Below are 57,191 nucleotides of genomic sequence, written 5' to 3' on the forward strand. Positions count from 1 at the left end.
CCGCCGCCCCATCGCCCAGCCGGTCACCCTCGGCGCGCTCAGCGAGAGCGGCGAGGCGAGCGCCGGAGTCACCGGCGACGGGACCGGCGGGGCCCATGCGGACGATCCACCTTCTCACCCGGACCCCCCGACACGGAGGAACTCGTGATGGAACACCGCGGCAAGCCCTGGCACGGCGCCATGGTGGCCACCGCGCTGCCGATGCGAGGCGAAGGCCTGACCGTCGACTTCGACGCCTACGCCGCCCACTGCCTCTGGCTGGCCGGCCACGGCTGCGCCGGCGTCGTGGCGAACGGATCGCTCGGCGAGTACCAGACGCTGACCTCGCGGGAGCGGGCGCGGGTGGTCGAGACCGCCGTCGAGGCGGTCGGCGGGCGCAACGTGATGGCGGGGGCGGGCGCGTACGGTGCCGCGGAGTCGCGCCGCTGGGCCGAGCAGGCCGCTATCGTGCGGGCGGCGACAGAGAAGGCACTGTCGGAAGGGCTGCGATGAGGACAAAGCGCGTATTCCACGCCGTCGACTCCCACACCGAGGGCATGCCGACGCGCGTGATCACCGGAGGCGTGGGCGTGATCCCCGGCGCGAGCATGGCCGAGCGGCGCGTCCACTTCCGTGACCACCTCGACCACATCCGCACGCTGCTGATGACCGAGCCGCGTGGCCACTCGGCGATGAGCGGCGCCATCCTGCAGCCGCCCACGCGGCCGGACGCCGACTGGGGGGTGCTGTTCATCGAGGTGTCGGGGCTGCTGCCGATGTGCGGGCACGGCACCATCGGCGTGGCGACCGTGCTCGTCGAGACCGGCATGGTGGAGGTCACCGAGCCGGTCACCACCGTACGCCTGGAGGTGCCCGCCGGGCTGGTGGCGGTGGACGTGGCCGTCGAGGACGGCATGGCCATGTCGGTGACGCTGCGCAACGTGCCCTCCTACTGTGACCGGCTGGACGCCGCCGTGACCGTGCCGGGGTTCGGGACGATCCCGTACGACCTGGCCTACGGCGGCAACTTCTACGCGATCGTCGACCTCGGCGACTACGGCCTGCCGTTCGACCGCAAGGCCAAGAACGAGATCATCGCGGCCGGCCTGGCCACCATGGAGGCCGTCAACGCCGCCGACGAGCCCGTGCACCGCGAGGACGACCGCATCCGGGGCTGCCACCACGTCTATTTCGCCGCGCCCGGCTCCGACGCCCACCACTCGCGGCACGCCATGGCCATCCACCCCGGCTGGTTCGACCGCTCGCCGTGCGGCACCGGCACCAGCGCCCGCATGGCGCAACTGCACGCCCGCGGCGAGCTGCCGCTAGGACGGGACTTCGTGAACGAGTCGTTCATCGGCACCCGGTTCGTCGGCCGGCTGCTGGAGGAGACGACCGTGGGCGACGGGCCCGCCGTGGCGCCGTCGATCACCGGCCGCGCCTGGATCACCGGCACCGCCCAGTACTTCCTCGACCCGCGCGACCCCTTCCCCGCGGGATTCGAGCTGTGAGCGGGGTGTCCGAGATCACGACGGCCGACTACCACACGGGCGGCGAGCCGTTCAGGATCGTGACCGGCGGCGTGCCCGAGATCCCCGGCTCCGACGTGCTCGACCGCCGCTCGGCGGCGATGAGGGACCTCGACCACGTGCGGCGGCTGCTGTGCCACGAGCCGCGTGGCCACGCCGACATGTACGGATGCTTCCTGGTCCCTCCTGACGACCCGGGCGCGAGGTTCGGCGCGCTGTTCTGGCACAAGGACGGCTTCTCCACCGCCTGCGGCCACGGCACGATCGCGCTGGGCGTGCACGCGGTGCGCGAGGGCATGGCCGACGCTGTTCCCGACGGCGAGACGGACGTGGTCATCGACGTGCCGTCGGGCCGCGTCACGGCACGGGTGCGCTGCTCGGAGGGCCGGGTGCGGGCCGTGACGTTCGTCAGCGTGCCGTCGTTCGTGCTCGCCCGCCGCGTGCCGGCCGGGGGAACGACGGTGGACGTGTCGTACGGCGGCGCCATCTACGCCTCGGCGCCCGCCGCGGCGGTGGGGCTGGCGGTGGAGCCGCGGCACCTGCCCGCGCTCATCGAGCGCGCCCGGCGCGTCAAGGCGGACCTGGCCGGCCACCCCGCCTCCCGGCATCCCGCCGACGACCGGCTCTCCGGCGTCTACGGCGTGATCTTCTACGACGAGCTGCCCGACGTGGACGGCGTGGCCCACCAGCGCAACGTCGCGGTGTTCGCCGACGGCGAGGTGGACCGCTCACCCTGTGGGTCGGGCACCGCCGCCCGCCTGGCGCTGCTGCACGAGGAGGGGCTGCGCGGCCCGCTGATCCACACCAGCGTCGTCGGCAGCACCTTCCGCGCCCGGGTGGCCGCCGTCGCCGAGGGCGCTGTCGTACCGGAGATCGAAGGCATGGCGTACCGGACCGGGCGGCACTCCTTCACGCTCGATCCCGACGATCCGATGGGAACGGGGTTCACCCTGCGATGAGCACACTGCCGTATCTCGACGCCGCCACGCTGGAGCGGCTGGTGCCGCCCGGACGGGCCGTGGACGTCCTCGAAGACGCACTCAGGGCGGGGCTCGACCCGGAGACCACACCGCAACGGTCCGTCGTGGACGTGCCCGCCGGGCAGCTGCTGCTGATGCCGGCCGCGGCCGGGCGGTACGCGGGGGTGAAGGCCGCCACCGTCGCGCCGGCCAACCCCGGGCGGGGTCTGCCCCGGATCCAGGGGACGTACCTGCTGCTGGACGGCGAGACGCTGGCCCCGCTCGCGGCCATGGACGGGATCGCGCTCACCTCGCTGCGCACTCCCGCCGTCTCGGCGCTCGCCGTCCGCCACCTGGCCGGGCCGGGGGCGCGGCGGCTGGTGGTGTACGGCAGCGGCCCGCAGGCGTGGGGGCACGTGGCCGCGCTCCGCGAGGTGGCGCCCGTCGCGGAGGTGACGGTCGTCGGGCGCGACCCCGGACGCGCGCGGGCGCTCGCCGGGCACTGCCGCTCGCTCGGGCTGGACGCGCGGTCCCTGACCTCCGCACAGGAGGGCGAGACCCACGAGGCGGTGGCCTGGGCCGACCTCGTGGCGTGCTGCACCACCGCCAGGGAACCCCTGTTCCCCGGTAAGCTCGCCCGCGACGGCGCCACCGTGGTCGCCGTGGGCTCGCACGAGCCCGGCGCACGCGAGCTCGACGGCGATCTGGTCGCGCGTGCCACCGTGGTCGTCGAGGCCAGGGCGGCCGCCCTGGAGGAAGCGGGTGACCTGATCGTCCCGATCCGCCAAGGTACGATCACCAGCGGTCATCTCGCCGGCAACCTCGCCGACCTGATCGGAGGGAGAGTGGTCACAGGGCCGGGACCGCGTGTGTTCAAAGGCACGGGCATGGCGTGGGAGGACCTCGTGGTCGCGGCCGCCGCGTACGAGGCGTGGACGTAGGAGGGGGTGGCGGGATGGTCGCCGAGGATCGGCTCGACCTGCCGATGGTGGGGGAGCGGCAGAGCCTGCGCGAGCAGGTCGCCCATGCGCTGCGCGCCGCGCTGATCACCGGCGAGATGCGGCCGGGAGTGGTCTACTCCGCGCCGGTGCTGGCCGCCCAGTTCGGCGTGTCGGCCACGCCCGTCCGCGAGGCCATGCTCGACCTGGCCAAGGAGGGCCTGGTGGAGGCGGTGCGCAACAAGGGCTTCCGGGTGACCGAGCTGTCCGACCGCGATCTCGACGAGCTGACCGAGATCCGCCAGCTCATCGAGGTGCCCACGGTGGCCAGGCTGGCCGACAGCGCGCGGGCCGAGGAGTTCGAGCGGCTGCGGCCCATCGCCGAGGAGATCGTCTCGGCCAGCGAGCGGGGCGACCTGCTGGCCTACATCGACGCCGACCTGCGCTTCCACGTCGAGCTGCTGGCCCTGTGCGGCAACGCGCACCTGGTGTCGGTGGTGCGCGACCTGCGTACCAGGGCCAGGCTCTACGGGTTGTCCCAGCTCTCCGAGCGCGGCACCCTGTCCGACTCGGCCATGGAGCACCTGACGCTGCTCGACGCGCTCAAGAGCGGCGACGCCGCCGCCGTGCGCCAGATCATGGAGGAGCACATCGGGCACGTACGCGGCATCTGGGCCGAACACTGAGCCCGGCCCGCACGGAGCGGGGCGGTCCGTAATTCGAGCGGTAAGTTCCGATATTTAGGGATCGCGGGCTCCCCGATCGAGGTAACCTCGATGCGGGCCGGCTGAGCGGCGCCTCGCGAGGGCGCCCGGCTGGCCCGTCGTCCCGGTCCATCGGACCACCGGACCACGCCATCCCCGCTGCCGGGCGGTGGCGTCAGCCTGGTCAAGCGGACTCCCGCACTCCGCTGACCTTCACCGGGCTCGGCACACCCGCCCACCGAGGCCGAGCCCCCCGCCGCGCGCCCGAGACCCCATCCCACGGGCGCGCGGCGGCCCGTCCTGCGACGACGGCGTCATTCGCCGCGCTTGTTCGCGCGGCCGGCCCTCCTCGTCGAGCCGAGGCTCGCGGCCACGATGCACAGGATCGCCGCCCACTGCTGCACGTGCAGGAACTCGCTGAGCAGCAGCACGCCGACCAGCGCCGCCGCGGCCGGCTCCAGGCTCATGAGGATGCCGAACACCCGCTTGGGCATGCGCCGCAGCGCCTGCAGCTCCAGCGAGTAGGGGATCACCGACGACAGCAGCCCCACGCCGAGCCCGATCAGCAGCAGCTCCGGCTGGAGCAGGTCTGCCCCGCCGGTCGTGACCCCGACGGGCGCGATCAGCGCCACCGACACGATCATCGCGAACGACAACCCGCTCGTGCCCGGGAAACGTTGCCCGGCCGCCGCCGACAGCAGGATGTATCCGGCCCAGCACGCTCCCGCCAGCATCGCGAAGGCGACGCCCGCCCAGCTCACCGACGCCGACTGCCCCCACGGCGCGAGCAGCACGACGCCTGCGCCGGCCAGGCTCACCCACAGCAGGTCGAGCCTGCGCCGGGAGGCCGCCACCGCCACGCCCAGCGGCCCGAGGAACTCGACGGCCACGGCGATCCCCATCGGCAGCCGCGACAGGGCCTCGTAGAAGCTCAGGTTCATCAGCGCGAGCGTCGCGCCGAAGCCGACGCCCACCGCCCAGTCACGCCGGGTCAGCCCCTTGAGCCGCGGCCTGACGAACAGGCCCAGGATGAGCGCCCCCGCCGTGATGCGCAGGAACACCACCGCGCTCGGCGGCAATGCCGCGAACAGCTCCTTGGCGAATCCGGCGCCGAGCTGCACGGAGAAGATCCCCAACAGGACGAGGCTCGACGGCGGGATCGAGTCGGCTGCCGCGCGCAGCACGCCGCCCGGCCCGGACAGGGTGGGGCGGCGGTCGAACGGGTCGTCGAGGGCGAAGGACACGAGACTCCTCGGCTGTGAGAAGGGCAACCCCTGAGAGGGCAGGTGACCGGAATCTTGAGCTGGATGTCCGCTCTTGGCCGTGCTGACGTGCCAGGTTCGGGTGGAGTCTCCAGTCAATGTCCAGCTCAACATGGTAGCCATCGCTCGGGAGCCCATGGCATGGGGCCGCCGCGGAACCCCCGCACCGTGCGAACGACACGCACTCGCGTGTCACATCGTGGTGCTCGTGCCCTGCTCATACCCCGCCTGTGCGGGCACCGCGTACGCCCGTGCACCGGGTGGCGGGTCCGCCTCGCCGGAACGGCGGCGAAGCAGCGGCACCACGATGGTCGCCGCCACCCCCGCCGCGCCGACGACGGCCGCGGCCACGAGCGCGGTCAGCAGGTCCGCGCGCAAGGAGTTCCCGAACGCGTCGTAGACCGACGCCGCCAGTGTGCCGGTCGCCTCGCCGGCCGCGAGCGCGCTGGAGCCGAGCAGGCGATCCCTGCCGATGCCCAGCGCGACCATCGCGCCACCCATGCCGAGCGCGACCGCGAAGCCGGCCGACGCCAGCGTCACGAACCGCCGCCGTGCGACCAGGACGGCGAGCGCCAGCGCGCCGAGCGCGGCCACCGGCAGGACGCCTGCCAGCGTGTGCAGCAGCCGGACGGACTCCCTGACCTGAGCGATCTGGGGCGAGTCGGCCAGCGTGAGCTTGGTGTCGGCCTCGCTCGGCGTCCGTGGCAGGTTGACCCCGAGGGCCTTGAGCCGCTCGCGGACGTAGCCGATCAGGTCGCCGGTGTCGACCACGATCGTGCTGCCTGTGCCGTCCACGACGAGATCGCGTCCCGCGAGGTTCGCGTCCAGCCATGTCTGCCGCGCCTGCGGAGTGGCGAGGATGGTGGCCATCTGGGTGCGGACACGGTCCTTCCAACGGCGCGGAACCGCGTAGCCCTTCGCGTCGGCCGCGTCGAACGCGGTGTTCGCCAGTAAGCGTTGCAGCTCCCGGTCCTGGAGAAGCGGAGCCACCGTGGTCGCGTACGCGTCCGTCTGTAGCTGGCCGTCGGCCCACCGCACGGGTACGGCGGCGACCGCCACCAGGCAACCGACCAGGACTGACAAGACTGCGACAAATCCCCTGACGAACCGCATCAGGATACCGTGCCAGCCCTTTACGGTAGTTGTCCAACTACGCTCGGCGGCCCTCGCCGGTGAAGCGGCTCGGGGTGGCCGCGCTGACCCTCCCGACATGTCCCCACTTAGAGTGGTGCTCGATCCTTTTAGTTTAGTTAGGCAAACGAACTATGGACATATGAAAGCCCCTGACCTCCCCGTGAGCACCGAGCGGCCGCCGCCCGCCCTGTCCGTGTCGTCGTTCGTCAGCAGCTTCGACCGCTTCGCCGTCACCCCCATGCTCGTGCTGATCGCAAGGGACCTGGAGGTGTCCCTGGCGGCGTCCGTCACCGCCGCCAGCGGCTACTACCTGGCCTACGGGCTGTCCCAGCCGCTGTGGGGACTGCTGTCGGACCGGTTCGGCCGGGTGCGGGTGATGCGCGGAGCGTTGCTCGGCGCGGCGCTGGCGGGCCTGGTCTCCGCCCTCATGCCCGTGCTCGGGGCGCTGGTGGCGGCCAGGATCGTCGCCGGCGCCTGCTTCGGCGCGGTGATCCCCACCAGCCTGACGTACGTGGGCGACACGGTCAGGGCGTCGGTGCGGCAGCGCGCGCTCACGGACCTGATGGCCGCCGCCTCGCTCGGCACCGCCCTGGCCACCGGCGTCGGCGGAGTGATCGCCGGTCTGCTGCACTGGCGGGTGGCCTTCCTGGTGCCCGCCGCGTGCGCGCTGGTCTGTGCGGTCGCGCTGCGCTCGCTGCCCGAGCCCCCCCGCGCCGCCGGCGCCGCGCGGGGCGTGGGCCGCTACCTGGGGGCGGTGCTCGGGCACGGATGGGCGCTGCTGGTGTTCGGGCTGGCGTTCGTCGAGGGCGCGATCCTGCTCGGCGTCATGCCCTTCCTGGCCACCGCGCTGGAGCACGCCGGGTTCGCCGCGGCCGTGGCAGGGCTCGCCATCACCGCGTACGGACTGGGCCTGTGGGCGCTGTCCAAGGTCGTCAAGCGGTTGGTGGGCCGCTGGTCCCCGCCTGTGCTGATGACGGTGGGCGGCGCACAGTTGTGCGCCGGGTTCGCGATCGTGACCGTGCACGTGAGCCTGCCGACCGTGGCCGTGACGGCGCTGCTGCTCGGCGGCGGCTGGTCGTTCCTGCACTCGTCGCTGCAGACGTGGGCCACCTCGGTCGTGCCGGAGGCCAGGGGGACGACGATCGCGTTCTTCGCCTCGGCACTGTTCGTGGGCAGCGCGGTGGCGTCCTGGGCGGGCGGGCCGCTGGCCGACCACGGGAGGTACGCGCTGCTGTTCGGCCTGGCGGCGGGCGCGGCCGTACCGCTGACCGTGGTGGCCGCCCTCGCGCGGCGCCGCTACGGAGCCCTCAGCGCCGAGACGCCCCAGCCGCGACCCGAATGAACCCCGGCAGGCCGGTCATGCCCGGCTCGGGTCTGCGGTCATTCCCAGCGGAAGGTGCGTGAGACCAGCCCCAGCGACAGCACCGCCCACGCCGCCAGCACGGTCAGCGGGACGAGCGGCAGCGCCGCGCCCTGGGCGAGCACCGAGCGCAGGCCGCCGGTCAGCGCCGAGATCGGCAGGATCTCCAGCACCGGCCGCATGCCCTCGGGGAACTTCGACAGGGGGAAGACCACCCCGCCCGCGCCCAGCAGCACCAGGTAGACGAGGTTGGCGGCGGCCAGCGTCGCCTCGGCGCGCAGCGTGCCCGCCATGAGCAGCCCCAGGCCGCTGAAGGCGGCCGTGCCGACGACGATGAGCAGCGCCGCGCTCAGGAACGAACCCTGCGGCCGCCATCCCAGCGCAAGCCCCACGGCCACGATCACGAAGGCCTGGACGACCTCCACGGCCACGACGGCGGCCGTCTTGGCGAGCATGAGACCGGCTCTGGACAGCGGCGTCGCACCCAGCCGCTTCAGCACGCCGTAGCGGCGTTCGAACCCCGTCGCGATGGCCTGGCCGGTGAACGCCGTGGACATGACCGCCAGCGCCAGCACGCCGGGCGTCAGGAAGTCGACCCGGCTGCCGCCCACGTCGATCAGCGGCATCATCGAGAACCCCACCAGCAGCAGCACGGGGAGCACCAGGGTGAGGGCCAGCTGCTCGCCGTTGCGCAGGGTCGCGCGGACCTCGGCGCACGCCTGCGCGAACACCATGCGCGGGAACGGCGCCGCGCCGGGCGCGGGGGTGAGGTCGAGCGTGGTCATCGCGCCTCCAGCGGGTGACGGCACAGCGGTCATCGCAGCTCCCTGCCGGTCAGCTCAAGGAACACGTCTTCGAGAGTGCGGCGCTCGATGCGCAGGTCGTCGGCGGTGACGCCCTCGGAGGCGCACCAGGCCGTCACCGTGCCCAGCAGCTCGGGCCCGACCAGGCCCTCGATGATGTAGTGCCCGGCGGGCGACTCCTTGGCCGCGCTGCCCGCGGGCAGCGCGTTGAGCAGCTCGTCGAGCGCCAGCCCCGGCCGCGCCCTGAACCGCAGCTGGCGTTCGGCGCCGGTGAGCGAGGCGGGACTGCCCTCGGCCACCACCCGACCCCTGTCGATGATCGCCACGTGGTCGGCCAGCCGCTCGGCCTCGTCCATGTGGTGGGTCGTCAGCACGACGGACACGCCCGCGCCGCGCAGCTCGCCGACCAGCTCCCAGCAGGCGTGCCTGGCCTGCGGGTCGAGCCCGGCCGTCGGCTCGTCGAGGAAGACCAGCTCCGGCCGCCCGACGACGGCCGCGGCCAGCGACAGGCGCTGCTGCTGCCCGCCCGACAACCGCCGGTAGGGCGTGCGTACGTGCTCCGTCAGCCCCAGCCGGGCGAGCAGCGCGCCGGAGTCGAGCGGGCGGGCGTAGAAACGCGAGACGAGACGCAGCCACTCGGCGCAGCGCATCGCCGGCGGCACGCCGCCCGCCTGCAGCATGACCCCCACCCGCGAGCGCAGCTCGGGCAGCGCGGGCGCCAGGCCGAACACCCTGACCGTGCCCGCGTCGGCCTCGCGGAACCCTTCGCAGATCTCCACCGTGGACGTCTTGCCCGCGCCGTTGGGGCCGAGGACCGCGGTGACCGCCCCGCGTTCGGCGCGGAGCGTGAGGCCGTCGACGGCGGTGGTGCCGCCGTAACGTTTGACCAGGTCGATGATCTCGACGGCTGGGGAGTCCATGCCATGAGTTTAGGGACTGCGGTGGGCGGTCCCTGCCGCAGGTGAGTACGGCCCGACCGGTGTTCCTCGTCCGGGTCATGGGATCCCCAAGAAATATCTGATAACCGGGAATTCGGAGGAGCTGTTCCTGGTTTGATCCTTCGGCCCTCGTGGGGCCGCCGGTCTGCGAGGGAAGGGGCGCACATGTCCGTGGCAGAAGCCACGTCCGCCGTCGTCGTTCATGAGCGGAGGAGCCGCCGCGGCCTGCTGCTGGTGATCCTCGGGGCGCTGTCGGCGATCGGGCCGCTCTCCATCGACATGTACCTGCCCGCGCTGCCCGCCATCACCTCCCAGATGCTCAGCGTCCCCGCGCAGGTGCAGCTCACCCTCACCGCCTGCCTCATCGGCGTGTCCGTCGGCCAGGTGATCGCCGGGCCGGTCAGCGACGTACGCGGCAGGAGGGTGCCGCTGATAGTGGGCGTGACCGGGTTCATGCTGGCCTCGCTGCTGTGCGCGTTCGCGCCGTCGGTGCCCATGCTGATCGCGTTCCGGCTGCTGCAGGGCATGCTGGGCGGCGCGGCGCTGGTCATCGTGCGGGCCGTCGTGCGCGACCTGTACGACGGCGCCGCCATCGCCCGCATCTTCGCCACCCTCATGCTGGTCAGCGGCCTGGCTCCCATCCTGGCGCCGATAGCGGGCGCCCAGGTGCTGGCGTTCACCTCGTGGCGGGGCGTGTTCGTGGTGCTCAGCCTCATCGGCGCGGTGCTGCTGGTGGCCGTGCTGGCGGGCGTGCGCGAGACGCTGCCCGCGGCCGAGCGGGAGAGCGGCGGGCTCGGGCACACCGTGCGCACGTTCTGGCGGCTGCTGCGCGACCGCCCGTTCATGGGCTCCGCCCTGACGGCCGGGCTGGCGTTCGGTGCGATGTTCAGCTACATCTCCGGCTCGCCGTTCGTCCTCCAGGAGGTGTACGACGCCACGCCCCAGCAGTACTCCCTCATCTTCGGGCTCAACGCGATCGCCCTCACCATCACGGCCCAGCTCGGCGGCCGGCTGGCGGGGCGGGTGCCCCCGGCGCGGCTGGTGCTCATCGGGCTGGCCATCGGATTGACGGGGGCCGTGCTGCTGCTGGCGGCCGCGCTCGCCGGGTTCGGCCTGTGGTACATCGTGGCCGGGTTGTTCGTCATCATGCTCGGCCAGGGCCTGGTGCTGCCGGGCACCGGCGCGCTGGCGCTGGCCTCGCAGCCCTCACAGGTGGCGGGCAGCGCGTCGGCGCTGCTCGGCGTGCTGCAGTTCGCGCTCGGCGCGGTCGCGGCCCCGCTGGTCGGGCTGGTGGGATCGGGCAGTGCGGTGCCCATGGCCTGTGTCATGCTGGGGCTCATCTCCGGCTCGGCCGTGATCTTCGCAGCCCTGGTCCGCCCGCAAGTTAGGTAAGCCTACCCTGCGTGAGAAATTGCATTCCCCCGGTTCCCCGATCCGTTTGTGAAGCGGGAAGGAATTACGGCACACTGATGTTGTGAAAAACATGCACCTGAGTGAGCCCGGCACCGAGCGCGGCACGCGCGCCCGTGTCGCCAGGCTGATCCTGGAGCATGGTCCCGTCACGGCCGGGGCGCTCGGCGAGCGGCTCGGGCTCACGCCCGCCGCCGTCCGCCGCCACCTCGACGTGCTGCTGGCCGACGGGATGATCGAGCCTCGCATGGCGCGCCCGCGCGGACAGCGCGGTCGCGGGCGGCCGGCCAAGCTGTTCGCCATCACCGACGCGGGGCGCAGTGCTTTCGAGCACGCCTATGACGACCTGGCCGGGAGCGCGCTGCGTTTCCTGGCCGAGCGCATGGGCGACGAAGCGGTGGCCGACTTCGCCCGCTCGCAGGTCTCGAGCCTGCTGAAGCGGCTGGAGCCGGTCATGCGGACGGTGCCGGCGGACCAGCGCGTGCAGGTGCTGGCGCAGGCGCTGTCGGCGGAGGGGTACGCCGCCTCGGCCAGCAAGGCCAAGTCGGGCGGCGACCAGCTCTGCCAGCATCACTGCCCGGTGGCACACGCGGCGGCGGAGTTCCCGCAGCTGTGTGAGGCCGAGACGGAGGCGTTCGCGCAACTGCTCGGCGTCCCGGTGCAGCGCCTGGCCACGATCGCCCACGGCGACGGGGTCTGCACGACACATGTGAGCCCGCAGACGCTGGGCGAATCCGCACATAGAGACAAGAGCAAGGAGACCGGAAGGTGACTGTCACCGACCGCCCGGAGCTGGAAGGCCTCGGGAATTACAAGTTCGGCTGGGCCGACCCGGATGCCGCGGGTGCGGCGGCCAAGCGCGGCCTGTCCGAGGAGGTCGTCCGCAACATCTCCGCGCTCAAGAACGAGCCGGAGTGGATGCTCGACCTTCGCCTGAAGGGCCTCCGCCTGTTCGACAAGAAGCCGCTGCCGACCTGGGGCTCCGACCTCACGGACATCGACTTCGACAACATCAAATACTTCGTGCGCTCGACCGAGAAGCAGGCCACGTCCTGGGACGAGCTGCCCACCGACATCAAGAACACCTACGACAAGCTCGGCATCCCCGAGGCGGAGAAGCAGCGCCTCATCGCCGGCGTCGCAGCCCAGTACGAATCCGAGGTCGTCTACCACAAGATCCGTGAGGACCTCGAGGAGAAGGGCGTCGTCTTCGTCGACACCGACACGGGCCTGAAGGAGCACGAGGAGCTCTTCAAGGAGTACTTCGGCTCGGTCATCCCGGTGGGCGACAACAAGTTCGCCGCGCTCAACACCTCCGTGTGGTCCGGTGGCTCGTTCATCTACGTGCCGCCGAACGTCGAGGTCGAGATCCCGCTGCAGGCCTACTTCCGGATCAACACCGAGAACATGGGCCAGTTCGAGCGGACCCTGATCATCGTCGACGAGAACAGCTACGTGCACTACGTCGAGGGCTGCACCGCGCCGATCTACTCCTCCGACTCGCTTCACAGCGCGGTCGTCGAAATCATCGTGAAGAAGAACGCGCGCTGCCGCTACACGACCATCCAGAACTGGTCCAACAACGTCTACAACCTGGTGACCAAGCGCGCCGTGGCCTACGAGGGCGCGACCATGGAGTGGGTCGACGGCAACATCGGCTCCAAGGTGACGATGAAATACCCGGCCGTCTACCTCATGGGCGAGCACGCCAAGGGCGAGACGCTGAGTGTCGCGTTCGCCGGCGAGGGCCAGCACCAGGACGCCGGCTCCAAGATGGTGCACCTGGCGCCCCACACCAGCTCCAGCGTCATCTCCAAGTCGGTGGCGCGCGGCGGCGGCCGCACCTCCTACCGCGGTCTCGTGCAGATCGAGGAGGGCGCCCACGGCAGCGCCAGCACCGTCAAGTGCGACGCCCTGCTCGTCGACCAGATCAGCCGCTCCGACACCTACCCCTACGTCGACGTCCGCGAGGACGACGTCTCGATGGGGCACGAGGCCACGGTCTCCAAGGTGAGCGAGGACCAGCTCTTCTACCTCATGAGCCGCGGGCTCGACGAGGACGAGGCGATGGCCATGATCGTGCGTGGCTTCGTCGAGCCGATCGCGCGCGAGCTGCCCATGGAATACGCCCTCGAGCTCAACCGGCTGATCGAGCTGCAGATGGAAGGAGCCGTCGGCTGATGGGCCTGAACGAGAAGCCCCTGTCGACCCTGCACGAGAAGGCGTCCTACGACCTGGCCGACTTCGCCGTCCCGACAGGGCGCGAGGAGGCGTGGCGGTTCACGCCGCTCTCGCGCCTGAAGGGGCTGCACAACGGCAAGGCCGAGGTCACCGGCCAGGCGCTCACCCAGGTCACCACGCCGGCCGGGGTCACCGCCGAGTGGGTGGGGCGTGGCGACCCCCGCATCGGCCAGGCTTACGTGCCGGCCGACCGGGTCAGCGCGCAGGCCTACTCCGCCTTCGAGAAGGCGTTGGTCGTGACCGTGCCCAAGGAGGCCACGCCGGACGAGCCGATCCGCGTCGAGGTGCGCGGCGGCGGCCTCGACGGCGCCACCTACGGTCACGTCGTGGTCAAAGTCGGGCCGCTCGCCGAGGCCGTGGTGATCATCGAGCACCAGGGGAGCGCGGTCTACGCCGACAACGTCGAGTTCGTCGTCGGCGACGGCGCCACGCTCAAGGTCGTCAGCCTGCAGGACTGGGAGGACGACGCGGTCCACGTCTCGCACCACCACGCCCAGCTGGCCAAGGACGCGACCTTCCGCAGCTTCGTGGCGACGCTCGGCGGCGACCTCGTACGCCTGTCGCCCAGCGTGTCCTACACCGCTCCCGGCGGCGACGCCGACCTGTCGGGCCTCTACTTCGTCGACGCCGGCCAGCATCTGGAGCACCGCCTGCTCGTCGACCACTCGCAGCCCAACTGCAAGAGCAACGTCGACTACCGCGGCGCGCTGCAGGGCGAGAGGGCGCACGCCGTCTGGATCGGCGACGTGATCATCAGGGTCGAGGCCGAGGGCACCGACACCTACGAGCTCAACCGCAACCTCATCCTCACCGACGGGGCGCGCGCCGACTCGGTGCCCAACCTGGAGATTCTCACCGGCGAGGTCGCCGGAGCGGGGCACGCCTCCGCCTCCGGACGCCTCGACGACGAGCACATCTTCTACCTCCAGGCTCGCGGTATCCCCTACGACGAGGCCCGCCGCCTGGTCATCAAGGGCTTCCTCGGCCAGCTCATCGAGAAGATCCAGGTCGAGGAGATCCGCGAGCGCGTGCTCGGCGCGATGGAGGCGGAGCTGGCCCGATGACCGCATTCGAGAAGGTGTGCGCGCTCGACGACATCCCCGACGGCGGGGTGCTCGGCGTCGAGGTGGGGGAGACGCCGGTCGCGCTCGTACGCAAGGGCGGGGAGGTCTTCGCCCTGCACGACGTCTGCTCCCACGCCGAGGTCAAGCTCAGCGAGGGTGAGGTCTACGACGGCACGCTGGAGTGCTGGCTGCACGGCTCGTGCTTCGACGTCCGTACGGGCAAGCCCACGGGGCCGCCAGCGACCCGGCCCGTGAACGTATACACAGTCAAGATCGACGGCGATGACGTCCTCGTCTCGCTCTCGAAGGAGTCATAAAGACATGTCCACCCTAGAGATTCGTGACCTCAAGGTCGCCGTCGAGGACAAGGAAATCCTGCGCGGCGTCAACCTGACCGTGAAGTCCGGCGAGACCCACGCCATCATGGGCCCCAACGGCTCGGGCAAGTCGACGCTCGCCTACGCGATCGCCGGCCACCCGAAATACACCATCACCGGCGGTGAGGTGCTGCTCGACGGCGTCGACCTGCTGGAGCTGTCGGTCGACGAGCGGGCCCGCGCGGGACTGTTCCTGGCCATGCAGTACCCCGTCGAGGTCCCAGGCGTGTCGGTCTCCAACTTCCTGCGCTCGGCCGTCACCGCCATCCAGGGCGAGGCGCCCAAGCTGCGCCAGTTCGCCAAGGACCTGAAGAGCGGCATGGACTCGCTGGCCATCGACGCGGCCTTCGCCCAGCGCAACCTCAACGAGGGTTTCTCCGGCGGCGAGAAGAAGCGCCACGAGATCCTCCAGCTCGAGCTGCTCAAGCCGAAGATCGCGGTGCTCGACGAGACCGACTCCGGTCTCGACGTCGACGCGCTGCGCGTGGTGTCGGAGGGCATCAACCGCTTCCGCGCCACCGGCGAGACCGGCGTGCTGCTGATCACCCACTACACGCGCATCCTGCGGTACGTGAAGCCCGACTTCGTGCACGTCTTCGCGGGCGGCAGGATCGTCGAGGAGGGCGGCCCCGAGCTGGCCGACAAGCTCGAGTCGGAGGGCTACGAGCAGTACACGAAGGCGTCTGCATGACATACGACGGCTTGGACGTGGAGAAGATCAGGAAGGACTTCCCGGTCTTCTCCCGCGAGCTGCCCGACGGGCGACCGCTCGTCTACCTCGACTCGGGCAACTCCTCGCAGAAGCCCAACCAGGTCATCGACACCATGCGCGAGCACCTGGCGCTCCACTACAGCAACGTCGGCCGGGCCATGCACCTGCTGGGCGCAGAGTCCACCGACGCCTACGAAGGCGCCCGTGACAAGGTCGCGGGCTTCATCAGGGCGCCCTCGCGCGACGAGGTGGTCTTCACCAAGAACGCCTCCGAGGCGCTCAACCTGGTCGCCTACTCCTTCGGCAACCCGGCCGTCACCGATCCCCGCTTCACGCTCGGCCCCGGCGACGAGATCGTCATCTCCGAGATGGAACACCACTCCAACATCGTGCCGTGGCAGCTGCTCGTGCAGCGCACCGGCGCGACACTGAAGTGGTTCGGGGTCACCGGCGACGGGCGGCTCGACTACGACCCGGGCGTCATCACCGAGCGGACGAAGATCGTCTCGATCGCTCACCAGTCCAACGTGCTGGGCACCGTCAACCCGGTCGCCGAGGTGGCCGCGCGGGCCCACGAGATGGGCGCGCTGGTCCTGCTCGACGCCTCCCAGTCCGTGCCGCACCACCCGGTGGACGTGTCCCGGCTCGGCGCCGACCTCGTGGCCTTCACCGGCCACAAGATGGTCGGCCCCTCGGGCATCGGCGTGTTGTGGGGCAGGGCCGAGGTGCTCGACGCGATGCCCCCGTTCCTGGGCGGCGGCGAGATGATCGAGGCGGTCTGGATGGACCGCTCGACGTACGCTCCCGTACCGCACAAGTTCGAGGCGGGCACGCCGCCGATCGTCGAGGCCATCGGGCTCGGCGCGGCCGTCGACTACCTCACGGGCGTCGGCATGGAGTCCATCGAGGCCCACGAGCGCACGCTGACGGCCCACGCGCTCGATGCCCTGCGCGAGGTGCCCGGCCTCCGTCTCATCGGTCCTGACACCATCGAGGAGCGCGGCGGCACGTTGTCGTTCACGCTGGAGGGCATACACCCGCACGACGTGGGGCAGATCCTCGACGACCGCTTCGGCGTCGCCGTACGCGTGGGGCACCACTGCGCGCGCCCCCTGCATCTGCGCTTCGGAATACCGGCGACCACGCGAGCGTCGTTCTACCTGTACAACACCACGGGCGAGATCGACGCCCTGGTGCGTGGCCTCCATCACGTTCAGAAGGTGTTCGCATAGCCATGATCGGCGAGTCGATGTACCAGGAGCTGATCCTGGAACACTACAAGCACCCGCAGGGGCGGGGGCTGCGCGAGCCGTACGACGCCGAGGTTCACCACGTGAACCCGACGTGCGGCGACGAGATCACGCTCAGGGTCAAGGTGGACGACGCCGGCAAGATCCTGGACGTTTCCTACGACGGGCAGGGCTGTTCCATCAGTCAGGCGGCCGCGTCCGTGCTGCACGAGCTGGCCACCGGCTCGACGGTCGAGGAGACGCTCTCCGTGGTCGACGAGTTCACCCGGCTCATGCAGGGCAGGGGCCAGGTGGAGGCCGACGAGGAGGTGCTCGGCGACGCGGTCGCGTTCGCGGGCGTCGCCAAGTTCCCGGCGCGCGTCAAATGCGCGTTGCTTTCCTGGATGGCCTACAAGGACGCTGTAGTGAGGAGCGCTGCCACGTGAGTGAGCGGAACGAAGGCACGATGCGACCTGGTGGTTCGCTCACGACCGCGAAGGAGGCGTCATGAGCAAGCCAGTGGAGACCCCGACCGGCTTCGAGGGTGACACGAACGTTGACGAGGTCATGGAGGCGCTCAAGGACGTCGTCGACCCCGAGCTCGGCATCAACGTGGTCGATCTGGGCCTGGTCTACGGGCTCAATCTCGACCCGTCCGACGACGGGCAGGTGGTGGCGACCATCGACATGACGCTGACCAGCGCGGCCTGTCCCCTGACCGACGTCATCGAGGACCAGGCCCACTCCGCGCTGGACGGCATGGTCTCCGATGTCAAGATCAACTGGGTCTGGCTGCCGCCGTGGGGGCCGGACAAGATCACTGATGAAGGCCGTGAGCAACTGCGTATGCTAGGCTTTAACGTCTGATCTTTTCTGCTGTTGCGGCTGGCGTCAAGCGTCGGCCGTTTCAGTGTGTGTGCCAGGCGGGTTTTGGAAGGTCCGGGCCCATCCGGGGAATATCCGATAACATCCCGGCGTTGGCACCAAACGCACCTGACGTCTCATTGCGCGTCTCGCGCCGCCTGCGGCCGGTGCCCCGGTGTGTCTCCCTCATTCTCGACCCGCCCCGACGGCGGGTGCCCTTGAACGTGTACGGCCAGCGCCGTACGTCCCGGCTCGTCCTTTCGCAGAAGTGACGCGCCACTTCGACGGAAAGGCACGAATTTCGTGACCATGCTTGACGCTGTCATGCCCGAGCTCGGCGAGACCACTCCCGAGCCTGGCCCCTCCGAGTTCGAGCTGCTCGGCCTGCCGAAGCCGCTCGTCAACGGGCTGGCCAAGCTGGGCTTCGACAGCCCGTTCGCCATCCAGAGCGCGACGATCCCCGACGTGCTCGCCGGCCACGACGTGCTCGGCCGCGGCCAGACCGGCTCCGGCAAGACGCTCGCCTTCGGCCTTCCCACCATGGCCCGCATCGCGGGTGTGCGCCCCGCCCCCGGCAGGCCCAAGGCCATGATCCTCGTGCCGACCCGGGAGCTGGCCCTCCAGGTGCACGACGCCCTCGAACCTCTCGGTCGCGGCCTCGGGCTGCGCATGAAGGTCATCGTCGGCGGCATGTCGATGGGCAAGCAGATCGAGGCGCTGCGGCGCGGCGTCGACGTGGTCATCGCCACGCCGGGCCGCCTGGGCGACCTGATCAGGCAGGGTGAGTGCTCCCTGTCGGAGATCGAGGTCAGTGTCCTCGACGAGGCCGACCACATGTGCGACCTCGGCTTCTTCCCCGTCGTCACCGAGCTGCTGGGGCAGACGCCGGCCGACGGGCAGCGGCTGCTGTTCTCCGCCACGCTCGACGGCGACGTCGACAAGCTGGTGCGGCGTTTCCTGAAGAACCCGATCACCCACTCCGTGGCCCCCGCGACCTCCCCGGTCGACACCATGGAGCACCACGTGATGCAGGTCACGCGCGACGACAAGTTCGACGTCACGGCCGCGATCGCCAACCGCGAGGGCCGTACGATCATCTTCGTCCGCACCCAGCACGGCGTCGACCGGCTGTGCAAGCAGCTGGCCAGGGTCGGTGTCAAGGCGGGCGGCCTGCACGGCGGCAAGCGCCAGAACCAGCGCACCCGCATCCTCGCCGAGTTCCGCGAGGGCTCCATCGGCGTGCTCGTCTGCACCGACGTCGCGGCGCGGGGCATCCACGTCGACAACATCAGCCTGGTGCTGCACGTGGACCCGCCGCAGGACCACAAGAGCTACCTGCACAGGGGCGGCCGTACGGCCCGCGCCGGCGAGAAGGGCACCGTGGTCACGCTGGTGCTGCCCAACGAGCGGCGCTCGACCGACGCGCTCACCCGGCGCGCCGGCATCCACCCGTTCCGCCTGAAGGTCACCGCGGGGCACCCCAGACTCGCCGAGGTGACGGGGGCCCGCACACCGAGCGGCGAGCCCGTCCCCGTCTGGGAGCCCGACGTGCGCAAGCCGCTGCGGCCCCGCCGTGACGGCGGCCACAACGGCTCCGAGCGGCGCGGCCGCCGCCCGCGCCGCGACTTCGACGGCGACCGGCGCCCGCGCCGCCACGACCAGGGCGGCGAGCGGCCGTTCGCGTCGGGTGACGACCGCGGCCCGCGCAGGGAGTTCGACGGTGACCGGCGTCCGCGCCGCCACGACCAGGGCGGCGAGCGGCCCTTCAGCCGCGGCCAGGAGCCCCGTGACGGCAGGCCGCGCGGCGGCTACCGCTCCGACGACCGTCCCCCCGTCCGCCAGGACGACCGCGGCCAGCGGGGCGGGTTCCGCTCCGACGACCGCGCTGCCACGGGCCCGCGCTACGCCTCCGACCGCGGCCGCCCGTTCTCGGCCGACCGCGAGCGCGGCTACCGCTCCGACGACCGCGCTGCCACGGGCCCGCGCGACGGCTACCGCTCCGGCGGCGGCCGCCCCGACGAGCGTGGGCCGCGTGACGGCTTCCGCTCGGGGGAGCGCGGCAAGGGCGGCTACCGCCGCAATTCCGGCCGCTACGAGCGCTGACGCCCGTTCACCATCGCCGCTGCCCGCCGCACCTGCCCAGGTGCGGCGGGCAGCGCCGTTCCGTACGGGGATCAGCCCTGCAGGCCGCTGAGCGCGATGCCGCGGGTGAAGGAGCGCTGTGCTCGCGCGTCCCGCGTGGCGGACACCGGGCAGCGCCAGTGCCTGGCGCAGACTAGGCTTGACAGGCACGTCAGCCAATCGACGAGAGAGACCATGAAGACCTTCGAAGAGCTGTTCGCCGAGCTGTCAGAGAAAGCCATGACCCGGCCGGCGGGCTCGGGCACCGTGGCCGCGCTCGACGCCGGCGTCCATGCCATCGGCAAGAAGGTCGTCGAGGAGGCCGCCGAGAGCTGGATGGCCGCCGAGCACGAGTCGGACGACAGAGCCGCCGAGGAGATCTCCCAACTGCTCTACCACGTGCAGGTGCTCATGATCGCCAAGGGCATCGGGCTCGACCAGGTCTACAAGCATCTCTAGGGCGCGACGCGCCCGTCACCGGCAAGCCCTGGAGAAGCGACAGAGACGACAAGGACCTGACATGCTGCGTCTGGCAGTACCGAACAAAGGCGCCCTCAGCGAGGCCGCCCAGAGCATGCTCAAAGAGGCCGGCTACCGGCCGCGCAGGGACAGCAAAGAGCTCGTGGTGGTCGACGAGGCCAGCGGCTGCGAGCTGTTCTTCCTGCGGCCCCGCGACATCGCCATCTACGTCGGCGAGGGCACTCTCGACGCCGGCATCACCGGCCGCGACATGCTGATCGACTCGGGCGCCCCGGCCGAGGAGATCATGCCGCTCGGTTTCGGCGGCTCCACCTTCCGGCTGGCCGCCATGGCGGGCACGATGTCGTCGGTCAAAGACCTCGACGGCCGGCGCATCGCCACCTCCTACGCGGGGCTGCTCGACAAATACCTCTCAGACCAGGGCGTCGACGCCCGCGTGATCAAACTCGACGGCGCCGTCGAGACCGCGATCCGCCTGGGCGTGGCCGACGCCATCGCCGACGTCGTGGAGACCGGCACGACGCTGCGCAACGTCGGCCTCGAGGTGTTCGGCGAGCCGATCATGCGCTCGGAGGCCGTGCTGATCAAACAGCAGAGCGCGCCGCAGACGCAGGGCCGCGACCAGCTCGTACGCCGCCTCCAGGGCGTCGTGCACGCCCGCGACTTCGTCATGATGGACTACGACATCCGCGCCGAGCGCATAGAGGAGGCCATCGCCCTCACGCCCGGCATGGAGGGGCCGACGGTCTCCCCGCTGCACCGCGAGGGGTGGGTGGCCGTGCGCGCGATGGTCCGGCGCCAAGGCCACCAGCAGGTGATGGACCAGCTCTGGGACATCGGCGCCCGGGCGATCCTGGTCACCGACATCTACGCCTGCCGCCTCTGACATCTTCCGCGGGCGCCCCCGGGCACGACACGCCCCCGGGCGCCCGCGCGCTCTGCGAAGAGCCTGTCGCTGAGGGAAGGCCGGTACGCAGCCGGAAGCTCCCGTGCTGGCGGAGGGCCGGGTCGCGCGGGCGGAGGGCCGGTCATGCTGGCGGAGGTCGGACGCGCGGGGAGGGCGTCAGCCCTGGATCGCGGTGACCTGCCTGATCAGGTCGGAAATGCGGACGATGCCCAGGCAGCGGTTGAGTTCGTCGGTCACCACCAGGTCGTCATAGACGCGGGCCGCGTCCCTGCTCGCCGCCTGCATGGCCGCGATCGCAGGGGCCGTCCGCGGGACCGTGCGCGGCGGGTCGGCCAGCCGCTGCGCCGGCTTCGCGCCGTGCAGGGCGTGCCCGTAACGGGCGGCGAACGACAGCAGGAACCGGCTGCGGTCCAGGCTGCCCTTCGGCCGCTGGAACTCATCCACCAGGATCACACTGGTGATCGTCGGCTCATGCCCGAACGCCGCCACCGCCTCCTCCGCCCGCGCCTCCTCCGGCAGCGTCACCGCAGGAATCAGCAGCTCCTGCACGCGCGGGCCGAGCATCACCGTGGCGGGCGACTCGTCGGCGACGGGCAGCGGCACGCGTACCTTGCCGTCGGGGCCGGGGGCCAGCAGGGGGCCGTGCGCGAGGCGTACGCCGAGGCCGCGCGCCACCGCCACCTGCGGCTCGCGCTCGACGCCCGGAGCCAGGACGTGCGCCCCGATGCCGCGGGCCAGCGACACCACCGCCCGCGCCACCGCGGTCGCCCGGTGGTCGGCGGGGATGCGCGTGACCAGCTCGGGATCGAGCGCCAACAGGTACGGCGACGACTCGGTGACCAGGTCGAGCGCCGCGCCGCCGGTGGTGCCGACGCCCGCGAACCCGAGTAGGTAGCCGATCGTGCGCAGGCCGTCCAGCCCGGCCCTGAGCAGCGGCCGGTCCTGCTCGTGGCACGCTCCGGTGAGCAGCAGGATGGCCTCGCGCGGATGCCTGCCCGCCCTCCTGAGCGCCTCGTGGAGGGGAGCCAGCGCGCCGGCGCCCGGCAGGACCACCCGGATGGGAAGTTCGAGCACCATGGGGAGCGGGGCCGCCCGGAGGACGCCGGCCGGGTCGACGACGGCCGGGTGCGCGATGACGGCTCCGGTGTCGAGATCCACGATGGGGCTGGTGAGCAGGGAGGACACGTGTACAGATGCTCCTGTAGCCACAACCGTCGCAGAAGTCCCGCGAACCAAAATTAACCGACATTTCCGTTCGGGTTCTCGCCCGCTCCTACCGACATGGCTTCGGCTAGCCTTCCCATCATGAACGCCCGTCCGGCCAGCGGCGGCGGCCGGTGGGTGACCGTGCCGCCGGAGCGCCTGCACCCGTGGATCGACGGGTTCGCCGGTCGTCACGGGCCCTTCTCCGCCTCGGGGGACGACCGGGTGGTGCGGCTGCTCGCCGACGACGGCGCCCGGGCCGAACTGCACGTGCCCTTCCCTCCCATGACGCCTCCTGGCCCGCCCCACGTCACCCGGCTGGTCGCCCACGCGTCCGCGGAGCGGCGGGTGGGGGTGTTCCTGGTGCGGCTCGGCGGGTACGCCGCTGGTGTCTTCCACGGGTCCGGGCTCGTCGCGTCGAAAGTGGGGTCACGGCTGGTGCAGGGGCGCACGGCGGCCGGGGGATGGTCGCAGCAGCGCTTCGCCAGGCGGCGGCGCAAGCAGGCGGCCCAGGCGTTCGACGACGCGGTGGCGACGGCCGTCCGGGTGTTGTCGCCGCACCTGGGGGAGCTGGACGCGGTGGTGCTCGGCGGGGACCGGCGGGCCGTCGACGCCCTGCGGCACGACCGGCGGCTCGCGCCCCTGCTGGCCCTGGAGAGCGAGCCCTTCCTGGTGGTGCCCGACCCGAAGCTGGCGGTGCTGAAGGACACCCCGGCCACGTTCCGCGCGGTCCGCGTCCGAGTGGTGGATGCTCCAGGCGTCAGCTCTCCCGGATGAGCCCCTGCGCGCCGGATCGGCGGGGTTCTCTCCATGCCGGGGATCAGGCGGACCTCCGCAGCCGCCTCATCCGGGTCTCACGGGAGGCGGCGAAGGACCGGGTGTGAGACCGGGCAGCCGTCCCTTCCCGGCCTTCGCGCCGAGGTCATCGATGGGAGATTGATCGTGAGCCCCGTCGGCACCCCCGAGCCTTCAAGAATCGCGATGCTGATCTACCGCGTTGCTTCCTCTGCTCGTTCGACGCGGCCGGGACGGCTTCGCAGGCGATGTGGATGTCTGTATCGATGGACCTCGGACCCCGGGCGAGCCCGATTTCGTGCTCGCCCCGCCTGACTGCCGTCGCTGGGGCGACCGGGAGTTGATGTCTTCGGGTCCGCTGATGGCGGCGGAGGTGATCGCGCCGGGCAGCGTGGAAGACGATCGGATGAAGAAGCCCTCCATGTACGTCGCAGGCGGCGTACCGGTTCTGCTTCTGGACCCGATCACCGCTGCCTTCCCACGAGCCCTGAGGGCTCGTGGGAAGGCATGGCCGCCCCCTTCACCGGTCGCCCGCCGACCTCGGGAGACACCTGCGCCTGATGCCCGGCGCATGCAGGCCCCCGAGTCCTTACCTGTCCGACAAGGGTTGAGTCGATTCAATTCAATCTTGATTGCCGCTATGATGGCCGGGTTCACGGTGGGCGGCGTCCGGCCGTCCCACCGGCAGGAAGCGGTTTCTGCACGGTGGCCGCGTCCGCGGACCACCTTCCCGAGTAGCGGCTCATGCACTTACAGCGGCACGGCCTCGTGAGGATCGATGGCGACCAGGAACATCAAGGAGGTCGCGCAGCTGGCGCGCGTCTCGGTGGGCACGGTGAGCAACGTGCTCAACCGCCCGGAGATCGTGTCGCCCGCCACCCGCGAACGCGTCTTCGACGCCATCAAGGAGCTGGGGTTCGTCCGCAACGAGGTGGCGCGCCACCTGCGGGTGGGCCACAGCCGCACGGTCGGGCTCGTCGTGCTCGACGTGGCCAACCCCTTCTTCGTCGACGTGGCGAGGGGCGCCGAGGCGGTGGCCGACGACCACGACACGATGGTGGTGCTGTGCAACAGCGCCGGTGACGCCGGTCGTGAGCGCCGCCACCTCGATCAGCTCGAACAGCAGCGCGTGATGGGCATCCTCATCACCCCCGTCGAGGCGGAGACGCCCTGGCCACAGGAACTGTCCGCCCGCGGGATTCCCGTGGTGCTGGTCGACAGCCCGGCCACCGGCCTGCAGTGCTCGGTGGCGGTCGACGACCGGCTGGGCGGGCAGATCGCCGGGGCGCACCTCATCGAGCGCGGGCACCGGCGGATCGTGTTCGTCGGAGGGCCGATGTCGGTCAAGCAGGTGGCCGACCGGCACGCGGGCGTGGCCGGGGCGGTGGCCGCCGCCGGCGGCGACGTCGAGCTGCTCACCGCCACCGCGCCCGCGCTGACCGTCGCCGAGGGGCGGGCCATCGGCGAGCGCATGGCGGCGCTGCCGGCCGCCGAGCGGCCCACGGCCGCCTTCTGCGCCAACGACATGATGGCGCTCGGCCTGCTCCAGGCGATGGCCACGCACGGCCTGCGGGTGCCCGACGACCTGGCCATCATCGGCTACGACGACATCGACTTCGCCGCGGCGGCCGCGGTGCCGCTGTCGTCGGTGCGGCAGCCGCGCGAGCTGCTGGGCCGCACGGCGATCGACTTACTGCTCGAAGAGGTGGCCGAGCCCGGACGGCACCGGCACCGGCAGGTCATCTTCCAGCCCGACCTGGTGGTCCGCGAGTCCAGCGCGCCCTACCGCCCCCAGCCGTGAACCGTTTCATCCAGCCGCCCGGCGCCGTAGGCCCGTGCCCGGGTGCCCGGCGCGACGCCGTACCCGGCCGCGGCGGCGTATGACCCGAGGCCGGGGACGCCGCACGTACGGCGCGACTCCCGGAAGGAGCCCCCTTGACCGAGCTCTACCGCAACGCCCTGGCCCGTCCGGAGGACCTGGCGGGTTTCCGCATGGAGGGCGACGGCGTCACGTCCTTCCCCCAGGGCCGGATGCGCCTGGAGAGCCGCAGGCCGCCGTCCGACGGCCAGGCGGCCAACGTCGTGCTCTGGTGCCCCGCGGACCTGCCCGCCGATGTGCGGATCGAGTGGGACTTCCTGCCGATCAGGGAACCCGGCCTCGCCATCATGTTCTTCCACGCCAGGGGCAGGAAGGGCGCCGACCTCTTCGACCCGGGCCTGGCCAGGCGCACCGGTCCGTACGAGCAGTACCACCACGGCGACATCGACGCCTACCACATCTCCTACTTCCGCCGCATGTGGGCGTCGGAGCGCGCCCTGCACACCTGCAACCTGCGCAAGAGCCACGGGTTCCACCTGGTCGCGCAGGGGCCGGACCCGCTGCCCGGGGTGCTCGACGCCGACGGCCCGTACGCGATGCGCATCGACGTGCGCGCCGGCGAGGTAACGTTCTCGGTCAACGATTTGGTCTCGTTCCGGTGGGCCGACGACGGCGCTGTGGGCGGGCCTGCCCTGGCAGGAGGCAAGATCGGGTTCCGGCAGATGGCTCCGCTCATCGGCGAGTACGGAAATCTGCGGATTTCGCGTCATTGACTTTGAGTCGATTCAACACTAATTTCGCAACACCACCGGGGTTCACCCTCTCGTAACGGCGGGGGAACCACGGCGCAACACTCCGCCCCCGTGTCCGCGCACACGCCGTCAGAAGGTGCTGCGGGATGAGCCATCCAGCCATGTCAATGAAGGTTCAAGCAGTCTGCTCGGAGATCTTCTGGGCGGCCAGGCTCAACCTGATGTGGATCGCCTTCACCATGCTCGGCGGCGTGCTCCTCGGGCTCGGGCCCGCCACCGTGGCCGCGTACACCGTCGCACGTCGCCACGCCCGGGGTGAATCGATTCACTGGGGAGACTTCTGGATCGTCTACCGGCGGGAGTTCGTCCGTGCCTCGCTGCTGGTCCTTCCCGTCGCGGCGCTCGCCATCGTGCTGGTCGGCAACTACCTCTACCTGTCGGCCGCCGGGCCGGGGATGGGGACGCTGCGGATCGCGACCTTCGCGGCGCTCATCGCGGTGGCCGGCGTGGGGGCGTACGTCGGCCCGCTCTACGTGCACTACGACCTTCCGCTGTGGGCCTACTGGCCCAAAGCGACACAGCTGGCACTCATGCGTCCGGCTTCGTCCGTGCTGTTGCTGCTGGTGCTCTCGTCCATCGCCTACGCGACCGCGGTGCTGCCCGTCCTGGCCCCGGTGATCGGCGCCGGCGCGTGGATCTACCTCAACACGTGGCTCTGTCAGCGCTTCTTCGAGGAGAACGAGGCGCGGCTGCATTCGAAAGGGAACTCATGAGCGCATCCCGTCGCCGGCGGCTCCTTGCCGGTGTGTTAACGCTAACGGTCGCCCTCACCGCCTCGGCCTGCTCCGGCGGTGACGCGCCCCAGTCCGACCCCGGCACGATCACCTTCATGTCGAAGTTGTTCGGCACCGCGCCAGACCCCGAGGGGGAGATGCACCAGGCGGTCGAGAAGTTCCTCGGCAAGAAACTGAGGATCACCTGGGTGCCCAACGCCGAGTACACCGAGAAGCTGAACGTCACGCTGGCCTCGGACGACCTCCCGCAGGTCATGGTCGTGGACCCCCACCTCCCGGCCTTCGTCAAGGCAGCCCAGGCCGGAGCCTTCTGGGACCTCACCGACAAGCTGGACAAGTACCCGAACCTCAAGCCCGCCGACGCGCAGACGGCGCTCAACGCCTCCGTCAACGGCAGGACCTACGGCCTGTACCGGATGCGGCCGCTCCTGCGCTCGGCGGTCGTCATCCGCAAGGACTGGCTGGAGAAGGTCGGCCTCGACGAGCCCGAGACGGTCGACGACCTCTACGAGATCGCCAAGGCGTTCACCGAGAAGGACCCGGACGGCAACGGCAAGAAGGACACCTACGGGCTCGTCATCCCGAAATGGCCGGGCGACTACGCCAGCTCCAGCCCGTACGACGTGATCGAGACCTGGTTCGGCGCCCCCAACGGCTGGGGCGAGCGCAACGGCAAGATCGTGCCCGGCTTCGACACCCCCGAGTTCCTCGAGGCCAACCGGTGGCTGAAGAAGATGGTCGACGGCGGCATGGTCAACCCCGACTTCGCCACCCTCGACGCCGGCAAGTGGAACGACCCCGTCCAGCAGAACCGGGGCGGCATCATCATCGACGTCAACATCCGCTCCAGGCAGTGGCTCGACCTGTTCTACGAGCAGGACAAGGAGACCTACGGCGACAAGGTCACCATGGTCGGCAACCTCAAGCGCTCCGACGGCAAGAAGTTCTCCTATCCGTTCACCGGCTACCTCGACTCTCTGGCCATCTCCAAGCAGAGCGTGAGGACCGAGGCGGAGCTCGACAACGTGCTGAAGACCCTCGACAAGCTGGCGACCAAGGAGGGCCAGGTCCTGCTCACCAACGGCATCGAGGGCCGCAACTTCAAGGTCGAGAACGGTGACACCGCCGCGCTGATCAACGAGGACGACCCCGAGGTCAAGACCATCCAGAACGACGTGGACGACGCGTTCATCCAGCTCAGCACCAAGGGTGACGTGTCCATCGGCGGAATCGCCTACCAGCGGGTGCCGTCGGGGGAGCCTTACCAGAAGATGCTCGCGCTCCAGAAGGAACTGGTGGAGGAGGACCTCAAGACGGCCGTGCACAACGTGGCGCTGCCCGTGATCTCGCCCACCGCCGTCGCGAAGGGCGCTCAGATCGACAAGATCGTTTCGGACGCCCGGATCAAGTATCTGTCGGGCACCTTCACCGAGGACCAGCTCAAGGCGGAGATCAAGCGCTGGTACGACAGCGGCGGCACGCAGGTGGCCGCCGAGATCAACGACCTGGTGTCCAAGCTCGGCCAGTAGACGCCGCGTCGAGAGGCCCGGGGCCCGCGCTCCCGGGCCTCTCACATGAAGGGAGGCCGCTGTGGCCACCGACCTGGCGCCGCCTCCACCGAAGGCGGCCACCGAGACGAAGAAGCGGAAGGCCGGCAAGGTGCCGCTCCGCGCGGCGCTGAGGCGCTACCGCTGGCTCTACCTGATGCTCGTTCCGGGTGTCGCCTACTTCGTGCTCTTCAAGTACCTGCCGATGTACGGCGTGACGATCGCGTTCCAGGACTTCCTGCCCTTCCTCGGCTACTCGGGCAGCCCCTGGGTCGGCTTCAAACACTTCGAGGATCTGTTCTCCGGCCCCGACTTCGGCCGGCTGATGTTCAACACGCTGTTCCTGGCGCTGCTGCACGTCGTCATCGTCTTCCCCGCGCCGATCATCGTCGCCCTGATGCTCAACGAGCTGCGCGTCAGCCTCGTCAAGCGCTCGGTCCAGTCGCTGATCTACATCCCGCACTTCCTGTCCTGGACGATCGTCGCGTCGCTGACGTACCTGCTGTTCGCGGCGGACTTCGGTGTGATCTCCGGATGGATCCGCGACGTTCTCGGTGACACCGCGAGGGTCGACTACATGGCGCAGGAGGAATGGTTCCGGCCATTGATCATTCTGCAGCAGTTGTGGAAACAAACCGGCTGGGGCACGATCATCTACCTCGCCGCGCTGGCGGGCGTCGACCCCAACCTCTACGAGGCCGCCCGCATGGACGGCGCGGGACGCTTCCGCCAGCTCTGGCACGTCACCCTGCCCGCGATCCGCCCGACGGTCGTCGTGATGGCGATCCTCGCCTCGGGCAACCTGCTCGACTCCGGTTTCGAGCAGATCTGGCTCATGACCACCTCGCTGAACCGCTCGGTGGCCGACGTGTTCGACACCTACGTCTACTACGCCGGCATCACCCAGGGCGCCATCAGCTACTCCACCGCCGTCGGCCTGTTCAAGGGCGTGGCGGGCGTCATCCTGATCTTCGGCTCGAACTGGCTGGCCAAGCGCCTCGGCCAGCGTGGACTGTTCTGAGGAGCCCCGGCATGCCGACCATGACCGAGACCAAGGCCACGCAGCCGGTCGACAACAACAGCTCGCTCTCCGGCCGCGTGTTCGACACGCTCAACGTCGTCGTGCTCGTCGGGCTGGCGTTGATCACGGTGCTGCCGCTGCTTTATGTGCTGGCCGGATCGTTCGCGGGCGAGGCGGAGATCTCCTCGCGCCCGTTCTTCCTGTGGCCGGAGAAGTTCGTCACCGAGTCGTACGCGTACATCTTCGCCACCGACACGTTCGTCCGCGCCCTGCTCACGACCGTCGTCGTGACGGCGGTCGGCACGGTGGTCCAGCTGTTGCTGACGTTCACCATGGCCTACCCGCTGGCCAAACGCTATCTCCCGGGCAGGGCGCTGGTACTGAACCTGGTCATCTTCACGATGGTCTTCTCGGGCGGCATGATCCCCACCTATCTGGTGGTGCGTGACCTGGGGCTGCTCGACAGCTATTGGGCGCTGATCCTGCCGCTGGCGATCAACCCGTTCTACCTGATCATCGTCAAGAGCTTCTTCCAGGAGCTGCCGCAGGCCCTGGAGGAGGCGGCGCGCATCGACGGCTGCAACGAGATGGGCGTGTTCTTCAAGATCGTCCTGCCGTTGTCCAAGCCGGTCATCGCCACGTTCTCGCTGTTCTACGCGGTGGCCATCTGGAACGACTACATGTCGCCGCTGCTGTACATAAGCGACCCGGACAAGTGGACGCTGCAGGTCCTCGTGCGGCAGCTGACCAGCACCGACGCCGCCACCGCCCTGTCCCAGATGGACCGGACCTGGGTGCCGCCCGAGCAGGGCCTCAAGTTCGCCGTCGTCGTCATCGCGACCCTGCCGATCCTGTTCTTCTACCCGTTCCTGCAGAAACACTTCGCCAAGGGCGTGCTGATCGGATCGGTCAAGGAATGAGGCCGGGCCCCACCCCGACTGAAGGAGAGCACATGACCGAGCTTCGCTGGCTGGACCGTCCGGGTGAGGAAGGAACGACCTGGGGGGTCCCGTGGCCGCGCGGCGCGGTGGCGCGGGACGCGCCGTTCGCCCTGGCCGACGACGCGGGCCGCGAGGTGCCCGTGCAGAGCTGGGTGACCGCCACCTGGCCCGACGGCTCGGTCAAGTGGTCGGCCCACGCCATCGGCGCGCAGCGGGACGTCGCGCGGGCGTACCGGCTGGAACCGGGTCGCGAGCCCGCCGCGCCCGCCACGGCCGTGACCGTGGCACGCGAGCGCGGTGGGCTGGTCGTGAGCACGGGCGTGGTCACCTGGGAGCTCGGCGGCGGGACGGTCGCCCGGTCGATCTCGCGCGGGAACCGCGAGATCGCGAGGAACGTCCGCCTGGTCAGCCTCCGGCAGGAGGAGCCCACCCCCGACGAGGGCGGCGCCGTGGCCCGCGAGCAGGGCGAGGGCGTCGTCGAGAGCGTCACCGTCGAGCAGGACGGCCCGCTGCGCGCCGTCGTGCGGCTGGAGGGCCGGCACGGTGACTGGCTGCCGTTCACCGTGCGCCTGTACTTCCACGCCGGCGCCGAACAGGTGCGGATCATGCACACGTTCGTCTGGGACGGTGACCCGGAGCGCGACTTCCTGGCCGGGCTCGGCCTGCGCGCCGACGTGGTCATGCGCGATCAGCTCCACGACCGGCACGTACGGCTGGCCGGGGCGGAGGGTTTCCTCACCGAGGCGGTACGCGGTCTGACCGGCCTGCGCCGCGACCCGGGCGAGCACGTACGCCGGGCGCAGGTCGAGGGCAGGCCGGCCGGGGAGATCGCCCCCGAGGTGGCGAGCCGGCTGCACCTCATCCCCGCCTGGAACGACTACACGCTCGACCAGGGCTCGGCCGACGGCTTCACGTTGCGCAAACGCACCGCGGACGGCCACGCATGGGTGACGATCCCCTCGGGGACGCGCTCGGGCGGCTACGGCTACGTCGGTGGCGTCAGTGGGGGCCTCGGCTTCGGGCTGCGCGACTTCTGGCGCCTGCACCCCACCCGCCTCGACGTCAGGAACGCCGCCACCGGCATGGCCACGGCGACCGTCTGGTTGTGGTCGCCGTCCGCGCCGGCCATGGACCTGCGCTTCTACCACGACGGCATGGGCCAGGACACGTTCGCCGAGCAGCTCGAAGGGCTGGAGATCACGTATGAGGACTACGAGCCGGGCTTCGGCGACGCCCACGGCGTGGCGCGTACGCACGAGCTGACCCTGCGCGCCTGCGACGCCACGCCCTCCGCCGCGGACCTGGCCGCGCACGCCGCCGCGCTGGACCGGCCGGGACTGCTGGCCGTGGCGCCCGAGCGGGCGCGCGAGGCAGGCGTGTTCGGGGTCTGGGGGCTGCCCGACCGCTCCACGCCGGCGCGCGCCCTGATCGAGGACCGCCTGGACTTCCTGTTCGACCTGTACGTGATGGAGCGCGAGCAGCGCAGGTGGTACGGGTTCTGGGACTACGGCGACGTCATGCACACCTACGACCCCGACCGGCACACCTGGCGTTACGACGTGGGCGGCTACGCGTGGGACAACTCGGAGCTGTCGCCCGACCTGTGGTTGTGGCTGCAGTATCTGCGTACGGGACGCGCCGACGTCTTCCGGTTCGCCGAGGCCATGACCCGGCACACGGGCGAGGTCGACGTCTACCATCTCGGCAGGTGGAAGGGCCTGGGCAGCCGGCACAACGTGCAGCACTGGGGCTGCAGCTGCAAACAGCTGCGCATCTCCAACGCCGCCTATCGCCGCTTCTACTACTACCTGACGGCCGACGAGCGCACCGGCGACCTCATGGACGAGCTGAGCACGCCGGAGGAGACGTTCCTGGCGATCGACCCGACGCGCAAGGTACGCGAGGACGTCTACACACCCGATCCGGCGGCGCTGTCGGTCGGCCTGGGCACGGACTGGGGCTCGCTGGCGGCGGCGTGGCTGGCCCGGTGGGAGCGGCACGGCGACGAGCGGGCCAGGGACCGGCTGCTGGGCACGATGGCCGACATCGGCGCGATGCCGCGCCGGTTCCTGTCCGGCGAGGGCCGGCTGAACCTCGGGACGGGCCGCTTCGACACCTCGCGGGACCAGATCTCCGTCTCCCACCTGTCGTCGCTGTTCGGGCTGCCGGAGATCTGCGCGGAGCTCATCGCGCTCGACCTCGGCGTCCCGGGTTTCGAGGAGGCGTGGCTGGAGTACTGCCGCCTCTATCTCGCCACCCCCGGGCAGCAGGAGGCGGAGGTGGGCCGGCCGCTGCGCGGGATCTCGCTGATCCAGGCGCACAGCAGGCTCACCGCGTACGCCGCGGCCCGCACCGGCGACGACGAGCTGGCCGCGTGGGCGTGGCGCAAGTTCCGGCTCGGCGAGGGGGACCAGCTCAACCGCAATCCGCTGCAGCACGAGGAGAAGTGGGAGCTGACGACGGTCGACGGCCCTGAGGTGCCCTCGCCGGTGCGTGAGGCGCCGTTCGTGTCCACCAACAGCGCGGCGCAGTACGGCCTGGCCGCGATCTGCAACCTGGCCCTGATCGGGGAGCACCTGGCGGACGGTTAACCAGGGGTGGGGCCCCTGCGGGGGCTCTACACTGATCGGTATGCATACTCCCGATTGATCGGCGTCGCACGCCCCAACCCTCGTTTCCTAGCTCGGGAGTGTTCCGCCACCATGATCATCGCCAGCGATATCGAGCTGCGCGCGGGCGCGCGCCTGCTCATCGAGAAAGCCACGTTCCGGGTCAATCCCGGCGACAAGATCGGGCTCGTCGGCCGCAACGGCGCGGGCAAGACGACCCTGACCAGGGTGCTGGCGGGCGAGGGGTTGCCCGCGTCCGGCACCGTCACCAGGTCCGGCAGTGTCGGCTACCTGCCGCAGGACCCGCGCACCGGCGACCTGCAGGTGCTGGCCCGCGACCGCATCCTGTCGGCGCGCGGGCTCGACCAGGTGCTGCGCGAGCTGCGTGCGGCCGAGCTCGGCATGTCCTCCGCCGACGACCGCACGCGCGAGCGGGCGGTGAAGCGGTACGGCCGCCTCGAGGACCAGATGCACGTGCTCGGCGGCTACGCGGCCGAGTCGGAGGCCGCCTCCATCGCCTCCAGCCTCGGCCTGCCGGACAGGGTGCTCACGCAGCCGTTGCAAACGCTTTCCGGGGGTCAGCGCAGGCGCGTCGAATTGGCGAGAATTCTTTTCAGCGGAGCGGAAACTCTCCTTCTCGACGAGCCAACAAACCACCTAGATGCGGACTCAATCGGGTGGCTTCGGGATTTTTTGCGATCCCATCAAGGCGGCTTGGTGATCATCAGCCACGACGTAGGCCTTCTTGAAGCGACGGTCAACAAGGTCCTGCACCTCGACGCCAACCGCTCGGTGATCGACCACTACAACGTGGGCTGGAAGGCCTACCTCGCCCAGCGCGAGACCGACGAAAAGCGCAGGAAGCGCGAGCGCGCCAACGCCGAGAAGCAGGCGGGCGCGCTGCTGGCGCAGGCCGACAAGATGCGCGCCAAGGCCACCAAGGCCAAGGCCGCCCAGGACATGATGCGGCGCGCGCACCGGTTGCTCGCCGGCACGGAGGAGGAGCGCCAGAGCGACAAGGTGGCCAAGCTCCGGTTCCCCGAGCCGCAGCCGTGCGGGCGCACCCCGCTCATGGCCGAGGGCCTGTCGAAGTCGTACGGCTCGCTCGAGGTCTTCACCGACGTCAACGTGGCCATCGACCGCGGTCACCGCGTCGTCATCCTCGGCCTCAACGGCGCGGGCAAGACCACGCTGCTGCGCCTGCTCGGCGGCGTGGAAAAGCCCGACACCGGTGAGATCAGGCCCGGTCACGGCCTCAAGATCGGTTATTACGCCCAGGAGCACGAGACCCTCGACAACGACCGCACGCTCCTGGAGAACATGCGCTCGGCCGGTGGCCAGTTCACCGACACCGAGTTGCGCAAGGTGCTCGGCTCGTTCCTGTTCTCCGGAGACGACGCCGACAAGCCTGCCGGGGTGCTCTCCGGCGGCGAGAAGACCCGGCTCGCGCTGGCCATCCTGGTGCTTTCGAGCGCCAATGTCCTGCTTCTCGACGAGCCCACGAACAACCTCGACCCGGTCAGCCGCGAGCAGGTTCTCAACGCTCTAAGGTCGTATTCAGGGGCAATCGTCCTAGTCACGCATGACGAGGGTGCCGTTGACGCCCTGTCACCGGATAGGGTGATCTTGCTACCTGACGGAACTGAAGACGCATGGAGCGACGAATTTTCCGATCTTGTGGCACTTGCCTGATCTTAATTTGAGTGGGTACGGATCTTTTCCCGTGGAGTAGGTAGCCGATCCCGCTGAAATGACTGATCATGGCGGAGTAACGCTGCGGAAGTCCGGCACTACAGGAGGTACTCGTGGCCGAGACACTGAAGAAGGGCACCCGGGTCACCGGGGCCGACCGGGAAAAACTGGCCGGCGATCTCAAGAAGCGCTATGCCCAGGGCGAGAGCATCCGCGCCCTGGCCGCTTCCACCGGCCGGTCCTACGGGTTCATCCACCGCATCCTTAGCGAGTCCGGCGTGACTCTGCGCGGGCGCGGCGGGGCGACCCGGGGCAAGTCCAAGCGCTGACGGCCGCCTCGGAACGTGCGACCGCAGCCGCTCGTCCCTTGACAGCCGACGTCGCGCCCGGGCCAGAACGACATTCTGTAGGCTCGGGCGCGACGGTCAGCACTCTGCAGCGCACCCCGTGCGCGGCCGGGACACGAGGAGCGGGCGATGGCGGAAGCGCAGGCGCAACAGCGCGGGGGGTATGCGGAGGACGTCTCAGCCGGGCAGCCGGCGCAAGACGGGCTCCGATTCGAGGTGGACGGTGAGATAGCGACGATCACGCTGGACCGGCCGGAAAAGCGCAACGCCATGACGTTCGCGACATGGTCGGCACTGGCTGGCATCGGCGAGAACCTGCCCGAGCAGGTGCGCGTCGTCGTCGTGAAAGGTGAGGGACCGTCCTTCTCGGCAGGAATCGACCTGCGAATGTTCACACCGGAGGGGGTGCCCGGACAGGGCTCTTTCAGCTCGGCGGCCGCTGCTGACGCCGCCACCTTCGAGCAGCGCCTGCAGCAGGCTCAGGCGGGATACCTGTGGCTGCGCCGCCCGGAGATCGTCTCCATCGCCGCCGTGCGGGGGCACGCGATCGGCGCTGGGTTTCAGTTGGCGCTCGCCTGCGACCTGCGGATCGTCGCCGACGACGTCGCGTTCTGCATGAAGGAGGCCGCGCTGGGCCTCGTGCCCGACCTGACCGGCACCAAGCCCCTGGTCGAGCTGGTCGGCCTGGCCAAGGCGAAGGACCTGTGCCTGACGGCCAGGGTGGTGCACGCGGACGAGGCCGTGCGGATCGGCCTCGCGGAAATGGTGGTCGCGGGCAGCGACCTCGACCAGGCGGTAGAAGACAAGATCGCGCAGCTGCTCGCCGTCAACCGTGACGCGGCCGCCGCGACCAAGCGGCTTCTCCAGAGGGCGCAGGGCCGTTCCCTGGAGGAGCAGTGCGCGGCCGAGGGAGCCGAGCAGGCCGCCCGGCTCAAGGCCCTGTTCGGCTGATCAGGGGCCGCGTGGGCAGGGGGTTCTCGCGGACGGACCAGGGCTCTCGATTTCGCGGTGAGCTGAGTCGGGAATCCTCGTGCGCCATGGTGGCGCTGAGTCCGGGGGAGGACCCCGAATGGCGATGATGGGCGGGGGCTTCGGCCCCGGTGTGATGGCGTCCCTGCGGCGCGACGAATCGGTGACCAGGCAGCGGCTGCGGCCCGGCGTCGTGCGGCGCATCGCGCGCTACGCCAGGCCGTACACCCGGCAGATCGTGGCGTTCCTCGGGCTCGTCGTGCTGGGCGCGGTGATCGTGATCGCCAACCCGCTGCTGATGAAGGCGATCATCGACGACGGCATCCTGCCCAAGCGGCCGGACATCGTGGTCGGGCTGGCCGTGGCCATCGCCGTGCTGGCCCTGGTCGACGCCGGGCTGACGCTGGTGCAGCGGTGGTTCTCCGCGCGCGTCGGCGAGGGCCTGATCTTCGACCTGCGCACGGAGGTGTTCGGCCACGTGCAGCGCATGCCGGTGGCGTTCTTCATGCGGGCGCAGACCGGCGCGCTGGTCAGCAGGCTCAACACCGACGTGATCGGCGCCCAGCGGGCGCTGACGAGCACGCTGTCGTCCGTGGTCTCCAACGTCGTCAGCCTGGTCCTGGTGCTTGGCGCCATGCTCGCCCTGTCGTGGCAGGTCACCCTGGTCGCGCTGGTGCTGCTGCCGATCTTCATCGTCCCCGCCAAGTTCGTGGGCCGCCGCATGTCGGCGCTGACCCGGGAGCAGATGCAGCTCGACGCCGAGATGAGCTCGGTGACCACCGAGCGGTTCAACGTGGCGGGCGCGACGGTCGCCAAGCTCTACGGCCGGCCGGAGGACGACGCCGAGGTGTTCGGCAGCCGCGCCGCCAGGGTCCGCGACGTGGGCGTGACCGTCGGCATGTACGGCACCGTGTTCAGGGTGGCGCTCGGGCTCGTGGCCGCGCTGGCCACCGCCCTCGTCTACGGCATCGGCGGCGTGCTGTCCGTCTCGGATGTCTTCGAGCTGGGCACGCTGGTGGCCCTGGCGGCCCTGCTGATGCGCCTGTACGGCCCCCTGACGTCGCTGTCCAACGTGCACGTGGACGTGATGACGGCCCTGGTGAGCTTCGACCGGGTCTTCGAGGTCCTCGACCTCGAACCCATGGTGGCGCAGCGCCCCGGCGCCGTGCCGGTGCCCGAGGGGCCGGTGACGATCGAGTTCGACGACGTGCGCTTCCGCTACCCCTCCGCCGAGGAGGTCTCCCTCGCCTCGCTGGAGTCGGCCGCCCGGCAGGACACCGGGCCGTCCCAGCCGGTGCTGAAGGGGGTCTCGTTCCGGGCCGGGCCCGGGCAGCTGATCGCCCTCGTCGGCCACTCGGGCGCCGGGAAGACGACCATGACCTCGCTGGTCTCCCGCCTCTACGACGTCGACGAGGGCGCGGTCAGGATCAACGGGCTCGACGTGCGCGACGCCACCCTCGACTCCCTGCGCGACACCGTGGGGGTGGTCATGCAGGACGCTCATCTCTTCCATGACACGATCGCGGCCAACCTCCGCTATGCCAGGCCGGAGGCCGGGGACGAGGAGATCTGGGAGGCTCTCAGGGCCGCGCAGATAGGTGACCTCGTGGAGGGCCTGCCCGACGGGCTGGAGACCGTGGTGGGCGATCGCGGCTACCGGCTGTCCGGCGGCGAGAAGCAGCGCCTCGCGCTGGCCAGGCTGCTGCTCAAGGCACCGCGCGTGGTGGTGCTCGACGAGGCCACCGCCCACCTCGACTCCGAGTCGGAGGCGGCGGTGCAGGTGGCGCTGAAGACCGCGCTGGAGGGCCGCACGTCGCTGGTCATCGCGCACCGGCTGTCGACGATCAGGGAGGCCGACGAGATCCTGGTCGTCCACGACGGCCGCATCGCCGAACGCGGCAGGCACGACGAGCTGCTGGCGCGCGACGGGCTCTACGCCGAGCTCTACCGCACCCAGTTCACTTCTTCCTCAGGTAGCCCAGCCGCTTGAGCTCCTCGCGGGCGACCTTCTCCACCAGCTTCACGTCGTCGCGGGTGAGCCGGGACCTCCAGGCGCCCGGCATGGGGACGGCGGGGTCGTACAGGACGACCTTGGACACCCGCGTCTGCAGGAACTCCGTGAGCGTGGCCACCGACTGCGGCGGTCTGAGCACCAGGTCCTCGTAGCGCAGCGTCAGGAGCCGCTCCTCGGGCAGGGTCCTGCGCAGTTCGGCGCTGACCCGCACGGCGCTGCGCCAGCGCAGCGCGCTCTTGCCCGAGTCGGGCATCTCGCGCCAGCGGTCGAGGTGCTCGTCCTTGCTGATGCCGAAGAACGCGTTGGGGAACTCGGTCTGGCCCGTCACCATCGCCGGCTTGAACCAGGTCAGGCACGCCGGGTCGGCCAGCATGCCGGCCACGACGTCCCTGCCGTCGCGGATGAGCTGCACGAACCGGGCGTCAGGGAACGCCTGGAGCAGCACGGGCACGCTGTAGAGCAGGTCGGGGCTGCCGTCGCCGAACCGGGTGACGTCGCCGGCGTTCACGCAGGGGCCCGCGCCGGTGACGCCGCCCGCGTCCCTGCACGGCTCGGCGCACTGGCCGCACGATCGGGGCAGCACCTGCCACGACTCGGCGAGGGCGTCGCGCATGACGCGCACGGCGCCGGACGTGGCGGCGAGCGACGGCTTGCGGGCGAAGGCGTACACCACGTGCGCCAGGCTCGCGCGGCCCATCGTCACGTGGAAGCCAGGGGATCGTTTCAGGGCGCGGGCGAGCAGATCCGTGCCGGAATGCGGGGCTCCGAGCAGGAAGACCGGCCGGCGGACCTTGATGCCGTTGACCACGAGGATGTGGGGCGGAAGTCGCATACGACAGGTAAGTGTGGCACCGTTTGGCACGTGAACGAGCCAGCGCCGCATCGGTGCTCACCGAAGCAGGCATGTAAGGAGTTGATCAATGCAGACTGGTGACACCGTCGCGATCGTCTCGCCGTCGGGCCCGCCCAACGCCGTGATGCTGAGGCGCGGCGTCGAGCGTCTGGAGGGGCTCGGGCTGAAGGTGGTGATCGGCGCGCACGCGCTCGACCGCCAGGGGCTCGACTACCTCGCGGGCAGCGACGCGGCCAGGGCCGCCGACCTGCAGGCGGCCTGGTGCGACCCGGCCGTCTCCGCGGTGTTCTGCTGCCGGGGCGGCTACGGCGCCGCGCGGCTGCTCGACCGCCTCGACTGGAACGCCATGCGCGCGGCGGGCCGCAAGGTCCTGGTCGGGTCGAGCGACATCACGGCGCTGCACAACGCGTTCGCCATCGAGCTGGGCGTGCCCACGCTGCACGGGCCGATGCCCGCCTCCAAGATCATGGCCGACGAGAAGCCGCCGGAGCCGCGGAGCTGGGAGAGCCTGCAGTCGGCGCTGTTCGGCCCCACAGGCGTCGTGCACGGCGACCGGGTGCTGGTGCCGGGGCGGGCCGAGGGCGTGCTGTCCGGCGGTAACCTGTCGCTGCTCGCCTCCATGTGCGGCACCCGGTGGCAGCCGTCGTTCCGGGGCCGGATCGCCTTCCTGGAGGACGTGACGGAGGAGCCCTACCGGATCGACCGCATGCTGACGCAGTTGCTGCAGGCGGGGGTGTTCGACGGGGTGCGGGGCATCGCGCTCGGCTCGTGGGTCGACTGCGGCGATCCCTACCCCGTGCTGCTCGACCGTCTGGGGCCGCTCGGGGTGCCGGTGGTGGCGGGGTTGCCGGTGGGACACGGGTCGCCACAGATGAGCGTGTGGCTGGGAGCGCTTGGTGTTATCGATACCGAATCGTGCTCCCTGGCTGGTCGGATCGGCGATGGGGAGCAGGCAAGGTAGGAGGGACGAAACCGACAGAAGGGACACGGCGCGTGAATTTGTTCGGGCGTGACCGCGAGCCCTCACGCCGGCCGGTCGAGGACGTCGACCTCGACTCCTTGCTCGCGCTCGTCGCGGAGTCGCTCGGCTACTCCTTCGAGTTCGCGCGCGACGGAGGCTCCGTGAGGCTGACGAGCGTCACCGGCTCCGGCTCCGGCACCGGCGCGGGCGCGGGCGAGCCGCTCGTCGTCCGGCTCACCGGGTTGCGGCGCGAGGCCGCGCGCAGAGCCAGGGAAGACTGGCCGATGCTGGTCTCCGAGCACCTCGCCCACGCCGTCGCCACCGTCGGCGACCGGCTCGACGTGTGCGACCTGGAGCAGGCCAAGCCGCTCATGCGCACCCGGGTCGAGTCCGTCGACGAGGTGAGCGACCTGACCCGCGTGGTGGGCCGCCACCTCAACGCCGACCTCGTGGAGCTGCTCACCGTCGGCACACGGGCCGTGCGCCCCGAGGAGGCGGGCTGCTGGCCCGTCCCGCCGGCGCGGGCCCTCGACCTCGCCGTGGCCAACGTACGCCGCGACGAGCGGCTGCTGGTCGAGCGGATCGAGTTGTCGGGCACCCCGGTGACCCGCCTGACCGCGGCCACCCCCGCGGCCGCCACGCATCTGCGCTGGCTCGGCTCCTACCTGCCCGTGCCCGCCGACGGGGCGCTCGTGGTGCTGCCCGACCCCTACACCCTGCTCCTCCATCCGGTCGACGGGATCGGCGTCGTGCGGGCCATCGAGCGGCTGCGGGTGCACGCGGCCCAGACCGACGGGCTCAGCTCACAGGTCTACTGGTGGCACCGGGGAGCGCTGACGCTCATCAAGGCCGACATCGTGCTGCAGAGCGGCCACGCCCGGCTCGTCGTGGCGCCGCCGCCGGAGTTCGCCGAGGTCCTGGCCCGGCTGGCCGTCTGACCCCCTCCCCCGAGGACCGCTCAAAAGCCGAACGCCGCCGTCACCCGATCGGCCAGGTCGTCCTCGGTCATCGTGCCGCCGACCTCGATCACGGTCAGCCCGAGCCCGCGTGCCTCCCCGGCGAGGCGTTCGGTGAACAACCTGTCGCGTTCGAGCAGGTTGCGCAGCGCCCTGTCCGGATCGCCGCTCCTCCCGGCGATCTGCCAGAGCGAGCCCCGGCTGCGGAACGCGTCCAGGCGGAACCCGGGCGACGGAACCAGCCAGACGCCGTGCCGCGCCGTGGCCAGCAGGGGCTCGACCAGGGACGGCAGCAGTCGGAAGCCCTCGGCGAGCACGGGACGCTCCTGGGGGAGCCGCAGCAGGTCCTCGACGATCAGGCCGAAGCCCTCACCCCTGAACCAGTGGAACGTCTCCAGCATGGTCTCGGCCGAGCGGTTCACCCACCGCTCGTCCATGTCCATGGCCATGAACGCGTGCAGATGGGGGCACTCGCCCGGCGTGCTGCGCGCCGCGTGGTCGTGCATCACGCCGTCGGTGTCGTACAGGCGGAAACCGTGCCGGTCCGCGATGCGGCGGGCGACGGTCGACTTGCCGGCGCCGCTCCCACCGCCGATCCAGCGGACGTGACGGAGCCGCTCGCGCAGCGCCGTCACCTCGCCGGGCCTTCCCGTCGTCATGCTGCTACGACCGGTCCACGTAGTCGCGCAGGTGGAGCGCGGTCAGTGAGGAACCGGTGGCGACCAGCTCACCGGGGGTGCCGGAGAACACGACCCGGCCGCCGTCGTGTCCGGCTCCCGGCCCCAGGTCGATGATCCAGTCGGCGTGGGCCATGACGGCCTGGTGGTGCTCGATCACGATGACCGTGTTGCCGTCGTCCACCAGCCGGTCGAGCAGGGCCAGGAGCTGGTCCACGTCCGCCAGGTGCAGCCCCGTCGTGGGCTCGTCCAGCACGTACGTGGTGCCGTTCTTCGCCATGTTGATGGCCAGCTTGAGCCGCTGCCGCTCGCCGCCCGACAGCGTGGTCAGCGGCTGGCCGAGCCCGACGTAGCCGAGGCCGACCGAGGTCAGCCGGTCGAGGATCGTGCGGGCCTGGCCGGTGGTGAAGAAGTCGCGGGCCTCGGCCACCGGCATGGCGAGCACCTCGCTGATGTTCTTGCCCCGCAACGTGTACGTCAGCACCTCGGGCGTGAACCGTTTGCCCTCGCACTCCTCGCACACCGACGCCACCTCGGCCATCACCGCCAGGTCGGTGTAGATGAGCCCGATGCCCTTGCACTTCGGGCAGGCGCCCGCCGAGTTGGCGCTGAACAGGCCCGGTTTGACGCCGTTCGCCTTGGCGAACGCCGCCCGGATCGGGTCGAGCACCCCGGTGTACGTCGCGGGGTTGCTCCTGCGCGAGCCGCGGATCGGCGACTGGTCGGCCACCACCACGCCGTCGCGGCCCGCGACGTAGCCGTGGATCAGCGAGCTCTTGCCCGACCCGGCCACGCCGGTGACCACGGTCAGCACGCCCAGCGGGACGTCCACGCTCACGTCGCGCAAGTTGTGCAGGGTGGCGTTCCTGATCGCCAGGTGCCCGGACGGCTCGCGGACCTTCTCGCGCAGGCGCACCCGGTGGTCGAGGTAGCGGCCGGTCAGCGTGCCGGAGGTGCGCAGCCCGCCGAGGTCGCCGGCGTAGCAGAGCTGCCCGCCGGCCGCGCCGGCGCCTGGGCCGAGGTCGACGACGTGGTCGGCGATGGCGATGGTCTCCGGCTTGTGCTCGACGACCAGCACCGTGTTGCCCTTGTCACGCAGCTGGAGCAGCAGGGTGTTCATGCGCTGGATGTCGTGCGGGTGCAGGCCGGCCGTCGGCTCGTCGAAGACGTAGGTGACGTCGGTCAGGCTGGAGTTGAGGTGGCGCACCATCTTGACGCGCTGCGCCTCTCCGCCCGACAGCGTGGACGACTCGCGGTCGAGGCTGAGATAGCCGAGGCCGATCCCGACCAGAGAGTCGAGCGTGGAGAGCAGGCCGTCCAGCACCGGGCCGACGGCCTCGTGTGCGATGCCGCGGACGAAGGTGGCCAGGTCGTCGATCTGCATGGCCGAGCAGTCGGCGATGCTCCTGCCGTCGACCAGGCTGGAGCGGGCGGCCTCGTTCAGCCGGGTGCCCGCGCAGGAGGGACAGCGGATCAGCCTGACCGCCCGGTCGGCGAACGCCCGCGCCGACGGCTGCATCGACTCGCGGTCCTTGGCGAGGTAGGCGCGCCTGATCCGGGGGACGAGGCCCTCGTACGTGAAGTTGCTGGAGCCGTACTTGAGCTTGGTGGGCGGCTTGTGGAGGAGGTCCTCCCACTGCTCGGGGGTGAAGTCCTTCAGCCTGACGGCGGGGTCGAACAGGCCCGAGCCGGCCACGACCTGCCAAGGCCAGCTGTCGACCGCGTACCCGGGGACCTTGATGGCGCCGTCGTTCAGCGACAGCTCCCGGTCGACCAGCTCGTCCACGTCGATGTCGGAGGCCTTGCCCAGCCCCTCGCACCCGGGGCACATGCCCTCGGCCGTGTTGAAGCTGAAAGCGCCGGCCGGGCCGGCGGGCGGCTCGCCGAGGCGGCTGAAGACGATGCGCAGCATGGTGTGCGCGTCGGTGGCCGTGCCTACGGTGGAGCGGGCGTTGGCGCCCATGCGCTCCTGGTCGACGATGATCGCCGCGCTCAGGTTGTGCAGCGCGTCGACGTCGGGGCGGGCCAGGCTCGGCATGAAGGCCTGGATGAACGCGGTGTAGGTCTCGTCGATCAGCCGGCGGGACTCCGCGGCGATCGTGTCGAAGACGAGCGAGGACTTGCCGGAGCCGGACACTCCGGTGAAGACGGTGAGACGCCGCTTGGGGATGTCGAGGGAGACGCCCTTGAGGTTGTTCTCCCTGGCGCCGCGGACCTGGATGCGGTCGTGGCTGTCAGCGGCGGTGTGGTCGTGGTGCTGGACGGCGCTTGCCTGCTGGCTGGAGAGCACGGAACCCTTCCGTCGTCGGCCGACTGTTTATGATGTAAGGGGATAGCTGGGACAGCTTACAACGGCGGCCGGCCGTTCGCGCCCGCCCGGAGGCGGGCGCCGGGTTCAGGCGGACAGCGGGTTGGCGTGACGGTGGTGCAGCCCGATGACCGGGATCTCGTGCAGGCTGCCCGAGTACAGGAACTGCGTCATGCCGATGAGCAGCCGCCGCACGTCCTCCTGCGGGCGCACCACCAGGCGCAGGAACCGGCTGGTCGTGCCGAGCTTGTTGCCGCACTCCCTGACGTACACGCCGTGCTCGGTGAGAAGGTGGTCGCGCAGCGGCACCCCGTCGTGGCCCGGCGGCAGCTTCACCAGCAGGAAGTTGCCCTGCGACGCGAACACCGACAGCCCCGGCATGGTGCTGAGCTGCTGGAACATCGCCCGCCTGTCGTTGCCGAGCCGCTTGAGGCTCTCCTGGTATTCCGGCCAGAACTGCCGCATCATGAACACCACGACCTCGGCGAACGAGTTGAGGTTCCACTTGGGCAGCGCGTCGCGCACCCGCCCGGCCAGCGCCGGGTTGGCGACCATGTAGCCGAAGCGGATGCCGTGCAGGCCGAAGCTCTTGCCCAGGCTGCGTAGCACGATCACGTTCGGCCGGACCGCGGCCTCGGCGGACATGCCAGGGTACGGCTCGGCGTCCACGAACTCGCCGAACGACTCGTCCACGATCACCAGGTCGAGGTCGATCAGCTCGTCCAGGAGCCGCAGGACCTCGTGCTTGGGCAGGTAGCCGCCGTCAGGGTTGTTGGGATTGCAGATCACCGCCACCCGCGAGCCGCGCGTACGGATGAACGAGACGTAGTCGTTCACGTCGAGCGTGAAGTTGCGGCTCTCCAGCAGCGGATACATGTCCACCCGCTTGCCCGTCTCCAGCGGCTGGTCCGTCCAGCGGCCGAACGTCGGGATCGGCACCGCCAGGCTCTCGCGCACCAGGAGGTGGTCGATCCAGGTGATCAGCTCGGTCGAGCCGTTGCCCATGGCGACCGTCTTGGGGTGCAGGCCGAGGGTGGAGCAGAGCTCCTCGGCGATGGTGTTCGCGTCGCTCGGATAGAACTTGAGGATCGTCTCCAGGTTCCTCCCGAGATGCTCGAAGATCTCGGGCGTCGGGAAATAGGGATTGCACGGGATGCAGAAGTCCACCGGTGCGCGCTCTCCGGCCGAGCCGCGCATGAGGGAGAAGTACGACGGGCTGTGCGCCTGTGCCCGCAAGAGGCTGAGCTCCACGACACCTCCATGGAACACGTGTCCGATGTGTGGAGGTACGCGCCGATCGTGGGGTCGGTTCACCCGCCGGCGCCCGGCGGGCGACGCACCACGCGGTGTCGGGCACCATGGATCGTGTGACGACGACCACGAAGCTCGCGGAGCTGACCGGACTGGTCGCTCAGGGCGGGGTGGCGGTGCTCAGCGGCGCCGGCCTGTCCACCGAGTCGGGCATCCCCGACTACCGGGGGCCGACGGGCCGCTCGCGCCGCGCCGAGCCGATGACGTACCAGAAGTTCGTCGGCAGCGCGGAGGCGCGGCGGCGTTACTGGGCGCGCAGTCACGTCGGCTGGCGGCAGATCGGCGACGCGCGGCCCAACGCCGGGCACCTGGCCGTGGCCGAGCTGGAGCGGCGCGGCCTGCTGTCCGGCATCGTCACCCAGAACGTCGACGGGCTGCACCAGGCGGCGGGCGCGAGGCGGGTGATCGAGCTGCACGGCGGGCTCGACCGGGTCGTCTGCCTGTCATGCCGGGAGCGCACTTCCCGCGCCGAGCTGGAACGCCGGCTGCGCGAGGCCAACGCCGGGTGGGCGGCTTCCGGTGCGATCAACCCCGACGGCGACGCCGTGCTCACCGACGCGCAGGTGTCGGGCTTCCGGGTGGTCGACTGCACGGGGTGCGGCGGGTTGCTCAAGCCCGACGTGATCTTCTTCGGCGAGAACGTGCCACGGACCCGCGTCGACGAATGTTTCGGTCTGGTGGCGGGGGCGCGGGCGCTGCTCGTGCTCGGCTCCTCGCTCAAGGTCAGGTCGGGGCTGCGGTTCGTCACCAGGGCCGCCGAGCTCGGCATCCCGATCGCCATCGTCAACCAGGGTCCGACCGGCGGCGACGCCGACGCCGCCCTCACCGTGGACGCCCCGCTGGGCCTCACGCTGTCCGGTCTCACCGCACAACTCGGGGAGATCACTCGAGCGGGGTAGCGGCGCGGAGGCGGCTCGGCGAGCACACGCACGCGGGCGGCGCAATGGAGCGCATGGCTCCTCGTTCCTGTGAGGACCCACTTCCTCGAACGCGGCCGTGCGGGCGAGATGGAGGAGCACCGCCATCCTCGGGGGCACCGGCCCTTCACGTGGTCCGAGGCCGGGGCGGCTGCCACCGGACGGGGAAGCCGCCGAGCTGCGCCCCCGGCGCCCTGCCCGACGCCGCTGTTCGCTTCTGACGTGCCGGTGCTCCGGGACACGCCGGCCGCCGGCCTGCGACTTCCCGTGATCAACTGAGCGAGCCGGCCCCGATGATCAGGTCCGGCCGCTATGGCTTGCGGGCCACCGCTCCGACGAAGGCGTGGTACGTGATGCCGAGCTCGGCCTGGTCGCCGGGGTCCGGCCGCCATTCGGGCAGGGGCACGAGGCCGGGCTCCAGCACCTCGAGCCCGTCGAAATAGGTGAGGATCTCCTCGCGGGTACGCCACCGCCCGGCGCCCAGGTGCTCGTTGAAGAGCTTCTCCGCCTGGTACGCCTGCCTGGACACCTCCGGGTGCGCCTGGCCGGGGTTGCAGAAGTGGGAGACGGCCAGGTGACTGCCGGGCGGGAGGCGGGCGAGCATCCTGGCGACGATGCCGGCCGGGTTCGCGGCGTCCGTCAGGTGGTGCAGGATGGCGAGCATCAGCAGCCCCACCGGCTCGCCGAAGTCGATGAGCTTCCTGACCTCGGGGTGGTCGAGGATCACTTCGGGCTCGCGCAGGTCGGCCTCGACGACGGTGGTGGTGTCGTCGACGGCGAGCAGGGCGTGGCCGTGGACGAGGACGATGGGGTCGTTGTCGACGTAGACCACCCGCGTGCCCGGTGCGGACGCCTGGGCGATCTCGTGCACGTTGCCCTGCGTGGGCAGGCCCGAGCCGATGTCGAGGAACTGGCGGATGCCGGCCTCCGCCGCGAGGTGGCGGACGACGCGTTTCAGGAACTCCCTGTTGGCCCGCGCCGCCTGCGGCGCGTCCGGGGCGACTTCGAGCGCGAGCCGGGCCATGACGCGGTCGGCCTCGTAGTTGTCCTTGCCGCCGAGCATGTAGTCGTAGACGCGGGAGACGCTGGGCCTGGTGGTGTCCACGTCCTGCGGCGGGCGCGCCGGCTCGCTCTCGGCCATCGTCGGCTCCTTTGGGGCAACGTCACGAAGACGACTGGCGCGATCATACCGCTGAACTATCGATATTTACGGCTTTTCGCCGATATGGGTAAAGGACAGTCAGGGGCAATGTCAGGACGGGTCAGGCGGACTCGCGAATCACGAGTTCGGTAGGGAGTATCACCGGCTCCAGGTCGCCTGCCCCGTCGATGAGCGCCAGCAGCAGGCGGATGGTCTCCTGGGCCATTTCGGTCAGCGGCTGACGGACCGTGGTCAGCGGCGGATGCGTGGACAGGGCCACCGAGGAGTCGTCGAACCCGCCCACCGCGACGTCGCCCGGCACGCCGCGCCCGGCCGCCCGCAACGCCGCCAGCGCGCCCGCCGCCATCAGGTCGGAGGCCACGAAGACGGCGTCGATGTCGGGCGCGCGCTCCAACAGCTCGGCCATCGCCCGCTCGCCGCTGGCCCGGGTCCAGTCGCCGTGCGCGATCAGCTTCGAGGTGGCCTTGCGCCCCAGCACCTCGGCGAAGCCCTCCAGCCGCTGGATGCCGCCCGGCGTGTCCATCGGGCCGGTGATCATGGCGATGCGCCTGCGGCCCTGGGCGACGAAGTATTCGGTCATCTGGCGGGCCCCGAGCCGTTCGTCGGCGGCGGCGTACGGGATGACGTTCTCGTGGCCGATGACGGCGCCGCACGAGACGGCGGGCGGCCCGGAGCCGAGCGCCTCCACGAGGGGGTCGCCCGCGTGCGTCGAGACCAGCAGCACGCCGTCGGCGTGGCCGCCGCGCACGTAGCGCACCACCCGCTCCCGCTCGGCCGCGTCGCCCGCCAGCATCATGACCAGCGACAGGTCGCGCTCGGCCAGCATCTTGATGGCGACCCTGATGAGGGTGCTGTAGTTGGGGTCCTCGAACAACTTCTCGTACGGCTCCGAGAGCACCATCACGACCGAGCCGGTGCGCTGGGTGACCAGGCTGCGGGCGGCCCGGTTGACGACGTAGCCGGTCTCGGAGATCGCCCTCTCGATGGCCACGCGCGCCGCCGGGCTCACGTACTTGTCGCCGTTGAGCAGGCGGGACACCGTGCCGCGGGACACGCCCGCGGCGGCGGCGACATCGTGGATCGTGGGGCGTTTCACTTGACGGCTCCGGAGGACAGGTCGGTCTTCCAGTATCGCTGCATCGTGAGGAAGAGCGCGATCAAGGGCACGATCGACAGCAGCGCGCCCGTGAGGATCAGGTTGTAGAGGGCCGGCTGGTTCGCCCCGGCCTGCAGCAGCGTGAAGAGGCCGACCGTGAGCGGGAACTTCTGGTCGTCGCCGAGCATGATGAACGGCAGCAGGAAGTTGTTCCAGATGGCCACGAACTGGAACAGGAAGATCGTCACCATGCCCGGCACCATCAGCGGCAGCGCCACCCGCGTCATGAGGCGTCCTTCGCCGGCCCCGTCGATCCGCCCGGCCTCCAGCAGTGAGTCGGGGATCGCGGCGGCCGCGTAGACGCGGGCCAGATAGATGCCGTACGGGTGCAGGATCTGCGGCAGCAGCACGGCCCAGTGGCTGTCGGCCAGGCCGATCTGGGAGAACAGCAGATACTGCGGGATGGCCAGCACCACGGCGGGCACGAGGATGCCCCCGATGAGCAGGTTGAAGATCACGTTACGGCCGGGGAAACGGTATTTCGCCAGGGCGTACCCCGAAACGGCCGAGACCGCGGTCGACAGCAGCGCGCCGCCGCCCGCGTAGATGAGCGTGTTGGCCGCCCAGAGCCAGAACACCCCGTCGCGGTAGGCGAACAACTCCGCGACGTTGTCGAAGAAGCCGGTGCCGAACGCGAGCGTCGGGGTGCTGAACAGCTCGCCGGGCGACTTGGTGGCCGCTATCAGCACCCAGAACACGGGGAACAGGCAGTAGATCGCGCCGAGGAGGAGCAGCGCCGTGGGCGCCACCCCCCACGGCCTGCCCGCGAACGCGCCGTGCGCGCGGCGGCGGTGTGCGGTGGCGGCGGTGACCCCGGCCATCAGCCCTCCCTGAAGGCGCGGTCGCGGACCACGCGCAGGAAGCCGAACGACAGGAAGAGAGAGATCGCCGCGATGACGATCGAGGTGGCGGCGGCCGAGTACAGGTCGCCGGTGACGAAGGCGTCGCGGTAGACCTTCATGAGCGGGCTCCACGTCGAGCTGATCGTGTTCGTCAGCGGCCGGAGCGCGGTGGGCTCGGTGAACACCTGGATGGTAGCGATGATCGAGAACACGGTGGTGAGGACGATCGCGGGGGTCAGCATCGGGATCTTGACCCGGAGCGCGGTCTGCACCTCGGAGGCGCCGTCGAGGCGGGCGGCCTCGTACAGGTCGCGGGGGATCGCCCGGAGCGCGGTGTAGAGCACGAGCATGTTGAAGCCGGTCCCGCCCCACACGGCCACGTTCGCCATGGAGTACGTGACGGTGGTCGCGCCCAGGTAGTCGACGTCGAGAACCGCCTTGAGCGGGCTGAGCGAGGGCAGGTAGAGGAACCCCCACAGCAGGGTGGCGGCCACCCCCGGCACCGCGTACGGCAGGAAGATCGCGATCCGGGAGAAGCGGGCCAGCCGCACCCGCGCCGAGTCCAGCAGCAGGGCGAACAGCAGCGCCAGGCCGAGCATCACGACCAGCACCAGCGCGCCGTACCCGAGCACCCGCAGCCAGCCCTGCCACAACTCGGCGTCGGCCAGGGCGGCGGCGAAGTTGTCGAACCCGACGAAGACCTCGCGGCGCGCGCCTTTCCCGAGCCCGAGCCCGGACACCCTGGTCCTGTGCATCGCCAGGTAGACGGTGTAGGCGATGGGCACCGCGAGGAAGAGCGTGAACAACACGATGGCGGGGGTCAGGAACAGGTACGGCCACGCCCCCCTTCGCGGACGCCTCATGGCGCGATCTGGAAGCCGGACTTGCGCATGTCGGCGACCGTGGCGTCCTGCATGGCCCGCACGGCCGCGGAGAACGGCGTGCCGTCCTGCAGCGCCTTGTCGAAGCCGTCCTTGAAGGCGTTGTACGTCACGCCGACGTTCGGCCCGAAGGTGAAGCCGCGCGCACCCGCGGACACGGTGGCGGCCTGCTGCCAGAAGTCGGGCTGGTTGGAGAAGTAGGCGGGCGCCTCACCGAGCGCCGACTGCGCCTTGGTCGTGGCCGGGTAGATCGCGGCCTCCTTGACGAGCAGGTCGATGGCCTGCTGGTCGGTGTTGAGCCACGTGGCGAACTTCGCGGCGGCGGCCTTGTGCGGCGTCCTGGCCGAGACGGCGGTGGACGAGCCGCCCCAGAAGCCGCTGAAGCTCTCGCCGGCGTTCCACTGGGGGAGCGGCGCGACGGCCCACCTGCCCTTGGCCTTGGGCGCGTTGCTCGACAACACGCCGGGCGCCCACACGGCCGACGGCCAGGTCAGCAGCTTGCCGTCGTTGAGCGCCTTGTTCCATTCGGGGGTGAAGTACGGCATGTCGTCGATGGCGCCCTCCTTGACGAGCCCGCCCCAGTAGTCGGCGACCTTCCTGGTGGGCTCGTCGGCGACGTTGACCTTCCACGACTCGCCGCTGATCGACCACCACTGCGCTCCGGCCTGCTGGGCGAGGCCTGTGAACGCTCCCGGGTCCTTGCTGGAGAACGTGCCCAGGTACGCCTTGGGGTCCTTCTTGCGCACCGTGCGGGCCGCCTCGGCGTAGTCCCGCCAGGTCTCCGGGACCTCGATGCCGTACTCGTCGAACAGGTCCTTGCGGTAGAAGAGCATCATCGGGCCGCTGTCCTGGGGGACGCCGTAGACCGCGTCGGTGCCGAGGGTGACGAGGTTCCACAGGCCGTCGGAGAACTCGCCCCTGATCGGGGCGGTCTCGGCCTTGAGGTCGGCCACGGCGTCGGCGGCGATGAACGACGGCAGGTGCTGGTATTCCGCCTGTACCAGGTCGGGCGGGTTGCCGGCCTTGGCGGCCGTGAGGTATTTCGCGGCCGCGTCGTCGCCGCCGGCCTGCTTGCTGACCGTCACCTGGATGTCGGGATTGGCGGCGTTCCAGACCTTGACGATCTTGTCCATGTTGGGGGCCCAGGCCCAGTACGTGAGCTTGACGGGCCCCCGCGGGGCGGCCGTCTCCGGCGCCGCCTCGGGGCTCCCGGCGGGCTCGCCGGACCCGCAGCCCACGAGGGCGCCCGACACGCAGGTCACCGAGAGTGCGACGGCCAGGGCTGCTCCAAGGCGGTTGGCGCGCATGCGTACCTCCAGAAGTTCTGTGAACGTGCACAGACTGGATGAGGGCGGAAAAGGCCGTCAAGGGGTTGTTACGCTCTCGTTAATTTCCGCCTTCGCGGTGATTTGCACGGTGACGGTTCCTATGTTCGGCAGCGTGCCTTACTGTGCACGTTCACAGAAGTATTTCGAGGGGGATGGATGTATCCGGAGCGTCCTGCCGGTATCGCCTTTGGCGGGGACTACAACCCAGAGCAGTGGCCGCGCGAGATCCTCGACGAGGACGTGGCCCTGATGCGCGAGGCCGGGGTCAACCTGGTCAGCCTGGGCATGTTCACGTGGGCGTCGATGGAGCCCGAGGAGGGGCGCTACACGTTCGGCCGGCTGGACGAGGTCGTCGACCGGTTGCACGAGGCGGGCGTCGCGGTCGACCTGGCCACGCCCACCGCCGCGCCGCCCGCCTGGTTCGTCGCCCGGCATCCCGACGTGCTGCCGGTGACCAGGGAGGGCACGCGGATCGGGTTCGGCGGCAGGCAGAGCGCCTGCTCCAGCGCCCCGGCCTTCCGCGAGGCGACCGCGCGCCTGGTGCGCGCGCTGGGCGAGCACTACCGCGGCCATCCCGCCGTGGTCATGTGGCACGTGCACAACGAGTACGGAGCCCCGCTGGGCGAGTGTTACTGCGGGCACAGCGTGGCGGCCTGGCGCGGCTGGCTGCGCCGGACGTACCGCGACCTCGCGGCGTTGAACGACGCCTGGGGCACCACGTTCTGGGGACAGACCTACACCGACTGGTCCGAGATCGACGCCCCGCGCGCCAACCACACGGTGCTCAACCCGGCCCAGCGGCTCGACTACGCCCGCTTCAGCGACGGCCAGCACCGCGAGCACTACGCGCTCCAGCGCGACATCCTGCGCGAGTTCACCCCGGGCGTCCCGGTGACCACGAACTTCGCCGGCACGGTCAACTGCAAGTCCACCGACCTGTGGCGGTGGGCCCGCGAGGTCGACGTGATCGCCAACGACCACTACCTGAAGGCCGAGCTGCCCGACAACCACATCGACCTGGCGATGTCCGCCGACCTGGCCCGCTCGGTCGCCGGCGGGGCGCCGTGGATGCTCATGGAGCACTCGGCGGGCGCGGTCAACTGGCAGCCGCGCAACCTCGCCAAACGGCCGGGCGAGCTGCGCCGCAACAGCCTCGCGCACGTCGCCCGCGGCTCGGACAGCGTGCTGTTCTTCCAGTGGCGGGCCTCGCGGTTCGGGGCGGAGAAGTTCCACTCGGGCCTGGTCCCGCACGCGGGGACCGACTCCGAGCAGTGGCGCGAGGTGGTGCGGCTGGGCGCCGACCTGCGCGCGCTGGCCGGCGTCAGGGGCGGCCGGGTGCGGGCCGAGGTGGCGATCGTCTGGGACTGGGAGTCGTACTGGGCGCTGGAGCTGGACTGGCGGCCGTCGGTGGACCTGACGTTCCGTGAGCGGATGGACGCCTTCTACGAGGCGTTGTGGCGGGAGCACGTGACGGTGGACTTCGTCCACCCTTCCGCCGATATTTCGGGTTATCGGCTGGTGGTCGCGCCCAGCTCGTACCTCCTCACCGAAGCCTCCGCCAAGAACCTCCACCGGTACGTCGAAGCAGGCGGCCACCTGCTCGTGTCGTACTTCTCCGGCATCGTGGACCAGCACGACACCCTCCACCCGGGCGCCTATCCCGGCGCGCTGCGCGAGCTGCTCGGCCTGTCCATCGAGGAGTTCCACCCGCTGCGCGAGCACGAGACGGTCGAGCTGGACGGCCCCGCGAGCCTCACCGCCCGCGTCTGGTCGGAGCGGGTCCGCCCGGCCGGCGCGGTCACCGTGCGCTCCTTCTCCGGCGGGCCCGACGCGGGACACCCCGCCTTCACCCGTCACGACCTCGGCGCCGGCACCGCCTGGTACCTCGCCACGGCACCCGTCGCCGGCCTGTGCGGCCTGCTCGCGCAGGTGCTCGACCACGCGGACGTGTCCCGGCCGCGCGGCCTGCCCGAGACCCTCGAACTGGTGCGCAGGGGCGGCCACGTCTTCCTGATCAACCACGGCGACGAGCCCGTGACGGTCGAGGGGGTGAGCGGCGTCAGCGTGTTCGACGGCGTACGGCACGACGGCGCGGTCACCGTCGCGCCCGGCGCGGTCACCGTCGTCGCCGAAACCCCCATCCCCAGGGAGATGCGATGAAACGGTTACTCACCGCACTGCTGCTGGTCGCCGCAGCGGTGCAGCCCATCGTCCAGCCAGCCGTCCAGCCCGCGCACGCCGGTACGTCCGGGGCGGCGCTGCAGATCAGGGGCGCCGACGTCTCCAGCCTGGCCAAGTCGGAGGCGCTCGGCGGCGTCTACCGCGACGCCCGCGGCCGCACCGGCGACGCGCTGCGCATCCTGTCGCGGGCCGGCCTCAACCACGTCAGGCTCAAGGTCTGGGTGGACCCGGCCGACGGCTACAACACCAAGACGCAGGTGCTGGGCCTGGCCAGGCGAGCCAAGGCCCAGGGCATGAAGCTCCTCATCGACTTCCACTACTCCGACACGTGGGCCGACCCGGGCAAGCAGTACAAACCCGCCGCCTGGGAGTCGCTGCCGTTCGACCGGCTCAGGCAGGCCGTGTACGACCACACGTACGATGTGCTCGACGCGCTGCGCCGCCAGGGCACCACGGCCGACATGGTGCAGGTCGGCAACGAGATCAACGGCGGCCTGCTCTGGCCCGACGGCTCCACCTCGACCTGGCCGAACACGGCGGCGCTGCTGAACGCCGGCTACGACGCGGTCAAGCGGGTGTCGGGTTCGACCAAGGTCGTGCTGCACCTGGCCGACGGCGGCGACAACGGCCTCTACCGGTGGTGGTTCGACAACGCGAACGCGAACGGCGTGCGCCACGACGTGATCGGGATGTCGTACTACGCCTACTGGCACGGCACGCTGGAGACGTTCAGGGCCAACATCAACGACGTGGCCGCAAGGTACGGCAAGCCGGTGGTCGTGGTGGAGACCGCGTACCCGTTCACGACGGCCGACGACGACGGCTGGGCCAACATCATCACGGCCGCCGAGCCGTACCCCGGCTACCGGGCGAGCCCGGAGGGGCAGGCGGCGATGCTGACGAGCGTGGCCGAAATCGTCCGCCAGGTGCCGGGCGGCCTGGGCCTCGGTTTGTTCACGTGGGAGGCCACGTGGACCGGCGTGCGCGGCAACGGCTGGGATCCGGCCGACCCGTCGTCGGGCAACGCCTGGGAGAACCAGGCGCTGTTCGGCTATGACGACCGCGCGCTGCCCGCGATGGAGACGCTCGGCCGCCTCTGAGCGCGGAGCCCGGCCGGGTTCGGCTCGCGGGGGTCCTGTGGATCACGCGGCGGGGTTGACATGATGGCCGTATGACGATCATTCCGCTGAGCCCCGACGAACTGCTCACCACCACCCGAAGCGTGCGCAAGCGCCTCGATCTTACCCGTCCCGTGCCTGCGGAGCTGGTGCGCGAGTGCCTGGAGGTCGCGCTTCAGGCGCCCAGCGGCAGCAACCGGCAGGGCTGGCACTGGGTGGTGGTGAGCGATCCTGAGCTGCGCAAGGCGATCGGCGGCTACTACCGGCGCTCGTTCGGCGCGTACCGGGCCTCGGGCGGCTCGGCCGGGTCGTTGTTCGAGGACGATCCGGCGCGGGCCGCCACCCAGCGGCGGGTCTCCGAGAGCGCCGGCTACCTGAGCGAGCGCATGGGCGACGTGCCGGTCCTGGTGCTCGGGTGCATCCAGACGCCCGGCGGGCTCCCCGAGGGCAACCAGGCCGGGCTCTGGGGTTCGCTGCTGCCCGCGGCGTGGAGCTATATGCTGGCCGCCCGCGCCCGGGGCCTCGGCACCGCCTGGACGTCCCTGCACCTGGCGTACGAGAGCGAGATCGCCGAGCTGCTCGGCATCCCCGCCGACGTCCGCCAGGGCGTGCTCATCCCCACCGCCTACTACACGGGTGAGACGTTCAGGCCCGCCCATCGGCAGCCGCTCGACGAGGTGCTCCACCTCGATCGCTGGTAAGCCGCAGCCGTAGCACCACCTATGTGAAGGAGAGCCCGTGATCCCCCTGCCCACGTTGCCGACGTCCCTGGTCGGAAGCTACGCCCAGCCCGAATGGCTGATCGACCGCGCCCGGCTGGCCGAGCGGTTCCCCCCGCGGGTGCGGGCCAGGGAGCTGTGGCGCGTCGCGCCCGAGCTGCTCGCCCAGGCCCAGGACGACGCCACCGAGCTGGCCATCAGGGCGCAGGAGCGCGCCGGGCTGGACATCGTCACCGACGGCGAGATCCGGCGCGAGAGCTACTCCAACCACTTCGCCACGGCCCTCGACGGCATCGACATCGACAATCCGGGCACGGCGCTCGACCGCAGCGGGCACCCCAACCCGGTGCCGCGCATCGTCGGCCCGATCCGCCGCACCCGCCCGATCGAGGTGGACGACCTTCGGTTCCTGCGCGCCCACACCGACCGCACGATCAAGATGACGGTGCCGGGCCCGTTCACGATGAGCCAGCAGGCCCAGAACGAGCACTATCCCGACGCCGAGGCGGCCGCGATGGACTACGCGGCGGCCGTCAACGCCGAGATCCGCGACCTGTTCGCCGCGGGCGCGGACATCGTCCAGATCGACGAGCCGTACATGCAGGCCAGGCCTGACCACGCGCGCGCCTACGGGCTGGCCGCGCTGAACGCCGCGCTCGACGGCGTCACCGGCACGACCGCGGTGCACATCTGCTTCGGGTACGCGGCGATCATCCATGAGCGGCCCGAGGCGTACTCGTTCCTGCCCGAGCTGGCCGGCTGCCCGGTCGAGCAGGTGTCGATAGAGACCGCCCAGTCCGGTCTCGACCTGGGGGTGCTGTCCGACCTGAAGGACAAGACCGTCATCCTCGGGGTGATCGATCTGTCCACGTCCGACGTCGAGCCGGTCGAGGTGGTGGCGGATCGGGTGCGCAAGGCGTTCGACCGGGTGCCGCCCGAGCGCGTCGTCATCGCCACGGACTGCGGGATGAAATATCTGCCCAGGGAGTCGGCGGAGGGCAAGATGCGCGCCATGGCGGGCGCGGCCCGCCTGCTGCGGGAAGAGCTCGGCCGATCATGACCGCGCCGGCGCGTGAGGGCGCCGCTCCTTCACCATGATCGTATGCGGCACGCCGGGGCTGCGCGCCCGTGCGGCGGCGGGGGACGTGGACGCCTGGGCGGGGCCTCCTCACCACGACCACCCTGGTGTGTGCCTGCGGCGGAGCGGCGGCTGGCCGCCTCCCAGAGGGCGGTCCTTTGGTCATGAAATGTCCGCATATATGAGGATGTCGATCTAGGATCATGGGCCTAGCACCCCATGACCATCCGAGGAGCCGGCCGTGTCCGAGAGCGAGCAGGAAAAAGCCCCGCCCGGTATCGACACCAGCAAGCCCAGCGTCTCCCGCGTCTACGACCACATGCTCGGCGGCAAGGACAACTACGAGGTCGACCGCCAGATGGCCGCCATGGCGCTGAAGATCGCGCCGGACGCGCCCGAGTCGGCCAGAGCCAACAGGGAGTTCCTCCGCCGCACCGTGCACCACCTGGCGGCGGAGGCCGGCATCCGCCAGTTCCTGGACCTCGGCTCGGGCCTGCCGACGCAGGGCAACGTGCACGAGATCGCCCAGGCCGTCGCCCCGCGCTCCCGCGTCGTCTACGTCGACCACGACCCGATCGTGCTCGTGCACGGCCGCGCGCTGCTGGCCGTCGACCAGACCACCACGATCATCGAAGCCGACGCCCGTGACCCCGAGGCCATCCTCGCCGACAGGAACACGCGCGGCCTCATCGACTTCTCCGAGCCGGTCGGGCTGCTGATGTACGCGATCCTGCACCACCTGCGCGACGACGAGGACCCGGCCGGCATCGTGGCCCGGCTCGTCCGGCCGCTCGCCCCGGGCAGTCACGTGGTGATCTCGCACTTCCGCAACCCGGGCGAGGCCATGCCCGAGGTGTCGCGACAGGCGTACGCCGCGGAGAGGCTCTTCAACGAGCACCTCGGCACCGGTCGCTGGCGCACCCGCGAGGAGATCCTCGCCTTCTTCGGCGGACTGGACCTGCTGGAGCCCGGCCTGGTGCCGCTGCCTGAGTGGCGGCCCGGCGCCGACGACCACGCGACGCCGGGCGTCACCTACCACACCTTCGTCGGAGGCGTGGCCCGCAAACCCTAGGACGGCAGCTTGCCGGTGGCGACCACCTCGCGGTACCAGTGGGCGCTGTCCTTCCAGGTGCGCCGCATGGTGTCACGGTCCACCCGTACGATGCCGAACCGCTTGGCGTACCCGTGCGCCCACTCGAAGTTGTCCATCAGCGACCACACGAAGTAAC

Annotated in this window: 53 protein-coding genes (1 of these 53 running past the window's edge); 38 read left to right on the forward strand and 15 right to left on the reverse strand. The window is 70.7% G+C overall.

From position 1 onward, the window contains the following. The first annotated feature begins 147 nt into the window (after nt 1-147). From GUY59_RS13425 to GUY59_RS13445, 5 genes are read left to right on the forward strand one after another with little or no spacing between them, the layout of a single operon-like run. Entirely contained in the window at nt 148-492 is a 345-nt protein-coding gene (locus tag GUY59_RS13425; RefSeq protein ID WP_171055347.1) for a dihydrodipicolinate synthase family protein, read from the forward strand. After that, nucleotides 489-1,490, forward strand: coding sequence for a proline racemase family protein (locus GUY59_RS13430; RefSeq protein ID WP_138200235.1), 1,002 nt, complete (start codon nt 489-491; stop codon nt 1,488-1,490). The genes GUY59_RS13425 and GUY59_RS13430 overlap by 4 nt, the downstream gene beginning before the upstream one ends. Continuing rightward, entirely contained in the window at nt 1,487-2,467 is a 981-nt protein-coding gene (locus GUY59_RS13435; protein WP_252374886.1) for a proline racemase family protein, read from the forward strand. The genes GUY59_RS13430 and GUY59_RS13435 overlap by 4 nt, the downstream gene beginning before the upstream one ends. Beyond that, entirely contained in the window at nt 2,464-3,408 is a 945-nt protein-coding gene (locus GUY59_RS13440; RefSeq protein ID WP_138200236.1) for an ornithine cyclodeaminase family protein, read from the forward strand. The genes GUY59_RS13435 and GUY59_RS13440 overlap by 4 nt, the downstream gene beginning before the upstream one ends. 14 nt (nt 3,409-3,422) lie before the next feature. After that, a complete protein-coding gene (locus GUY59_RS13445; protein ID WP_138200237.1) occupies nt 3,423-4,091 on the forward strand; it encodes a GntR family transcriptional regulator in 669 nt (222 codons plus the stop codon). A 332-nt stretch (nt 4,092-4,423) separates the two neighbouring features. Here GUY59_RS13445 and GUY59_RS13450 read toward each other — a convergent pair whose 3' ends face one another. Then, complete coding sequence (locus GUY59_RS13450) at nt 4,424-5,353, reverse strand: EamA family transporter (protein ID WP_252374887.1); 930 nt, start codon at nt 5,351-5,353, stop codon at nt 4,424-4,426. Between the two features lie 210 nt (nt 5,354-5,563). After that, nucleotides 5,564-6,454, reverse strand: a complete 891-nt coding sequence (locus tag GUY59_RS13455) for a hypothetical protein (RefSeq protein ID WP_138200238.1) — start codon at nt 6,452-6,454, stop codon at nt 5,564-5,566. Between the two features lie 190 nt (nt 6,455-6,644). On the opposite strand from GUY59_RS13455, the gene GUY59_RS13460 reads away from it, so the two are divergent. Then, nucleotides 6,645-7,847, forward strand: coding sequence for an MFS transporter (locus GUY59_RS13460; RefSeq protein WP_138200239.1), 1,203 nt, complete (start codon nt 6,645-6,647; stop codon nt 7,845-7,847). Nucleotides 7,848-7,885: 38 nt separating this feature from the next. Here GUY59_RS13460 and GUY59_RS13465 read toward each other — a convergent pair whose 3' ends face one another. Both GUY59_RS13465 and GUY59_RS13470 read right to left on the reverse strand, forming a co-directional pair. After that, nucleotides 7,886-8,683, reverse strand: coding sequence for an ABC transporter permease (locus GUY59_RS13465; RefSeq protein ID WP_236667130.1), 798 nt, complete (start codon nt 8,681-8,683; stop codon nt 7,886-7,888). Further along, on the reverse strand, nt 8,680-9,588 hold the full coding sequence (locus tag GUY59_RS13470) for an ABC transporter ATP-binding protein (RefSeq protein ID WP_138200240.1): 909 nt from the start codon (nt 9,586-9,588) through the stop codon (nt 8,680-8,682). The genes GUY59_RS13465 and GUY59_RS13470 overlap by 4 nt, the downstream gene beginning before the upstream one ends. Before the next feature lie 183 nt (nt 9,589-9,771). Between GUY59_RS13470 and GUY59_RS13475 the strand changes: the two genes are divergently transcribed. The 12 genes from GUY59_RS13475 to hisG all read left to right on the forward strand — a co-directional run bounded on the left by GUY59_RS13475 (nt 9,772) and on the right by hisG (nt 20,990). Beyond that, nucleotides 9,772-10,998, forward strand: a complete 1,227-nt coding sequence (locus GUY59_RS13475) for a multidrug effflux MFS transporter (protein ID WP_138200241.1) — start codon at nt 9,772-9,774, stop codon at nt 10,996-10,998. A gap of 91 nt (nt 10,999-11,089) precedes the next feature. Beyond that, nucleotides 11,090-11,788 (forward strand): helix-turn-helix transcriptional regulator, encoded by a 699-nt coding sequence (locus GUY59_RS13480; RefSeq protein WP_138200242.1) that lies wholly within the window; start codon nt 11,090-11,092, stop codon nt 11,786-11,788. Beyond that, nucleotides 11,785-13,197: a Fe-S cluster assembly protein SufB gene (gene sufB / locus GUY59_RS13485; RefSeq protein WP_138200243.1), complete on the forward strand. Its 1,413-nt coding sequence runs from the start codon at nt 11,785-11,787 to the stop codon at nt 13,195-13,197. The genes GUY59_RS13480 and sufB overlap by 4 nt, the downstream gene beginning before the upstream one ends. Then, complete coding sequence (gene sufD, locus GUY59_RS13490; RefSeq protein ID WP_138200244.1) at nt 13,197-14,321, forward strand: Fe-S cluster assembly protein SufD; 1,125 nt, start codon at nt 13,197-13,199, stop codon at nt 14,319-14,321. The genes sufB and sufD overlap by 1 nt, the downstream gene beginning before the upstream one ends. After that, nucleotides 14,318-14,638, forward strand: coding sequence for a non-heme iron oxygenase ferredoxin subunit (locus GUY59_RS13495; protein WP_132333236.1), 321 nt, complete (start codon nt 14,318-14,320; stop codon nt 14,636-14,638). The genes sufD and GUY59_RS13495 overlap by 4 nt, the downstream gene beginning before the upstream one ends. 4 nt (nt 14,639-14,642) lie before the next feature. Beyond that, nucleotides 14,643-15,389 (forward strand): Fe-S cluster assembly ATPase SufC, encoded by a 747-nt coding sequence (sufC, locus tag GUY59_RS13500; protein WP_138200245.1) that lies wholly within the window; start codon nt 14,643-14,645, stop codon nt 15,387-15,389. Next, nucleotides 15,386-16,642: a cysteine desulfurase gene (locus tag GUY59_RS13505; protein ID WP_138200246.1), complete on the forward strand. Its 1,257-nt coding sequence runs from the start codon at nt 15,386-15,388 to the stop codon at nt 16,640-16,642. The genes sufC and GUY59_RS13505 overlap by 4 nt, the downstream gene beginning before the upstream one ends. Nucleotides 16,643-16,644: 2 nt before the next feature. Continuing rightward, nucleotides 16,645-17,085 carry a Fe-S cluster assembly sulfur transfer protein SufU gene (gene sufU, locus GUY59_RS13510; RefSeq protein WP_138200247.1) on the forward strand — a complete coding sequence of 147 codons (441 nt, stop codon included), beginning with the start codon at nt 16,645-16,647 and terminating at the stop codon, nt 17,083-17,085. A 61-nt stretch (nt 17,086-17,146) separates the two neighbouring features. Then, nucleotides 17,147-17,506, forward strand: coding sequence for a metal-sulfur cluster assembly factor (locus tag GUY59_RS13515; RefSeq protein WP_132333232.1), 360 nt, complete (start codon nt 17,147-17,149; stop codon nt 17,504-17,506). A 306-nt stretch (nt 17,507-17,812) separates the two neighbouring features. Continuing rightward, nucleotides 17,813-19,606 carry a DEAD/DEAH box helicase gene (locus GUY59_RS13520; protein WP_138200248.1) on the forward strand — a complete coding sequence of 598 codons (1,794 nt, stop codon included), beginning with the start codon at nt 17,813-17,815 and terminating at the stop codon, nt 19,604-19,606. Between the two features lie 213 nt (nt 19,607-19,819). Further along, entirely contained in the window at nt 19,820-20,083 is a 264-nt protein-coding gene (locus tag GUY59_RS13525) for a phosphoribosyl-ATP diphosphatase (protein ID WP_132333230.1), read from the forward strand. Between the two features lie 61 nt (nt 20,084-20,144). After that, nucleotides 20,145-20,990 carry an ATP phosphoribosyltransferase gene (hisG, locus tag GUY59_RS13530; protein WP_138200249.1) on the forward strand — a complete coding sequence of 282 codons (846 nt, stop codon included), beginning with the start codon at nt 20,145-20,147 and terminating at the stop codon, nt 20,988-20,990. A gap of 177 nt (nt 20,991-21,167) precedes the next feature. Here hisG and GUY59_RS13535 read toward each other — a convergent pair whose 3' ends face one another. Further along, on the reverse strand, nt 21,168-22,196 hold the full coding sequence (locus GUY59_RS13535) for an EAL domain-containing protein (protein WP_138200250.1): 1,029 nt from the start codon (nt 22,194-22,196) through the stop codon (nt 21,168-21,170). A gap of 120 nt (nt 22,197-22,316) precedes the next feature. Between GUY59_RS13535 and GUY59_RS13540 the strand changes: the two genes are divergently transcribed. The 12 genes from GUY59_RS13540 (at nt 22,317) to GUY59_RS13595 (ending at nt 37,490) form a co-directional block, all read left to right on the forward strand. Further along, the gene (locus GUY59_RS13540) at nt 22,317-22,991 is read left to right on the forward strand and encodes an acVLRF1 family peptidyl-tRNA hydrolase (protein WP_138200251.1); all 675 of its coding nucleotides are present in this window, start codon (nt 22,317-22,319) and stop codon (nt 22,989-22,991) included. Between the two features lie 796 nt (nt 22,992-23,787). Next, on the forward strand, nt 23,788-24,810 hold the full coding sequence (locus GUY59_RS13545; RefSeq protein WP_138200252.1) for a LacI family DNA-binding transcriptional regulator: 1,023 nt from the start codon (nt 23,788-23,790) through the stop codon (nt 24,808-24,810). Nucleotides 24,811-24,944: 134 nt separating this feature from the next. Next, nucleotides 24,945-25,601, forward strand: a complete 657-nt coding sequence (locus GUY59_RS13550) for a DUF1961 family protein (RefSeq protein ID WP_138200253.1) — start codon at nt 24,945-24,947, stop codon at nt 25,599-25,601. A gap of 146 nt (nt 25,602-25,747) precedes the next feature. Then, nucleotides 25,748-26,353, forward strand: coding sequence for a YesL family protein (locus GUY59_RS13555; protein WP_236667131.1), 606 nt, complete (start codon nt 25,748-25,750; stop codon nt 26,351-26,353). 32 nt (nt 26,354-26,385) lie between these two features. Continuing rightward, nucleotides 26,386-27,903 (forward strand): extracellular solute-binding protein, encoded by a 1,518-nt coding sequence (locus tag GUY59_RS13560; protein ID WP_252374888.1) that lies wholly within the window; start codon nt 26,386-26,388, stop codon nt 27,901-27,903. Between the two features lie 61 nt (nt 27,904-27,964). After that, nucleotides 27,965-28,942 carry an ABC transporter permease gene (locus GUY59_RS13565; protein ID WP_132333152.1) on the forward strand — a complete coding sequence of 326 codons (978 nt, stop codon included), beginning with the start codon at nt 27,965-27,967 and terminating at the stop codon, nt 28,940-28,942. A gap of 11 nt (nt 28,943-28,953) precedes the next feature. After that, complete coding sequence (locus GUY59_RS13570; RefSeq protein ID WP_171055346.1) at nt 28,954-29,862, forward strand: carbohydrate ABC transporter permease; 909 nt, start codon at nt 28,954-28,956, stop codon at nt 29,860-29,862. A gap of 32 nt (nt 29,863-29,894) precedes the next feature. After that, nucleotides 29,895-32,474: an exo-rhamnogalacturonan lyase family protein gene (locus GUY59_RS13575; RefSeq protein ID WP_138200255.1), complete on the forward strand. Its 2,580-nt coding sequence runs from the start codon at nt 29,895-29,897 to the stop codon at nt 32,472-32,474. A 111-nt stretch (nt 32,475-32,585) separates the two neighbouring features. After that, nucleotides 32,586-34,184 (forward strand): ABC-F family ATP-binding cassette domain-containing protein, encoded by a 1,599-nt coding sequence (locus GUY59_RS13580; protein ID WP_132333155.1) that lies wholly within the window; start codon nt 32,586-32,588, stop codon nt 34,182-34,184. Nucleotides 34,185-34,297: 113 nt separating this feature from the next. Next, nucleotides 34,298-34,513: a helix-turn-helix domain-containing protein gene (locus GUY59_RS13585; protein ID WP_125642298.1), complete on the forward strand. Its 216-nt coding sequence runs from the start codon at nt 34,298-34,300 to the stop codon at nt 34,511-34,513. 147 nt (nt 34,514-34,660) lie between these two features. Continuing rightward, on the forward strand, nt 34,661-35,482 hold the full coding sequence (locus tag GUY59_RS13590; RefSeq protein WP_138200256.1) for an enoyl-CoA hydratase/isomerase family protein: 822 nt from the start codon (nt 34,661-34,663) through the stop codon (nt 35,480-35,482). Nucleotides 35,483-35,600: 118 nt separating this feature from the next. After that, nucleotides 35,601-37,490, forward strand: a complete 1,890-nt coding sequence (locus GUY59_RS13595; protein ID WP_138200257.1) for an ABC transporter ATP-binding protein — start codon at nt 35,601-35,603, stop codon at nt 37,488-37,490. On the opposite strand, the gene GUY59_RS13600 is transcribed toward GUY59_RS13595, so the two are convergent. Further along, entirely contained in the window at nt 37,459-38,346 is an 888-nt protein-coding gene (locus GUY59_RS13600; RefSeq protein WP_138200258.1) for a sulfotransferase family protein, read from the reverse strand. The two genes, GUY59_RS13595 and GUY59_RS13600, sit on opposite strands and share 32 nt — an antisense overlap. Before the next feature lie 88 nt (nt 38,347-38,434). Here GUY59_RS13600 and GUY59_RS13605 point away from each other — a divergent pair, with 88 nt between their 5' ends. Both GUY59_RS13605 and GUY59_RS13610 read left to right on the forward strand, forming a co-directional pair. Then, nucleotides 38,435-39,328, forward strand: coding sequence for a S66 peptidase family protein (locus GUY59_RS13605; protein ID WP_138200259.1), 894 nt, complete (start codon nt 38,435-38,437; stop codon nt 39,326-39,328). Between the two features lie 32 nt (nt 39,329-39,360). Next, the gene (locus GUY59_RS13610; protein WP_138200260.1) at nt 39,361-40,266 is read left to right on the forward strand and encodes a hypothetical protein; all 906 of its coding nucleotides are present in this window, start codon (nt 39,361-39,363) and stop codon (nt 40,264-40,266) included. 20 nt (nt 40,267-40,286) lie between these two features. On the opposite strand, the gene GUY59_RS13615 is transcribed toward GUY59_RS13610, so the two are convergent. From GUY59_RS13615 to GUY59_RS13625, 3 genes are all read right to left on the reverse strand, one after another. Continuing rightward, nucleotides 40,287-40,943, reverse strand: a complete 657-nt coding sequence (locus tag GUY59_RS13615; protein WP_138200261.1) for a shikimate kinase — start codon at nt 40,941-40,943, stop codon at nt 40,287-40,289. A gap of 4 nt (nt 40,944-40,947) precedes the next feature. Then, complete coding sequence (locus tag GUY59_RS13620; protein WP_138200262.1) at nt 40,948-43,251, reverse strand: ATP-binding cassette domain-containing protein; 2,304 nt, start codon at nt 43,249-43,251, stop codon at nt 40,948-40,950. A 105-nt stretch (nt 43,252-43,356) separates the two neighbouring features. Then, on the reverse strand, nt 43,357-44,520 hold the full coding sequence (locus GUY59_RS13625; RefSeq protein ID WP_201760837.1) for a pyridoxal phosphate-dependent aminotransferase: 1,164 nt from the start codon (nt 44,518-44,520) through the stop codon (nt 43,357-43,359). Between the two features lie 107 nt (nt 44,521-44,627). On the opposite strand from GUY59_RS13625, the gene GUY59_RS13630 reads away from it, so the two are divergent. After that, nucleotides 44,628-45,479, forward strand: a complete 852-nt coding sequence (locus GUY59_RS13630) for an NAD-dependent protein deacetylase (protein WP_138200263.1) — start codon at nt 44,628-44,630, stop codon at nt 45,477-45,479. A 328-nt stretch (nt 45,480-45,807) separates the two neighbouring features. Here the strand turns inward: GUY59_RS13630 and GUY59_RS13635 are convergent, their stop codons facing one another. From GUY59_RS13635 to GUY59_RS13655, 5 genes are all read right to left on the reverse strand, one after another. After that, nucleotides 45,808-46,638, reverse strand: coding sequence for an SAM-dependent methyltransferase (locus GUY59_RS13635; RefSeq protein WP_138200264.1), 831 nt, complete (start codon nt 46,636-46,638; stop codon nt 45,808-45,810). Nucleotides 46,639-46,759: 121 nt separating this feature from the next. Beyond that, nucleotides 46,760-47,755, reverse strand: coding sequence for a LacI family DNA-binding transcriptional regulator (locus GUY59_RS13640; RefSeq protein WP_212746163.1), 996 nt, complete (start codon nt 47,753-47,755; stop codon nt 46,760-46,762). Then, on the reverse strand, nt 47,752-48,636 hold the full coding sequence (locus GUY59_RS13645; RefSeq protein WP_138200266.1) for a carbohydrate ABC transporter permease: 885 nt from the start codon (nt 48,634-48,636) through the stop codon (nt 47,752-47,754). The genes GUY59_RS13640 and GUY59_RS13645 overlap by 4 nt, the downstream gene beginning before the upstream one ends. Then, nucleotides 48,636-49,520, reverse strand: a complete 885-nt coding sequence (locus GUY59_RS13650) for a carbohydrate ABC transporter permease (RefSeq protein WP_138200267.1) — start codon at nt 49,518-49,520, stop codon at nt 48,636-48,638. Before GUY59_RS13650 ends, GUY59_RS13645 begins: the two co-directional genes overlap by 1 nt. Continuing rightward, nucleotides 49,517-50,845 (reverse strand): ABC transporter substrate-binding protein, encoded by a 1,329-nt coding sequence (locus GUY59_RS13655; protein WP_138200268.1) that lies wholly within the window; start codon nt 50,843-50,845, stop codon nt 49,517-49,519. The genes GUY59_RS13650 and GUY59_RS13655 overlap by 4 nt, the downstream gene beginning before the upstream one ends. Before the next feature lie 177 nt (nt 50,846-51,022). Between GUY59_RS13655 and GUY59_RS13660 the strand changes: the two genes are divergently transcribed. The 5 genes from GUY59_RS13660 (at nt 51,023) to GUY59_RS13680 (ending at nt 57,034) form a co-directional block, all read left to right on the forward strand. Continuing rightward, the gene (locus GUY59_RS13660) at nt 51,023-53,026 is read left to right on the forward strand and encodes a beta-galactosidase (protein ID WP_138200269.1); all 2,004 of its coding nucleotides are present in this window, start codon (nt 51,023-51,025) and stop codon (nt 53,024-53,026) included. Then, nucleotides 53,023-54,147: a glycoside hydrolase family 53 protein gene (locus GUY59_RS13665; RefSeq protein ID WP_138200270.1), complete on the forward strand. Its 1,125-nt coding sequence runs from the start codon at nt 53,023-53,025 to the stop codon at nt 54,145-54,147. Before GUY59_RS13660 ends, GUY59_RS13665 begins: the two co-directional genes overlap by 4 nt. A 71-nt stretch (nt 54,148-54,218) precedes the next feature. Then, a complete protein-coding gene (locus tag GUY59_RS13670) occupies nt 54,219-54,866 on the forward strand; it encodes a nitroreductase family protein (RefSeq protein WP_138200271.1) in 648 nt (215 codons plus the stop codon). Nucleotides 54,867-54,903: 37 nt separating this feature from the next. Further along, entirely contained in the window at nt 54,904-55,944 is a 1,041-nt protein-coding gene (locus GUY59_RS13675; RefSeq protein WP_138200272.1) for a 5-methyltetrahydropteroyltriglutamate--homocysteine methyltransferase, read from the forward strand. A gap of 259 nt (nt 55,945-56,203) precedes the next feature. After that, nucleotides 56,204-57,034, forward strand: a complete 831-nt coding sequence (locus GUY59_RS13680; protein WP_138200273.1) for an SAM-dependent methyltransferase — start codon at nt 56,204-56,206, stop codon at nt 57,032-57,034. Here the strand turns inward: GUY59_RS13680 and GUY59_RS13685 are convergent. After that, nucleotides 57,031-57,191 carry the 3' end of a GH1 family beta-glucosidase gene (locus GUY59_RS13685; RefSeq protein ID WP_138200274.1) on the reverse strand. Its footprint extends 1,231 nt past the window's final position, so 161 of the gene's 1,392 nt are visible here — the last part of the coding sequence; its start codon lies off the right edge, out of view — the gene reads right to left on this strand; the stop codon is at nt 57,031-57,033. The genes GUY59_RS13680 and GUY59_RS13685 overlap by 4 nt on opposite strands.

Origin of the sequence: Nonomuraea sp. K271 (genome assembly GCF_009908215.1) — a bacterium.
GTDB classification, from domain to species: Bacteria; Actinomycetota; Actinomycetes; order Streptosporangiales; family Streptosporangiaceae; genus Nonomuraea; species Nonomuraea longispora.

Bases quoted from the DNA above. Each gene is read 5' to 3' on its own strand.
- GUY59_RS13650 (WP_138200267.1), bottom strand. From the start codon at position 49,520: ATGAGGCGTCCGCGAAGGGGGGCGTGGCCGTACCTGTTCCTGACCCCC.
- GUY59_RS13605 (WP_138200259.1), top strand. From the start codon at position 38,435: ATGCAGACTGGTGACACCGTCGCGATCGTCTCGCCGTCGGGCCCGCCC.
- GUY59_RS13545 (WP_138200252.1), top strand. From the start codon at position 23,788: ATGGCGACCAGGAACATCAAGGAGGTCGCGCAGCTGGCGCGCGTCTCG.
- sufU (WP_138200247.1), top strand. From the start codon at position 16,645: ATGATCGGCGAGTCGATGTACCAGGAGCTGATCCTGGAACACTACAAG.
- GUY59_RS13615 (WP_138200261.1), bottom strand. From the start codon at position 40,943: ATGACGACGGGAAGGCCCGGCGAGGTGACGGCGCTGCGCGAGCGGCTC.
- GUY59_RS13505 (WP_138200246.1), top strand. From the start codon at position 15,386: ATGACATACGACGGCTTGGACGTGGAGAAGATCAGGAAGGACTTCCCG.
- GUY59_RS13600 (WP_138200258.1), bottom strand. From the start codon at position 38,346: ATGCGACTTCCGCCCCACATCCTCGTGGTCAACGGCATCAAGGTCCGC.
- GUY59_RS13445 (WP_138200237.1), top strand. From the start codon at position 3,423: ATGGTCGCCGAGGATCGGCTCGACCTGCCGATGGTGGGGGAGCGGCAG.
- GUY59_RS13460 (WP_138200239.1), top strand. From the start codon at position 6,645: ATGAAAGCCCCTGACCTCCCCGTGAGCACCGAGCGGCCGCCGCCCGCC.
- sufC (WP_138200245.1), top strand. From the start codon at position 14,643: ATGTCCACCCTAGAGATTCGTGACCTCAAGGTCGCCGTCGAGGACAAG.
- GUY59_RS13630 (WP_138200263.1), top strand. From the start codon at position 44,628: ATGGATCGTGTGACGACGACCACGAAGCTCGCGGAGCTGACCGGACTG.
- GUY59_RS13555 (WP_236667131.1), top strand. From the start codon at position 25,748: ATGAAGGTTCAAGCAGTCTGCTCGGAGATCTTCTGGGCGGCCAGGCTC.
- GUY59_RS13665 (WP_138200270.1), top strand. From the start codon at position 53,023: ATGAAACGGTTACTCACCGCACTGCTGCTGGTCGCCGCAGCGGTGCAG.
- GUY59_RS13430 (WP_138200235.1), top strand. From the start codon at position 489: ATGAGGACAAAGCGCGTATTCCACGCCGTCGACTCCCACACCGAGGGC.
- GUY59_RS13470 (WP_138200240.1), bottom strand. From the start codon at position 9,588: ATGGACTCCCCAGCCGTCGAGATCATCGACCTGGTCAAACGTTACGGC.
- GUY59_RS13570 (WP_171055346.1), top strand. From the start codon at position 28,954: ATGCCGACCATGACCGAGACCAAGGCCACGCAGCCGGTCGACAACAAC.
- GUY59_RS13595 (WP_138200257.1), top strand. From the start codon at position 35,601: ATGGCGATGATGGGCGGGGGCTTCGGCCCCGGTGTGATGGCGTCCCTG.
- GUY59_RS13465 (WP_236667130.1), bottom strand. From the start codon at position 8,683: ATGACCGCTGTGCCGTCACCCGCTGGAGGCGCGATGACCACGCTCGAC.
- GUY59_RS13480 (WP_138200242.1), top strand. From the start codon at position 11,090: ATGCACCTGAGTGAGCCCGGCACCGAGCGCGGCACGCGCGCCCGTGTC.
- GUY59_RS13520 (WP_138200248.1), top strand. From the start codon at position 17,813: ATGCTTGACGCTGTCATGCCCGAGCTCGGCGAGACCACTCCCGAGCCT.
- GUY59_RS13525 (WP_132333230.1), top strand. From the start codon at position 19,820: ATGAAGACCTTCGAAGAGCTGTTCGCCGAGCTGTCAGAGAAAGCCATG.
- GUY59_RS13540 (WP_138200251.1), top strand. From the start codon at position 22,317: ATGAACGCCCGTCCGGCCAGCGGCGGCGGCCGGTGGGTGACCGTGCCG.
- GUY59_RS13425 (WP_171055347.1), top strand. From the start codon at position 148: ATGGAACACCGCGGCAAGCCCTGGCACGGCGCCATGGTGGCCACCGCG.
- GUY59_RS13590 (WP_138200256.1), top strand. From the start codon at position 34,661: ATGGCGGAAGCGCAGGCGCAACAGCGCGGGGGGTATGCGGAGGACGTC.
- GUY59_RS13575 (WP_138200255.1), top strand. From the start codon at position 29,895: ATGACCGAGCTTCGCTGGCTGGACCGTCCGGGTGAGGAAGGAACGACC.
- GUY59_RS13645 (WP_138200266.1), bottom strand. From the start codon at position 48,636: ATGGCCGGGGTCACCGCCGCCACCGCACACCGCCGCCGCGCGCACGGC.
- GUY59_RS13660 (WP_138200269.1), top strand. From the start codon at position 51,023: ATGTATCCGGAGCGTCCTGCCGGTATCGCCTTTGGCGGGGACTACAAC.
- hisG (WP_138200249.1), top strand. From the start codon at position 20,145: ATGCTGCGTCTGGCAGTACCGAACAAAGGCGCCCTCAGCGAGGCCGCC.
- sufD (WP_138200244.1), top strand. From the start codon at position 13,197: ATGGGCCTGAACGAGAAGCCCCTGTCGACCCTGCACGAGAAGGCGTCC.
- GUY59_RS13670 (WP_138200271.1), top strand. From the start codon at position 54,219: ATGACGATCATTCCGCTGAGCCCCGACGAACTGCTCACCACCACCCGA.
- GUY59_RS13495 (WP_132333236.1), top strand. From the start codon at position 14,318: ATGACCGCATTCGAGAAGGTGTGCGCGCTCGACGACATCCCCGACGGC.
- GUY59_RS13655 (WP_138200268.1), bottom strand. From the start codon at position 50,845: ATGCGCGCCAACCGCCTTGGAGCAGCCCTGGCCGTCGCACTCTCGGTG.
- GUY59_RS13515 (WP_132333232.1), top strand. From the start codon at position 17,147: ATGAGCAAGCCAGTGGAGACCCCGACCGGCTTCGAGGGTGACACGAAC.
- GUY59_RS13580 (WP_132333155.1), top strand. From the start codon at position 32,586: ATGATCATCGCCAGCGATATCGAGCTGCGCGCGGGCGCGCGCCTGCTC.
- GUY59_RS13475 (WP_138200241.1), top strand. From the start codon at position 9,772: ATGTCCGTGGCAGAAGCCACGTCCGCCGTCGTCGTTCATGAGCGGAGG.
- GUY59_RS13440 (WP_138200236.1), top strand. From the start codon at position 2,464: ATGAGCACACTGCCGTATCTCGACGCCGCCACGCTGGAGCGGCTGGTG.
- GUY59_RS13635 (WP_138200264.1), bottom strand. From the start codon at position 46,638: ATGGCCGAGAGCGAGCCGGCGCGCCCGCCGCAGGACGTGGACACCACC.